At 43.8% G+C, this 54,347-nt stretch carries 52 protein-coding genes (1 of these 52 cut by a window edge); 26 read left to right on the forward strand and 26 right to left on the reverse strand.

Translation table 11 applies throughout. From position 1 onward, the window contains the following. The 5 genes from sucA to sdhC all read right to left on the reverse strand — a co-directional run. Window positions 1-2,369, reverse strand: partial view of a 2-oxoglutarate dehydrogenase E1 component gene (gene sucA, locus BCV39_RS06730; protein WP_102433587.1) — the 5' portion only. It extends 448 nt beyond the left edge of the window; the window shows 2,369 of its 2,817 coding nt (coding positions 1-2,369); it begins with the start codon at window positions 2,367-2,369; the stop codon falls past the left edge of the window. Window positions 2,370-2,466: 97 nt separating this feature from the next. Beyond that, window positions 2,467-3,180, reverse strand: coding sequence for a succinate dehydrogenase iron-sulfur subunit (locus BCV39_RS06735; protein ID WP_010436773.1), 714 nt, complete (start codon window positions 3,178-3,180; stop codon window positions 2,467-2,469). A 12-nt stretch (window positions 3,181-3,192) separates the two neighbouring features. Then, a complete protein-coding gene (gene sdhA, locus BCV39_RS06740) occupies window positions 3,193-4,959 on the reverse strand; it encodes a succinate dehydrogenase flavoprotein subunit (RefSeq protein ID WP_048606450.1) in 1,767 nt (588 codons plus the stop codon). Beyond that, on the reverse strand, window positions 4,960-5,307 hold the full coding sequence (gene sdhD / locus BCV39_RS06745) for a succinate dehydrogenase, hydrophobic membrane anchor protein (RefSeq protein ID WP_010436768.1): 348 nt from the start codon (window positions 5,305-5,307) through the stop codon (window positions 4,960-4,962). Further along, on the reverse strand, window positions 5,301-5,693 hold the full coding sequence (gene sdhC / locus BCV39_RS06750) for a succinate dehydrogenase cytochrome b556 subunit (protein WP_019820486.1): 393 nt from the start codon (window positions 5,691-5,693) through the stop codon (window positions 5,301-5,303). Before sdhC ends, sdhD begins: the two co-directional genes overlap by 7 nt. 417 nt (window positions 5,694-6,110) lie before the next feature. Between sdhC and BCV39_RS06755 the strand changes: the two genes are divergently transcribed. Next, complete coding sequence (locus BCV39_RS06755; RefSeq protein WP_019820487.1) at window positions 6,111-7,400, forward strand: citrate synthase; 1,290 nt, start codon at window positions 6,111-6,113, stop codon at window positions 7,398-7,400. Window positions 7,401-7,503: 103 nt separating this feature from the next. Here BCV39_RS06755 and BCV39_RS06760 read toward each other — a convergent pair whose 3' ends face one another. Beyond that, on the reverse strand, window positions 7,504-8,262 hold the full coding sequence (locus tag BCV39_RS06760) for a Nif3-like dinuclear metal center hexameric protein (RefSeq protein ID WP_019820488.1): 759 nt from the start codon (window positions 8,260-8,262) through the stop codon (window positions 7,504-7,506). Between the two features lie 90 nt (window positions 8,263-8,352). On the opposite strand from BCV39_RS06760, the gene BCV39_RS06765 reads away from it, so the two are divergent. Then, window positions 8,353-9,111, forward strand: coding sequence for a DUF1853 family protein (locus BCV39_RS06765; protein WP_102433586.1), 759 nt, complete (start codon window positions 8,353-8,355; stop codon window positions 9,109-9,111). Window positions 9,112-9,237: 126 nt separating this feature from the next. Here the strand turns inward: BCV39_RS06765 and pgm are convergent, their stop codons facing one another. Both pgm and seqA read right to left on the reverse strand, forming a co-directional pair. Continuing rightward, on the reverse strand, window positions 9,238-10,884 hold the full coding sequence (pgm, locus tag BCV39_RS06770; protein WP_019820492.1) for a phosphoglucomutase (alpha-D-glucose-1,6-bisphosphate-dependent): 1,647 nt from the start codon (window positions 10,882-10,884) through the stop codon (window positions 9,238-9,240). 92 nt (window positions 10,885-10,976) lie between these two features. After that, window positions 10,977-11,516, reverse strand: a complete 540-nt coding sequence (seqA, locus tag BCV39_RS06775; protein ID WP_019820493.1) for a replication initiation negative regulator SeqA — start codon at window positions 11,514-11,516, stop codon at window positions 10,977-10,979. Window positions 11,517-11,609: 93 nt separating this feature from the next. Here seqA and BCV39_RS06780 point away from each other — a divergent pair, with 93 nt between their 5' ends. From BCV39_RS06780 to fldA, 3 genes are all read left to right on the forward strand, one after another. Next, a complete protein-coding gene (locus BCV39_RS06780) occupies window positions 11,610-12,371 on the forward strand; it encodes an alpha/beta fold hydrolase (RefSeq protein ID WP_048660854.1) in 762 nt (253 codons plus the stop codon). A 108-nt stretch (window positions 12,372-12,479) separates the two neighbouring features. Further along, entirely contained in the window at window positions 12,480-12,698 is a 219-nt protein-coding gene (locus BCV39_RS06785) for a DUF2788 domain-containing protein (protein WP_004737900.1), read from the forward strand. A gap of 58 nt (window positions 12,699-12,756) precedes the next feature. Further along, window positions 12,757-13,290, forward strand: coding sequence for a flavodoxin FldA (fldA, locus tag BCV39_RS06790; protein ID WP_010436745.1), 534 nt, complete (start codon window positions 12,757-12,759; stop codon window positions 13,288-13,290). Window positions 13,291-13,386: 96 nt separating this feature from the next. Here the strand turns inward: fldA and BCV39_RS06795 are convergent, their stop codons facing one another. Beyond that, window positions 13,387-13,893, reverse strand: a complete 507-nt coding sequence (locus tag BCV39_RS06795) for a DUF4442 domain-containing protein (RefSeq protein ID WP_102432780.1) — start codon at window positions 13,891-13,893, stop codon at window positions 13,387-13,389. 207 nt (window positions 13,894-14,100) lie between these two features. On the opposite strand from BCV39_RS06795, the gene fcrX reads away from it, so the two are divergent. After that, the gene (gene fcrX / locus BCV39_RS06800) at window positions 14,101-14,550 is read left to right on the forward strand and encodes a ferric iron uptake transcriptional regulator FcrX (RefSeq protein WP_048606469.1); all 450 of its coding nucleotides are present in this window, start codon (window positions 14,101-14,103) and stop codon (window positions 14,548-14,550) included. A 54-nt stretch (window positions 14,551-14,604) separates the two neighbouring features. Then, on the forward strand, window positions 14,605-15,222 hold the full coding sequence (locus BCV39_RS06805; RefSeq protein ID WP_102432779.1) for a prepilin-type N-terminal cleavage/methylation domain-containing protein: 618 nt from the start codon (window positions 14,605-14,607) through the stop codon (window positions 15,220-15,222). Window positions 15,223-15,341: 119 nt separating this feature from the next. Here the strand turns inward: BCV39_RS06805 and glnS are convergent, their stop codons facing one another. Together glnS and nagE are read right to left on the reverse strand one after the other, a co-directional pair. After that, entirely contained in the window at window positions 15,342-17,009 is a 1,668-nt protein-coding gene (gene glnS, locus BCV39_RS06810) for a glutamine--tRNA ligase (protein ID WP_102432778.1), read from the reverse strand. Between the two features lie 302 nt (window positions 17,010-17,311). Beyond that, window positions 17,312-18,871, reverse strand: a complete 1,560-nt coding sequence (gene nagE / locus BCV39_RS06815; RefSeq protein ID WP_048612171.1) for an N-acetylglucosamine-specific PTS transporter subunit IIBC — start codon at window positions 18,869-18,871, stop codon at window positions 17,312-17,314. 475 nt (window positions 18,872-19,346) lie between these two features. On the opposite strand from nagE, the gene nagA reads away from it, so the two are divergent. The 4 genes from nagA (at window position 19,347) to asnB (ending at window position 25,277) form a co-directional block, all read left to right on the forward strand. Then, entirely contained in the window at window positions 19,347-20,483 is a 1,137-nt protein-coding gene (nagA, locus tag BCV39_RS06820) for an N-acetylglucosamine-6-phosphate deacetylase (RefSeq protein WP_019820501.1), read from the forward strand. A 2-nt stretch (window positions 20,484-20,485) separates the two neighbouring features. Then, on the forward strand, window positions 20,486-21,700 hold the full coding sequence (locus BCV39_RS06825; protein WP_017062194.1) for an ROK family protein: 1,215 nt from the start codon (window positions 20,486-20,488) through the stop codon (window positions 21,698-21,700). A gap of 84 nt (window positions 21,701-21,784) precedes the next feature. Beyond that, window positions 21,785-23,371 carry a cation:proton antiporter family protein gene (locus BCV39_RS06830; RefSeq protein WP_019820253.1) on the forward strand — a complete coding sequence of 529 codons (1,587 nt, stop codon included), beginning with the start codon at window positions 21,785-21,787 and terminating at the stop codon, window positions 23,369-23,371. A 235-nt stretch (window positions 23,372-23,606) separates the two neighbouring features. Beyond that, complete coding sequence (asnB, locus tag BCV39_RS06835; RefSeq protein WP_048664650.1) at window positions 23,607-25,277, forward strand: asparagine synthase B; 1,671 nt, start codon at window positions 23,607-23,609, stop codon at window positions 25,275-25,277. An 81-nt stretch (window positions 25,278-25,358) separates the two neighbouring features. Here asnB and rfaH read toward each other — a convergent pair whose 3' ends face one another. Further along, entirely contained in the window at window positions 25,359-25,865 is a 507-nt protein-coding gene (gene rfaH / locus BCV39_RS06840) for a transcription/translation regulatory transformer protein RfaH (protein WP_102432777.1), read from the reverse strand. Between the two features lie 503 nt (window positions 25,866-26,368). On the opposite strand from rfaH, the gene BCV39_RS06845 reads away from it, so the two are divergent. Next, window positions 26,369-27,763 carry a peptide MFS transporter gene (locus BCV39_RS06845; RefSeq protein WP_017629610.1) on the forward strand — a complete coding sequence of 465 codons (1,395 nt, stop codon included), beginning with the start codon at window positions 26,369-26,371 and terminating at the stop codon, window positions 27,761-27,763. Between the two features lie 105 nt (window positions 27,764-27,868). Here the strand turns inward: BCV39_RS06845 and hemH are convergent, their stop codons facing one another. The 3 genes from hemH to htpG all read right to left on the reverse strand — a co-directional run bounded on the left by hemH (window position 27,869) and on the right by htpG (window position 32,048). Next, window positions 27,869-28,831: a ferrochelatase gene (hemH, locus tag BCV39_RS06850; protein WP_048660859.1), complete on the reverse strand. Its 963-nt coding sequence runs from the start codon at window positions 28,829-28,831 to the stop codon at window positions 27,869-27,871. 279 nt (window positions 28,832-29,110) lie between these two features. Further along, window positions 29,111-29,755 carry an adenylate kinase gene (gene adk, locus BCV39_RS06855; protein WP_048660860.1) on the reverse strand — a complete coding sequence of 215 codons (645 nt, stop codon included), beginning with the start codon at window positions 29,753-29,755 and terminating at the stop codon, window positions 29,111-29,113. Window positions 29,756-30,143: 388 nt separating this feature from the next. Continuing rightward, entirely contained in the window at window positions 30,144-32,048 is a 1,905-nt protein-coding gene (gene htpG, locus BCV39_RS06860) for a molecular chaperone HtpG (RefSeq protein WP_048660861.1), read from the reverse strand. A 272-nt stretch (window positions 32,049-32,320) separates the two neighbouring features. On the opposite strand from htpG, the gene BCV39_RS06865 reads away from it, so the two are divergent. From BCV39_RS06865 to BCV39_RS06875, 3 genes are all read left to right on the forward strand, one after another. After that, on the forward strand, window positions 32,321-33,232 hold the full coding sequence (locus BCV39_RS06865) for a transcriptional regulator (protein ID WP_048660862.1): 912 nt from the start codon (window positions 32,321-32,323) through the stop codon (window positions 33,230-33,232). A gap of 1 nt (window position 33,233) precedes the next feature. Beyond that, the gene (locus BCV39_RS06870) at window positions 33,234-33,749 is read left to right on the forward strand and encodes a regulatory protein ToxS (RefSeq protein WP_017066005.1); all 516 of its coding nucleotides are present in this window, start codon (window positions 33,234-33,236) and stop codon (window positions 33,747-33,749) included. A 134-nt stretch (window positions 33,750-33,883) separates the two neighbouring features. Then, window positions 33,884-34,195, forward strand: a complete 312-nt coding sequence (locus BCV39_RS06875) for a SelT/SelW/SelH family protein (RefSeq protein WP_048660863.1) — start codon at window positions 33,884-33,886, stop codon at window positions 34,193-34,195. Between the two features lie 25 nt (window positions 34,196-34,220). Here the strand turns inward: BCV39_RS06875 and yfcE are convergent, their stop codons facing one another. Genes yfcE through BCV39_RS06900 form a run of 5 tightly spaced genes read right to left on the reverse strand, consistent with a single transcriptional unit; the run spans window position 34,221 to window position 37,083 of the window. Continuing rightward, window positions 34,221-34,766, reverse strand: coding sequence for a phosphodiesterase (gene yfcE, locus BCV39_RS06880; RefSeq protein ID WP_102432776.1), 546 nt, complete (start codon window positions 34,764-34,766; stop codon window positions 34,221-34,223). A gap of 47 nt (window positions 34,767-34,813) precedes the next feature. Beyond that, window positions 34,814-35,221, reverse strand: a complete 408-nt coding sequence (locus BCV39_RS06885) for a CBS domain-containing protein (RefSeq protein ID WP_102432775.1) — start codon at window positions 35,219-35,221, stop codon at window positions 34,814-34,816. Continuing rightward, complete coding sequence (locus tag BCV39_RS06890) at window positions 35,218-35,568, reverse strand: P-II family nitrogen regulator (protein WP_048660866.1); 351 nt, start codon at window positions 35,566-35,568, stop codon at window positions 35,218-35,220. The genes BCV39_RS06885 and BCV39_RS06890 overlap by 4 nt, the downstream gene beginning before the upstream one ends. Beyond that, window positions 35,558-36,352, reverse strand: a complete 795-nt coding sequence (locus BCV39_RS06895; protein WP_102432774.1) for a DUF1538 domain-containing protein — start codon at window positions 36,350-36,352, stop codon at window positions 35,558-35,560. Before BCV39_RS06895 ends, BCV39_RS06890 begins: the two co-directional genes overlap by 11 nt. Then, window positions 36,349-37,083 carry a DUF1538 domain-containing protein gene (locus tag BCV39_RS06900; RefSeq protein WP_048660868.1) on the reverse strand — a complete coding sequence of 245 codons (735 nt, stop codon included), beginning with the start codon at window positions 37,081-37,083 and terminating at the stop codon, window positions 36,349-36,351. The genes BCV39_RS06895 and BCV39_RS06900 overlap by 4 nt, the downstream gene beginning before the upstream one ends. A 289-nt stretch (window positions 37,084-37,372) precedes the next feature. On the opposite strand from BCV39_RS06900, the gene BCV39_RS06905 reads away from it, so the two are divergent. The 5 genes from BCV39_RS06905 to BCV39_RS06925 all read left to right on the forward strand — a co-directional run bounded on the left by BCV39_RS06905 (window position 37,373) and on the right by BCV39_RS06925 (window position 42,010). Continuing rightward, window positions 37,373-38,287: a TIGR01777 family oxidoreductase gene (locus tag BCV39_RS06905; RefSeq protein WP_102432773.1), complete on the forward strand. Its 915-nt coding sequence runs from the start codon at window positions 37,373-37,375 to the stop codon at window positions 38,285-38,287. Window positions 38,288-38,330: 43 nt separating this feature from the next. Next, on the forward strand, window positions 38,331-39,158 hold the full coding sequence (locus BCV39_RS06910) for an SDR family oxidoreductase (RefSeq protein ID WP_102432772.1): 828 nt from the start codon (window positions 38,331-38,333) through the stop codon (window positions 39,156-39,158). Between the two features lie 398 nt (window positions 39,159-39,556). Then, a complete protein-coding gene (locus BCV39_RS06915; protein ID WP_102432771.1) occupies window positions 39,557-40,411 on the forward strand; it encodes a co-chaperone YbbN in 855 nt (284 codons plus the stop codon). Between the two features lie 210 nt (window positions 40,412-40,621). After that, a complete protein-coding gene (locus BCV39_RS06920) occupies window positions 40,622-41,551 on the forward strand; it encodes an SPFH domain-containing protein (RefSeq protein WP_017063395.1) in 930 nt (309 codons plus the stop codon). A gap of 3 nt (window positions 41,552-41,554) precedes the next feature. Then, window positions 41,555-42,010 (forward strand): NfeD family protein, encoded by a 456-nt coding sequence (locus tag BCV39_RS06925; RefSeq protein WP_102432770.1) that lies wholly within the window; start codon window positions 41,555-41,557, stop codon window positions 42,008-42,010. Window positions 42,011-42,046: 36 nt separating this feature from the next. On the opposite strand, the gene cueR is transcribed toward BCV39_RS06925, so the two are convergent. Continuing rightward, window positions 42,047-42,442, reverse strand: a complete 396-nt coding sequence (gene cueR / locus BCV39_RS06930) for a Cu(I)-responsive transcriptional regulator (RefSeq protein WP_102432769.1) — start codon at window positions 42,440-42,442, stop codon at window positions 42,047-42,049. Window positions 42,443-42,803: 361 nt separating this feature from the next. On the opposite strand from cueR, the gene BCV39_RS23140 reads away from it, so the two are divergent. After that, complete coding sequence (locus BCV39_RS23140; RefSeq protein WP_198591312.1) at window positions 42,804-42,980, forward strand: hypothetical protein; 177 nt, start codon at window positions 42,804-42,806, stop codon at window positions 42,978-42,980. 36 nt (window positions 42,981-43,016) lie between these two features. On the opposite strand, the gene BCV39_RS06935 is transcribed toward BCV39_RS23140, so the two are convergent. From BCV39_RS06935 to zipA, 5 genes are all read right to left on the reverse strand, one after another. Further along, window positions 43,017-43,382: a DUF2799 domain-containing protein gene (locus BCV39_RS06935; protein ID WP_102432768.1), complete on the reverse strand. Its 366-nt coding sequence runs from the start codon at window positions 43,380-43,382 to the stop codon at window positions 43,017-43,019. A gap of 63 nt (window positions 43,383-43,445) precedes the next feature. Next, window positions 43,446-44,834, reverse strand: coding sequence for a multidrug transporter (locus BCV39_RS06940; RefSeq protein WP_102432767.1), 1,389 nt, complete (start codon window positions 44,832-44,834; stop codon window positions 43,446-43,448). After that, window positions 44,815-44,970, reverse strand: coding sequence for a DNA ligase (locus BCV39_RS23325; protein WP_102432766.1), 156 nt, complete (start codon window positions 44,968-44,970; stop codon window positions 44,815-44,817). Before BCV39_RS23325 ends, BCV39_RS06940 begins: the two co-directional genes overlap by 20 nt. A 389-nt stretch (window positions 44,971-45,359) precedes the next feature. Then, complete coding sequence (gene ligA / locus BCV39_RS06950; RefSeq protein ID WP_102432765.1) at window positions 45,360-47,372, reverse strand: NAD-dependent DNA ligase LigA; 2,013 nt, start codon at window positions 47,370-47,372, stop codon at window positions 45,360-45,362. Between the two features lie 92 nt (window positions 47,373-47,464). Further along, on the reverse strand, window positions 47,465-48,508 hold the full coding sequence (zipA, locus tag BCV39_RS06955) for a cell division protein ZipA (protein WP_102433287.1): 1,044 nt from the start codon (window positions 48,506-48,508) through the stop codon (window positions 47,465-47,467). Window positions 48,509-48,737: 229 nt separating this feature from the next. Here zipA and cysZ point away from each other — a divergent pair, with 229 nt between their 5' ends. The 5 genes from cysZ to crr all read left to right on the forward strand — a co-directional run bounded on the left by cysZ (window position 48,738) and on the right by crr (window position 53,739). After that, window positions 48,738-49,496, forward strand: a complete 759-nt coding sequence (gene cysZ / locus BCV39_RS06960; protein WP_048660878.1) for a sulfate transporter CysZ — start codon at window positions 48,738-48,740, stop codon at window positions 49,494-49,496. A 237-nt stretch (window positions 49,497-49,733) separates the two neighbouring features. Then, a complete protein-coding gene (cysK, locus tag BCV39_RS06965) occupies window positions 49,734-50,702 on the forward strand; it encodes a cysteine synthase A (RefSeq protein ID WP_060982183.1) in 969 nt (322 codons plus the stop codon). Window positions 50,703-51,004: 302 nt separating this feature from the next. Beyond that, window positions 51,005-51,262 (forward strand): HPr family phosphocarrier protein, encoded by a 258-nt coding sequence (locus tag BCV39_RS06970; RefSeq protein ID WP_004734263.1) that lies wholly within the window; start codon window positions 51,005-51,007, stop codon window positions 51,260-51,262. A 136-nt stretch (window positions 51,263-51,398) separates the two neighbouring features. Then, entirely contained in the window at window positions 51,399-53,123 is a 1,725-nt protein-coding gene (gene ptsI / locus BCV39_RS06975) for a phosphoenolpyruvate-protein phosphotransferase PtsI (protein ID WP_048660880.1), read from the forward strand. 106 nt (window positions 53,124-53,229) lie between these two features. After that, window positions 53,230-53,739 (forward strand): PTS glucose transporter subunit IIA, encoded by a 510-nt coding sequence (gene crr / locus BCV39_RS06980; protein WP_004737851.1) that lies wholly within the window; start codon window positions 53,230-53,232, stop codon window positions 53,737-53,739. The last annotated feature ends 608 nt before the right edge of the window (window positions 53,740-54,347 follow it).

A 54,347-nucleotide genomic window follows, 5' to 3' on the forward strand; every position in this document is an offset into this window, starting at 1 on the left:
CACAGAGGGTGACGAAGCAATGACTTAGGTGACATTACAATCAGTGGACGACGCATTGGTCGAACAACCTGACGGCGAATCATGTGGTAAACCTGCGCCGGTGTTGAAGGAACAACAACCTGCATGTTTTGTTCAGCACATAACTGAAGGTAACGCTCAAGACGTGCAGAAGAGTGCTCTGGGCCTTGACCTTCATAACCGTGAGGAAGCAGCATAGTTAGACCACATAAACGTGCCCACTTTTGCTCACCTGATGAAATGAATTGGTCGATAACAACTTGTGCACCGTTTGCGAAGTCACCAAATTGTGCTTCCCAAAGGGTTAGACCGCTTGGTTCTGCTGTTGCATAACCATACTCAAATGCGAGTACCGCTTCTTCAGATAACACAGAGTCAAACACTTGGAATGGCCCTTGTTTATCATGAATGTTCGCAAGAGGAACATACGTGCTTGCATCTGATTGATTGTGCAGTACTGAGTGACGGTGGAAGAACGTACCACGACCTGAATCTTGGCCAGAGATACGAATACGCTTACCGTCGTCAACAAGTGTTGCGTAAGCCAGAGTTTCAGCCATACCCCAATCGACTTGTTTCTCACCATTCACCATGGCAGTACGATCGTTGTACAGTTTATTGACTCGGCTTTGCAGCTTGTGGCTGTCTGGGTATTGGCAAAGTTTAGTACCAAGCTCTTTTAGGCGCTCGATATCAATCTTGTTATCCCATTCGATGTTCCAGTCGTGACCTAAGTAAGGAGACCAGTCTACTGAGTGAAGTGCCATAGGGCGCCACTCTTTAACCACAACTTCACCGTGATCAAGTGCATCACGATATTCGTTAACGAGTTGAGTTGCCGTATCAATACCAAACTCACCGCGCTCCATTAGCACATCAGCATAAAGCTTACGTGGTGTTGGATGCTTCTTAATTTTTTGGTACATCAAAGGCTGTGTTGCATTCGGCTCATCGGCTTCGTTGTGACCGTGGCGACGGTAACAAACCAAATCAATAACAACATCACGCTTAAACGTATTACGGTAATCCAATGCCAAACGAGCGACGAAAGCGACCGCTTCTGGGTCATCAGAGTTAACGTGGAAAATCGGAGCCTGAACCATCTTCGCGATATCAGTACAGTACATCGTAGAACGAGTATCGCGTGGGTTAGACGTTGTAAAACCAACTTGGTTATTTACAACGATACGAACCGTACCACCCACACAGAAACCACGCGCTTGAGACATGTTAAACGTCTCTTGTACTACACCCTGACCAGCGATAGCTGAGTCACCGTGGATAGTAATTGGAAGTACACGGCTACCGTCATTATCACCAAGGCGATCTTGACGCGCGCGTACTGAACCGATAACTACCGGGTTTACGATTTCTAAGTGAGATGGGTTAAATGCAAGTGCTAAGTGAACGTTGCCGCCTGGCGTTGCGAAGTCCGCAGAGAAACCTTGGTGGTATTTCACGTCACCAGTACCCCACGTGTCATCGTGCTTGCCCGCAAACTCGTCAAACAGGTCTTGTGGCTTTTTACCAAGCACGTTGACCAACATGTTTAGACGACCACGGTGAGCCATACCAACAACAACTTCGCGCATGCCTTGTCCGCCAGCATGACGAATAATTTCTTTCGTCATTGGGATAAGCGCATCACCACCTTCCAACGAGAAGCGTTTTGCGCCTGGGAATTTCGCACCAAGATAGCGCTCAAGACCTTCAGCAGCAGTTAGCTCTTCTAGGAAAGCTTGTTTTTCTTCTTTGTTGAAAGAGGGTTGACCAGATACAGACTCTAAACGTTGTTGGATCCAACGCTTTTGCTCTGTATTTGTCATGTGCATGTATTCTGCACCAATAGAGCCACAATAAGTTTGCTTTAGAGATTTGTAGAGATCTTTAAGCACCATCGTCTCTTGGCCAATGGCGTAAGAGCCGACGTTAAACGTCTCATTGAGGTCATCTTCGGTAAGAGTGTGGAAAGAAGGGTCCAGTTCATCAACTGTCGCTCTTTTCCATAAACCTAGGGGGTCTAGATTTGCTGCTTGATGCCCTCGGAATCGATAGGCATTAATAAGTTGCAGAACCTTTACTTGTTTCGCATCGACATCTGGATCACTAACTTGGACACTGTAATGCTTTGTTTCTTGAGCGAGTCGACGGAAGTATTCACGAACACGAGAGTGTGGTTGTTCCACTGTCTCTGAAGCTTGCACAGGCAGTTCTTCAAAAACACTTCTCCATTCGTCACTTACCGAATCTGGGTCACTTAGATACAGTTCATAGAGTTCTTCTACGTACGTTGCATTGGCGCCAGCCAAGTGTGAAGACTCGAGCCATGCCTTCATCACGCCGTTGTGCATATTTTCCCTTAACCAGTAGTTTTCACGTTTGCTGCGGTCTATGCCGAGCTATTAAAAGGCCGCCCCAAAACTTCTAGGGCGGCAATTTTTATATAACTTAAACCGAACGATTCACTAGCATGGTCTTGATGTGACCAATCGCTTTCGTCGGATTTAATCCCTTAGGACAAACACTTACACAATTCATGATGCCATGGCAACGAAAAACGCTAAATGCATCATCAAGATCGGACAAACGTTCGTCTGTCGCTGTATCTCGGCTATCAATTAGCCAACGGTACGCTGCAAGCAGGCCTGCTGGTCCGATGAATTTGTCAGGGTTCCACCAGAACGATGGGCATGACGTTGTACAACATGCACACATGATACATTCGTACAATCCATCTAAATGAGCACGCTCATCAGGGCTTTGTAAGTTTTCGCGAGCCGGTGGCACATTGCCATCAGACACTAAGAATGGCTTCACTTTTTCGTAGTTATCGTAGAACTGAGTCATGTCTACAATTAGGTCACGAACAACGGGTAAGCCAGGCAGTGGGCGAATCACAATCTTGTCTTGGCCAGAAAGCGCAGACAATGGCGTGATACACGCTAGGCCATTTTTACCGTTCATGTTCAAACCATCAGAGCCACATACGCCTTCACGGCATGAGCGACGGAATGAGATTGTTGGATCTTGCTCTTTCAACAGAATAAGCGCATCCAAAAGCATCATGTCTGAACCTTCATCCACTTCTAGAGTGTATTCCTTCATATAAGGCTTCTGGTCGACATCTGGATTGTAACGATATAAAGAGAAATTCAGTTTCATGGTCATATCTCCTTAGTACGTACGTGCTTTTGGTGGGAACGCTTCACGATGGATAGGTTCCATGTTTACACCACGCTTAGTCATGCTCTCTGACTCTGGGTTGTAAAGTGAGTGGCATAGCCATTGCTCATCATCACGGTCAGGGAAATCGAATCGAGCGTGTGCGCCACGGCTCTCTGTACGGAAGTTTGCAGCAACAGCCGTTGCGAATGCCGTTTCCATCAAGTTTTCAAGCTCTAGACACTCGATACGTTGAGTGTTGAACTCTGTCGACTTGTCAGATAGGTGTGCATTCTTCAGACGTTCGCGAATCGCTTTAAGCTCTTCTAGGCCTTCAGCCATTGCTTTACCTTCACGGAATACCGAGAAGTTGTTCTGCATACATTGCTGAAGATCTTTACGAATTTGCGCTGGATCTTCACCGTCTGTGCTGTTTTCCCAACGGTTGTAACGCTCTAGTGAACGTTCAATGTCAGCTTCAGTTGCAGGCTTAGCTTCGTCTTGCTTCTTCAGTGTCTCACCTAGGTGTAGACCTGTCGCACGACCAAATACCACTAAATCAAGCAGTGAGTTACCACCTAGACGGTTAGCACCGTGTACAGAAACTGATGCAATTTCACCACAAGCAAATAGGCCTTGGATTTCAACATCGCTTCCGTCTTCAGTTTGCTTAATAGCTTGACCAGAAACTTGTGTTGGAACACCACCCATCATGTAGTGACATGTTGGGATTACTGGGATTGGCTCTTTCACTGGATCAACGTGAGCAAAGGTACGAGAAAGTTCACATACACCAGGAAGACGAGATTCAAGCGTCTCTTTACCTAGGTGATCAAGTTTCAGCTTGATGTGTGGACCCCAAGGGCCATCGCAGCCGCGACCTTCACGGATTTCAACCATCATTGAACGAGCAACAACATCACGACCCGCTAAGTCTTTAGCGTTTGGTGCGTAACGTTCCATGAAACGTTCGCCGTCTTTATTGAGAAGGTAACCACCTTCACCACGACAACCTTCCGTTACCAATACACCAGCGCCAGCAATACCCGTTGGGTGGAACTGCCACATTTCGATGTCTTGCATTGGAACGCCAGCACGAATCGCCATACCAACACCGTCACCAGTGTTGATGTGTGCGTTAGTTGTCGAAGCGTAGATACGACCAGCACCACCAGTAGCAAGGATTGTTGCCTTCGCTTTGAAGTAGCAAACTTCGCCAGTTTCCATACAAAGCGCGGTTGTACCTAAGATTGCACCATCTTCGTTCTTCACAAGATCCAGTGCATACCACTCAGAGAAAACCGTCGTTTTGTGTTTAATGTTTTGTTGGTAAAGCGTATGAAGCAGTGCGTGACCAGTACGGTCGGCTGCAGCTGCGGTACGAGCCGCTTGCTCACCACCAAAGTTTTTAGATTGACCACCGAAAGGACGTTGGTAAATAGTACCGTTCTCAAAACGTGAGAAAGGTAGGCCCATTTTTTCAAGTTCGATTACCGACTCAGGACCGTTTTTACACATGTACTCGATAGCGTCTTGGTCACCGATGTAATCAGAACCTTTTACTGTGTCATACATGTGTTGTTCCCAATGGTCTTCGTGCGCGTTACCAAGAGCAACAGTGATGCCGCCTTGCGCAGAAACCGTATGAGAACGAGTAGGGAAAACTTTAGAAAGCAATGCACAAGATAGGCCTTGCTCAGAAATTTGCAGTGCGGCACGCATACCTGCACCACCAGCGCCGATAACTACGGCATCAAACTCACGAACAGGAATAGTCACTTACGCACCCCACAAAATAAACAGACCAGAGAAGAAATATCCAAGAAGAACTGCAACAACACCAACTTGAAGACCAACACGCAGTTTTGCGCATTTGATGTAGTCAGTTAGTACTTGCCATAGGCCGATCCACGCGTGAACCAAAACAGAAGTAAGCGCTAACATGGTGAAGACTTTAGTGAATGTTCCACCAAAGAATTGCGTCCAAGATGCGTAAGAGATATCACCAGAGAAAGCACAGAAGCTTACTAGGTAGATAGTGTAAAGAGTCATAATGATGGCAGTTGCACGAATCAGTAGATAATCATGAACACCATTACGACCAAAAGTAGAAACGTTGTTTACCATACTAAGATCCCCGCTAGTAGAGACAATACCGCTGTTGCTGCGAATGCAACCTTAGCGCTCTTAGCGCCAGATTCCAGCTCTTCAAAGTGACCTAGGTCCATAAGAAGGTGACGAATACCACCAGCAATGTGGTAAGCCAAAGCGGTTAAAATGCCCCACAGAATAAACTTCACGAAGAAACCATCGACAATGTCGCTAGCTTCCATAAAGCCTACTGGGGATGAGAGGGAAATGGATAGTAACCAAAGCAAAATTCCAATCGCGACAAAAGTTATCACCCCAGACACACGGTGTAGGATGGAAGCTATTGCTGTGATTGGAAAGTGGATGGTCTGTAAATCTAAATTAACAGGTCTTGTCTTTCTTTCTTTCACGGGCTTGCTCACTCAGCTCCATTGAGCATTATGGTCATTAAATAACCTTATGATATTGTTATGGACAAAATTTGATTGCTAACCTTCAAAATTTAACATTAACTTAACAAATAACTGAAGTTGAGCCTTAGATAATTGTAAAATAATTGTTAACTGCTCGATTAAGAAAGACACCTCACATTTCTTCTTAGCCTTGCATTTATAAGGTTTTAACCAAACTTTTCAGCGCCACTATACGGCTGGCAACATTCTAATACAATTGATGTAACAAATAATGCTACACAGACCAGATTTTTAACGAATTTAATGTAAAAAACACTAACAAGTGCACACAAAGCTGCAGAAAAATTGACTTTCCCACGTAAGACCAGTAAAAAAATGGCACATAAACATCCTGGACGGATTAAATAATAAACAAAGGAGATTGTTATGGCGGATAAGAAAGCTACCCTTCACATTGAAGGTCAAGCGCCAATCGAGCTGCCGATTACAGAAGGTGTACTTGGTACTCCAGTGATCGATGTTCGTACACTAGGTTCTAATGGTTTTTTCACTTTTGACCCTGGTTTTCTTGCCACTGCATCCTGTGAGTCTCAAATCACTTTTATTGACGGTGGAAAAGGTATTCTTTTACATCGTGGTTACCCAATTGACCAACTTGCCAATAACGCTGATTACTTAGAAGTATGTTACATACTTCTTTACGGTGAAGCCCCATCTCGAGCTGAGTACGAAAAGTTCAAGACTACCGTGACACGTCACACTATGGTGCATGAGCAAATTGCTAGTTTCTTCCACGGCTTCCGCCGTGACGCTCACCCTATGGCTGTAATGTGTGGTGTTGTAGGTGCTCTAGCGGCGTTCTACCACGACTCACTTGATGTAAACAACGATACACACCGTGAAATTGCGGCATACCGCCTGATTTCAAAAATGCCGACACTGGCAGCAATGTGTTACAAATATTCAATCGGTCAGCCGTTTATCTACCCACGTAACGATCTTGGCTACGCAGAAAACTTCTTACACATGATGTTTGCAAACCCATGTGAAGAGTATGAAGTGAACCCTATCGTCGCTCGTGCAATGGATAAAATCTTTACTCTACACGCTGATCACGAACAGAATGCTTCTACGTCTACAGTACGTCTTGCTGGTTCATCTGGTGCTAACCCGTTTGCATGTATCGCTGCAGGTATCGCATCACTTTGGGGCCCAGCTCACGGCGGTGCAAACGAAGCTTGTCTGCGTATGCTTGAAGAGATCGGTAGCGTAGATAACATTGAAGAATACGTTGCGAAAGCAAAAGACAAAGATGACCCATTCCGTTTGATGGGCTTCGGTCACCGTGTTTACAAGAACTACGATCCACGTGCAACAGTAATGCGCGAAGCGTGTCACGAAGTACTTAAAGAGCTAAACATCCAAGATCCACTACTAGACGTAGCAATGGAACTTGAGCGTATCGCTCTATCTGATGAGTACTTTGTTTCTAAGAAGCTATACCCGAACGTAGATTTCTATTCAGGTATCATTCTGAAAGCAATCGGCATTCCAGTGTCTATGTTCACAGTAATCTTCGCGATGTCTCGTACTATCGGTTGGATTGCACACTGGAACGAGATGCACAGCGATCCGACGAACCGTATCGGTCGCCCTCGTCAGCTATATACTGGTGAAGAACAACGTGACTTTAAAGCACTTTACGAACGTGAATAGTCGCTATAAAGCATAATGTTAAAAGGGGTTGATGTAAGAACATCAACCCCTTTTCTTTTCTACGGGATACAATCGACTCGTATCCCTCATCTCGCATCTGTTCTTAAACCGGATTATCGATATCGATAAACTCAACATCCAATCCATGCTCTTTTGCTAACCACTCGCCCAATGCTTTAACACCGTAGCGTTCTGTTGCATGGTGACCTGCGGCAAAGTAATGGATGTCTTGCTCACGAGCCGAGTAAGTTGTGCGCTCTGAAATTTCACCAGAGATAAATGCATCAATACCTTGAGAAGCCGCCAGCTCAATGTAATCTTGACCACCACCAGTACACCAACCTACCGTTTCAATCATTTTATCGGCGTTTTCAGGAGCAATATGCAGTGGTTTACGATTTAGAACATGATCAATTTTTTCTGAAAACTCAGCACCTGTCATTGGTTTTTTTAATTTACCAAACATTGCAACCGATTGTGGGTGCCCTTCCAAGCCACCTTCTACCTCAATATCAAGCAGCTCAGCGAGCTTGGCGTTGTTACCAAGTTCAGGGTGGATATCGAGAGGTAAGTGATAACCTAGAAGATTAATGTCATTCTTAATCAGAGTACGAATGCGCTTGCCCTTCATGCCACGAATCGCTTCTGACTCACCTTTCCAAAAGAAACCGTGATGAACCAACAAAGCATCGGCATTCAATTCTACCGCTTTATCAATCAGAGCTTGAGAGGCTGTTACACCAGTAACGATGCGCTTCACTTCAGATGCACCCTCGACTTGAAGACCATTCGGGCAGTAATCTTTAATCTGTTGTGGCTGCAGTTTTTCGTTAAGTAGCTTTTCTAATTGTAAGTTATTCATTTTTATTTCCAGCTTACCTTTATAATAACGTCGTTATATCAATTTACGGGTAGAATGTCGAAAGCCCCACGATGAGTTTATGAGGAAGAGATGACAGCACTGCAACGTTTTTACCAATGGGTCATCGACTCACCACCATTACTAGAAATCAAGCCACCGATTTCTGATCTCACAGCATTCTCAAACCACCAAGAGCTCGACGACGCACATACTTATGATGGTAATCCTAGATTAGGCTTTCTCTACCAACACTTATGTGAACAAGTCATCACTGCTTCGGATAATTATTCAATCAAGCACGATGAGATCCAGATTAATGTTGAGGGTAGAACACTCGGCGCAATCGACTTTATTCTCGAAAAAGCGAACGACCAAAAGTTAGAACACTGGGAAGTGGCGATTAAGTTTTATCTGCTCCACGAACAAACTTGGTTTGGCCCCAACTCTCACGATCAATTGGATAAGAAGCTCGAAAGGATGCTCAGCCACCAGCTTGGTATGTCATCTTCATCCGCTTTTATTGAGCAGTATCCAGAGATCGATGTCGACTCAAAACATCTCCTCATGCAAGGTCGTCTATACACCAACCCATTCTTAGAACAAAACGTACCTACTGAATGTTTGGGCTACGACATTAACCCGAGCCAAGTAAACGGCTTTTGGTGCTATCAAAACCAAGCTCATCTAATCACTGAAGCGCTCTACCCTCTCACCAAAGAACAATGGGCGGCAGGGACGGATGATTTCAGCAGTAAGCCTATCACCGAGTTTGGTGATCGCTTCGTCCATGGGCAAACCAAGTCCGGGCAATTCTGGTTTGTGATGCCACAAAGTTGGCCACACGGTTAGTCGTCTAAGCTAACTCACTTACCTTTTCCCGCTTATTACACGCAACCAGCACAAATAAAAAGGGCTGATGTTTTCACATCAACCCTTCTATCTATTTAGCTTTTATATCCAGTAATCAAATTTCGATTACAGACCAGCCGCTGCAAATACTTGGTTCACAATCTCTTGAGCTTCTGCTTCGATTGCTTTCAGGTGCTCTTCACCCTTAAAGCTTTCACAGTAAATCTTGTAGATGTCTTCAGTGCCTGATGGACGAGCAGCAAACCAACCGTTCTCAGTGGTCACTTTCAGGCCACCAATCGCAGCGCCATTACCTGGAGCATGCGTTAAGCGAGCAGTAATCGCATCGCCAGCAAGGGTTTCAGCAGAAACCATCTCTGGAGATAGCTTTTTAAGCACGTCTTTTTGTGCGCCATTTGCTACCGCTTGAATACGGTTGTACTTAGATTCACCGTGTTTAGCGGCAAGTTCTTCGTAGTATTCTTGTGGGTTCTTACCTGTCACAGCTGTGATCTCAGCCGCAAGTAGGCAAAGAATCAGGCCATCTTTATCTGTTGACCAAGGCGTACCGTCTTTACGTAGGAAAGAAGCACCTGCACTCTCTTCACCACCAAAACCAAACTGACCGTTATATAAGCCATCAACAAACCATTTGAAACCAACTGGCACTTCACAAAGTTCGCGACCTAGGTCAGCAACAACACGGTCAATCAAAGCGCTTGATACTAGTGTTTTACCAACAGCAACATCTTTGCCCCAACCTTCACGGTTACGGTATAGGTAATCAATACAAACTGCTAAGAAGTGGTTTGGATTCATCAAGCCTTTAGGTGTCACGATGCCGTGGCGATCGTAATCAGGGTCGTTACCAAACGCTAGAGCGTACTCGTCTTTAAGAGCCAGTAAGCCTGCCATTGCGTATGGAGAAGAACAGTCCATACGAACCACGCCATCTTTATCTAGAGACATAAATTGGAATGAAGGGTCAACCGCTTCACTTACCAGAGTAAGATCTAGATTGTACGCTTTACCAATTTGACGCCAGTAATCAATACCGCTGCCACCCAGTGGATCAACACCAATCTTGATGTTTGCTTTCTGGATCGCTTCCATATCAACGACGTTAACCAAATCAGCGACGTATGGCGCCACTAGGTCGACTTCTTTTACTAGCTCAGACTGTTTAGCCTGTGCGATAGGCGTACGCTTAACACCTTGCATTTGCTCAGCAATGATCACGTTCGCACGGTCTTCAATCGCTTGAGTCAATTCAGCTTCAGCTGGGCCACCGTGTGTCGGGTTGTATTTAATACCGCCGTCTTGAGGTGGGTTATGTGAAGGCGTGATAACAATGCCGTCGGCTTTTTTGTCATTCACTAGGTTGTGCGTAAGAATCGCGTGCGAGATACCCGGTGTTGGAGTAAAGCCGTTGTTTTCTTGAATAATAACTTCAACACCGTTCGCTACAAGCACTTCGATAACCGTAGAGAACGCAGGCTCAGATAGAGCGTGAGTATCTTTACCTAAGAAAAGAGGGCCAGTTGTACCTTGCTCGGCACGAACTTCAGCAACCGCTTGTGCAATTGCTAGAATGTGATTTTCGTTAAATGTTGATTTGTCTGCTGTACCGCGGTGACCTGAAGTACCGAAAAGTACTTTATGATCTGGGTTCGTAGCATCCGGTTGCTGTAAGAAATAGTTAGCAACTAAAGCCGGGATATTATGAAGATCTTCCTGCTGAGCTTTCTGCCCAGCACGAGGGTGCATAGCCATTTTTCGACATCCTTATATATAAAATTTAAAAACAAAAAAACCTCATAATATCTTCTTATCCATGGATATTATGAGGTTTAAATCAGATTTCGTTAAATTGAACCTGTTACTTTTTCTATCAATTCTGCTTGGAAACTCATGCGGCTCATAAGCTGCTCAACCATCTGTCTTTTTCGGCTTGTATTGTTATTAGTAATAACCCAAAAAGGACTTTGTGGAATAGCTTTAGGCTTAGTCGTGTTGCCGTTTGCTAGCAACGTCGCTTCGTTATCTGCAAAGTAAACGCGCTTACGGCCTTTTACTTGAGTTGCTTCTGAAAAGCTTAAAGGGTCGATTTTATGCAGTGTTGATAACACAAGCATGAAACGATCAATGGCTTTCTTTAGTGATGCAAACTCATCTGATATTAGTAGTGAGCGCATTTCTTTAACGCCATCGAACTTCTCTGGAGTAAAGCCTACCTCTTTGCTAACAACGATACCTTTTGGCTCAACGATCTCTTCGATCGGAGCCATGCCTTGGCTATCAACCTGTAACAAGCGGCGCAGAATATCTGAAGCGCTTTCGCCAATACGTTCTGTCTGACCCGCAATAAAACGGTATAGGTCCTCATCAACCTCAATTGTTTTCATTCGCTTTTCACAATCTCAATGTTTAAACTCTGGGGGATTATAGCGAGATCCGCGCGGATACTCTACGTCAAACCCACCATGAATAAGATAAAAATGTCAGTACAGCTCAACTATAAAATTGAAGGTGAGGGTCACACCATTGTTTTGATCCATGGATTATTCGGTAATCTGGACAACCTTGGCTTGCTCGCTAGGGATCTAAAAGCCGATCATCAAGTGCTTAGTATCGATCTACGTAACCACGGCCAATCTTTCCATAGTGACACTCATGACTACCAAGCGATGGCGCAAGATGTCTCTCAACTGTTGAAAGATCTCGAGTTAGACGACGTCACTGTGATTGGTCACTCGATGGGTGGCAAGGTTGCCATGGCACTCACCCAACACCTAGAGCTACGTAAACTGATCGTACTGGACATGGCACCGGTCGCTTACACCCAAAGTCGCCATGATAACGTATTCGCAGGCCTTCAAGCCGTGATAGAAGAAAAACCAGAATCTCGCTCTGAAGCACTTAAAGTACTCGCAAAACATATTGAAATCGACGGGGTTCGCCAGTTCTTAACGAAATCACTATTCAAGTCAGAACAAGGCATTATGGAGTGGCGCTTTAACGTCGCGTCACTACTTGCAAACTACGCTCACATCATTGGTTGGGAACCGATCGACAAAACCTCGGTCAAAACCTTGCTAATAAAAGGTGGGGATTCTGACTACCTCACGGCTGAGCACCAAACTGCAGTTCAGCAGCAATTTTCTAACGCAAAGGCGCACGTCATTGCCAATACGGGTCATTGGCTACACGCAGAAAAGCCAGCTGAAGTACTCAGAGCAATACGAAAATTCATCGCTTAAGCGCGCTTTTTCATGCCGATAAATGAGAGCTGAGTAATCACTGCAGATTAACTTTATCTCGCAACAGTGATATAGTGCGCCCAAGCAAAATTGGTATATAAGGTTCCCATGCTTTACGACTACATGAACATCATTGAATCTGTTGGTTTAGATCTCCTGTTTGCCGCGATTTTCTTTTTAATCGGTATGGCAATTAAGGACGTTCTCAAGCAGGGAAATGTTCCTCCATTTGGTCGTCGCATCGTATGGTTAGTACTTTTCCTTGGCTGTGCGGGTTTTATCGCCAAAGGGATAATCCAACTAAGCTGGGAAGGAACTGGGATCTAACGATTCTCTTCCGAACTTTATCACACCGACAACAGACAAAATGAAAGGTAATGATTCTATGGCAAGTGTAGGTCTCTTCTTTGGTAGCGATACAGGTAACACTGAAGCTGTTGCTAAGATGATTCAAAAGCAATTGAGCAAACAGCTCGTTCACGTTCAAGACATTGCAAAAAGCAGCAAAGAAGATATCGATAACTTCGATCTACTGCTGCTTGGTATCCCTACGTGGTACTACGGCGAAGCACAATGTGATTGGGATGACTTTTTCCCAGAGCTAGAAGCTATTGATTTCTCAACTAAGCTTGTTGCTATCTTTGGTTGTGGCGACCAAGAAGATTACGCAGAATACTTCTGTGATGCTATGGGTACTATCCGTGACATCGTTGAAGCGAAAGGCGGTACTATCCTAGGTCACACATCAACTGAAGGCTACGAATTCGAAGCATCGAAAGGTTTAGTTGAAGGCGATGACAGCCAATTCGTTGGTCTATGTATCGATGAAGACCGTCAACCTGAGCTAACTGATGAGCGCGTATCTAACTGGGTTAAACAAATCCACGAAGAGATGTGCCTAGCAGAGCTAGAAGACTAATTCTCTAGTGGTTGTTAATTGTTACAATTAATAACCATTATGTAGATATGAAAAAACCTCCTTATGGGAGGTTTTTTGCTATTTAAAATCTATTAATTAGCACTCAGCTTCTAATGCTTCATCATCATCTCTAAATTGCGGCTTCTTTCTTACATAGAGGGTGCGTTGAATTTCTGAGACCACATTACCCTGCTTATCTTTCACGTGAATAATAAATTCAGGAAAACACTTTTCACCGAGCTGTGTCTGACGATAGATATCGTCAAGCTGCCCTTGGCTTATCTCAAAATCTGCATACAAGTCCGATTGCCCCGGCTTGATGAAGTTAATGCTCGCTTCTTTATCCCAAACATAATATCGCTCACCTAAAATTCCCATTAACATCAATGAGTAAACGGGATCGGTAAGAGAAAAGATACTGCCGCCATATTGAGTACGATTGGCGTTCTTATTCCACCAGCGTAGCTTAAGTACCGTCTTAACAACCCTAAAGTCAGCGCTAATGTGGTCTATTCGAATACCCGCTCCCCAAAAGGGAGGCCAAATATTAAGAGCAAATTTTACAATGTTGGGTTTATATATTTTTGCGAGTTGCTTATTCATAACAACATTCCATGTTCATATCAGAAACACCGTCACCTTGACTGGTCGTACCTCCACTATAAGTGAGATACTTCCAATTTACAAAACAGATTGTGATGTCAGTAAGTAACCCTTTGAAGTTCGTGGTTTATTGTTATGCCTGACTAAACTATAATGGTATTAATATTGAATTCTGTTAATTGCTGCAGATCATCAACAGGAAAGTATATGTCAGACAATAATCAAGCGCTAAAAGATGCAGGTCTTAAAGTGACCCTTCCACGGCTCAAAATTTTAGAAGTATTACAACAGCCAGACTGCCAACATATTAGTGCTGAAGATTTATATAAGAAGCTGATCGACCTAGGTGAAGAAATCGGTCTTGCAACCGTTTATCGAGTACTTAACCAATTCGATGACGCTGGCATTGTAACTCGTCACCACTTCGAAGGCGGCAAGTCTGTATTTGAACTTTCTACACAGCACCACCACGACCACCTTGTATGTTTAGATTGTGGCGAAGTGATCGAATTCTCTGATGACATCATCGAAGAAAGACAGAAAGAGATTGCTCAGCGTTACAACGTGCAACTGACAAACCACAGTTTGTACTTGTACGGCAAAAGCATTAGCGGAGATTGCAAAGGCAATCCAGACGCCCATAAAGCGAAGAAGTAATACAGAACGCTGGCTTAGGCCGGCGTTTTTTATATAGGGCTCCATAAAGTATCCATGAAAAGAATCCCGCTAGTTAAGGCTTTTACTTTAATTGAGATGTTGGTTGTTGTGGTGATTATCGCCGTACTTGCTGTTGTTGCCCTTCCCCGTTTTCTTAACATTCAAACTGATGGCCGTATCGCTCTGTTTGATGCTTCTCAATCTCAATTTCAAACTGCGATAACGTTCGCGCATAGTAAATGGCTAGTGAATGGAGGCGGTAATTCAGAAATGAACGACCTTCCAGGCTTCGGCGAGGATGCTAACGGTAACCCACAGCTAGATATCAACGATGAGGGTTACCCTTTAGGTGTTGATAAAAATTCGCCAATGGGCGCGCCCTACAATATAGGTCAAGGCCATCAAGGTTGTGTCGCTATCTGGGACGCGATTATGAACAGCGATCTTACGGTTACAACCGATCGAGACAATTTTGATGGATTCGATTTTGTATCGCGCCGCCAAAATCTAACCTTTTTAACTAAAGAGGGCGATTCTGTTACTGCTCAAGCGCTCTGCTATTACATCTTCACAGCTGAAGGTCATCATAGAAATCCAGACAGAGCTGAATACGTATTTTGGTATAACTCCCGCACTGGTGAAATCACGAACTCTCGACCAGATGATATATAACTTGAGCGAGTAGAGTAAATTAGCAACGTCCTCTCTAGGCACATATCCGCAGACACAAAAAAACCGGCTCTAAGCCGGTTTTTTATTGGGTCGTTTTTAACAAACTAAATGCTCAAGCATTAAGCTTCAGTTTTACCCCAAGTATCACGTAGACCAACCGTACGGTTGAAGACTAGTGCATCTGCTTTAGAGTCTTTCGAATCCACACAGAAGTAGCCTGTACGTTCAAACTGGTACGCTTGCTCTGCAACACCTTCTGCTAGGCTAGGTTCAACAAAACCGTTTAGCGTAACAAGTGATTCAGGGTTTAACGTTGCAGCGAAGTCATCAGCAGCGGCTGGGTTTGGCACTGTGAATAAACGATCGTACAAACGAATCTCAGCAGGTAGCGCTTTATCAGCCGACACCCAGTGGATAACGCCTTTCACTTTGCGGCCATCTGCAGGGTTCTTACCCAGTGTTTCATTATCGTAAGAACAGAAGATAGTCGTAATGTTGCCTTCTGCATCTTTTTCGATACGTTCAGCTTTGATCACGTAAGCGCCACGTAGACGAACTTCTTTGCCTAGAACCAAACGCTTGTACTTCTTGTTTGCTTCTTCACGGAAGTCATCACGCTCAATCCAAACTTCACGGGTAAATGGTACTTCGCGAGTGCCCATTTCTGGCTTGTTTGGATGGTTTGCAACAGTTAACGTTTCTACTGCATCTGCTTCGTAGTTTTCGATAACGATCTTAACTGGCTCCAGAACGGCCATTGCACGAGGTGCATTTTCGTTCAGATCATCACGAATGCAAGACTCAAGTGAACCGAACTCAATCATGTTCTCTTGCTTTGTCACGCCAATACGCTTACAGAATTCACGAATAGAGCTTGAAGTAAAACCACGACGACGCAGGCCAGAAATAGTAGGCATACGTGGGTCATCCCAACCTTGAACTAGGTTTTCAACCACAAGTTGGTTCAGCTTACGCTTAGACATCACTGTGTATTCAAGATTCAGGCGACTAAACTCGTACTGACGAGGTTGGCAATCAATCGTGATGTTATCTAGAACCCAATCGTACAAACGACGGTTATCTTGGAATTCAAGCGTACAGATAGAGTGCGTAATACCTTCCAGCGCATCAGAGATACAGTGAGTAAAGTCGTACATTGGGTAAATGCACCACTTGTCAGCTGTTTGATGGTGGTGAGCAAAACGAACACGGTAGATAACAGGATCGCGCATAACCATGAACGAAGAGCTCATGTCGATCTTAGCACGCAAACACGCTTTACCTTCTTCAAAGCCACCGTCACGCATTTTTTCAAACAACGCTAGGTTCTCTTCAGGGCTGCGGTCCCGGTATGGGCTCGCTTTACCTGGCTCTTTTAGCGTGCCACGGTACTCACGGATTTGATCAGGACTTAGCTCGTCAACATACGCTAAGCCTTTATTAATTAATTCCACAGCATAAGCGTAAAGCATATCGAAGTAGTTTGATGAGTAACAAATATCACCAGACCATTCGAAGCCTAACCAGCTTACATCATTCTTAATTGACTCAACGTATTCAACGTCTTCTTTTTCAGGGTTTGTATCATCGAAACGAAGATTACATTGTCCCTGGTAGTCCTGAGCAATACCAAAGTTCAAGCAAATAGATTTAGCGTGACCAATGTGCAGGTAGCCATTTGGCTCCGGCGGGAAACGAGTATGCACGCTACTGTGTGTACCATCCGCTAAATCTTTATCAATAATTTGGCGAATGAAATTCGATGGACGAGCCTCAGCTTCACTCATCTATAGCACCTCTATGTATTTAGTATTGTCAGAGAAAGTTATCTTTCGTCCCCAAGAAAACGGTCGCTTTTAGCACCGGTCAAAGATTGAAAGATCATTGTTGCTAATCATCCACAATTCTTTGCCTTTGCACAATAAGAACCGTCCGTTAATTGCGAATATTTCTGCTATTCGATGAAGAATAGAACGAACCGTGTTCAGTAGCCTTAAACAGCAGGCACAAAAAAGCCTCCCATGTGGGAGGCTTTCAATTTGATACTTACTTAAGAGTAACTTTACGTCTTAATTAAGTACTTCCTTTACTATGGAAGTTTTACATCAGATAGGTCTTCACCTGCACCGATAGCTTTCATTTCGCCAGCTACGATTTCAGCTAGTGGGCCTAGGATAACCTGTAGGTTATTTTCACCTAGTTTTACCACACCTTTAGCACCTAGTTTCTTAAGAACAACTTCATCAGCGACAGAGCGGTCTTTAAGAGTTAGGCGTAGACGAGTGATACAAGCGTCGATTGAAGTTAGGTTGTCGTGACCACCTAGAGCTTTCAGGTATTGACGTGCAAGGTCGCCCTTTGGTGCGTCGCCAGCAGGAGCTGCAACAGCTTCGTCATCATCTTCACGACCTGGCGATTTCAAGTTGAAAGCGCGGATTGCGAAAGAGAAAGTGAAGAAGTATAGAGCACCGAAACCAAGACCGATTAGTAGTAGTACGAATGGTTTAGTTGCTAGACCCCAGTTCAATACGAAGTCGATAAGACCAGCAGAGAAACCGAAACCGTGCAGAGTACCAAACATGTTAGCAACTACTAGAGACAGACCTGTAAATACAGCGTGCATTGCGTATAGAGCAGGAGCTAGGAATACGAACATGAATTCTAGCGGCTCTGTGATACCTGTTAGGAATGAACAGAATGCAACTGAGAATAGTGCGCCACCAACTTGGCTACGTTTTTCAGCAGGAGCAGCTAGGTACATTGCAAGTGCAGCACCTGGTAGACCGAACATCATTACTGGGAAGAAACCGTTCATGAATACGCCAGCGCCTTTATCGCCGCCGAAGAAACGGTGTAGGTCACCAGATTTAACAGTTTCAGTCACTTCTTTAACTACAGTAGTGATTTCTGGAGTTACAGAGTTAGCGAATGTGAATGTGTGCTCTTGGCCAACAACTAGAGTTTTAGCCAGTGCTGGGTCAACACAAAGTTGAGTGATGTTAGCGAATGCGCCTTGACCAGCAACGATGATCTCTTGACATGTACCCATACCAAACCAGAAGTATGAGTTCAATACGTGGTGTAGACCTACAGGGATAAGTGCACGGTTAAGAGTACCGTAAACGAATTGGCCGATAGCGCCAGACGTTGATACTGCGTGAGCCAGTGCGTCTAGACCAGATTGAACACCAGGCCAAACCACACCAGACACAGCACCCGCAACAAGTGCAAATAGACCGGCCATGATAGGTACTAAACGTTTACCCGCGAAGAAAGCCAGCCACTCTGGAAGGCGTGTCGCGTGGAAAGCGTTGTAAGAGTGACCTGCGATGATACCTGCGAAGATACCGCCGAAGAATGACATGTTAACGTCTGCGTTAATTGTCGTTGCTGTAGCAGTTAGTACGAAGTAAGCAACTGCACCAGCAAGACCTGCTGCGCCGTTACCGTCTTTAGAAAGACCAATCGCGATACCTAGACCAAAGAGCAATGGTAGGTTACCGAAGATAGCACCACCAGCTTGCGCCATGAATGGAATATCAAGTAGATCGCCTTGACCTAAACGTAAAAGAAGCGCCGCAATCGGAAGCGTTGCGATTGGTAGCATTAACGCCTTACCAAGCTTCTGTGCATATCCTAGAATATTCACCAGTTGTTTCCCCCTATAGGATTTTTTAGAATTCGTTTGAGAAACTTATTTTAGTCGCTCAATTTAGTCCTATTCAGTGTATTCAATTAATTTTGCTCCGCAAATTAAAACCTTACCATTTGTGATCCTAATCACCAGTTTTTACCAAATCCAGAGGTTTTTGCTAGCGAGATCATAAAACTTATTTTATCATTCAAAAAAATGAACATTTATAGATAAAATCCAAATCTAATCATTAGGTAAAAAGATGGTATCTGCGGGCTTCTATTGCCGTATGAATAATCATTAACAATGAACCTAAATGTATAATAACGATCAGTTGTTCATATATTTTTCAACTACTTAAATAGCTTCCTATATTGAAGCCGTTTGCCCATAAAAGATAAATCGTTACGTAAATGATGCTCGCAAACTAAGTCCGCATTTAGGTAACGAACGAATTTAAAAGATCTCACGAAATAAGGATTAGCTGACTATGTACGCGCTAAGTAACTGTAAAATTTACACTGGTAGTGATGTTCTGACCGATCATGCTGTTGTAATCGAAAACGAACTGATCAAAAAAGTCTGTCCTATCTCTGAATTGCCAGAGGGAATCGAGGTTCGCGACCTAGACGGAGCAAACCTAAGTCCAGGTTTCATTGACCTACAACTGAACGGTTGTGGCGGTGTAATGCTTAACGATGAGATCACTGCAGAAACCATGCAGATCATGCACAAAGCAAATCTGAAATCTGGCTGTACTAGCTTCTTACCAACGCTTATCACCTCTTCAGACGAAGATATGCGTGCCGTTATTACGGCAGCTCGTGAGTACCACAACCAGTACCAAAACCAATCTTTAGGTCTGCACCTAGAAGGTCCGTACTTGAACGTTGCGAAAAAAGGCATCCACAGCGTCGATCACATTCGTAAGTCTGACAACGAAATGATTGAGCTTATCTGTGACAACAGTGACCTTGTTGCAAAAGTTACATTAGCTCCAGAGTTAAACGACCCTGAACACATTGAACGCCTGCACAAAGCTGGCGTTGTCGTTTCTATCGGCCACACCAACGCAACTTATGCAGAAGCACGCCAAGGTTTCGAATCTGGTATCACGTTCGCTACTCACCTATTCAATGCAATGACCCCTATGGTCGGTCGTGAACCGGGCGTTGTAGGCGCGATTTACGACACACCAGAGGTTTACGCTGGGATCATTGCCGACGGTTTCCACGTTGATTACGCAAACATCAGAATTGCGCATAAAATCAAGGGAGAAAAGTTGGTATTAGTGACGGATGCCACAGCTCCTGCAGGTGCTGACATGGAATACTTTATTTTTGTCGGTAAGAAAGTATATTACCGTGATGGTAAGTGTGTTGATGAAAACGGCACACTGGGCGGCTCAGCTCTGACTATGATTGAAGCAGTTCAGAATACAGTTGAGCACGCTGGTATCGCTTTAGACGAAGCTCTTCGCATGGCTACGCTATACCCAGCTACGGCTATCGGTGTAGAAAGCAAGCTAGGTCGAATTAAAAAAGGCATGGTTGCAAACCTAGCTGTATTTGACCGAGACTTTAACGTTAAAGCGACTGTTGTTAACGGACAATACGAGCACAATTAAGTATGAATGGCGGACAAATAGGTAACGTAGACTTAGTTAAACAACTAAACAGTGCGGCGGTATACCGACTTATAGACCAACAAGGGCCTATCAGTCGTATACAAGTGGCTGATGTAAGCCAACTCGCACCGGCAAGTGTTACAAAAATTACCCGCCAACTTTTAGAGCGCGGCCTAATTAAAGAGGTTGCGCAGCAAGCGTCTACTGGCGGTAGACGCGCTATCTCCCTAACCACAGAAGTAGAACCTTTTCATTCTGTCGCTGTGCGTTTAGGTCGAGACTACATTCAAATAAGCCTTCATGACCTTGGCGGTCGTGAGTTGGCTTTCCAACAGCAAGACCTGAATTATTCAGACCAGTCAGACCTTACCCAAGGCTTGGTTAATAATTTGAAGGCTTTCATTGCTGAACACCAACCAAAGATCGATCAGCTGATTGCTATTGGTGTCACGCTTCCAGGCTTGGTTAACCCAACGACAGGTGTTGTTGAGTACATGCCAAACACGGATATCGATAACCTGGCTTTAAGTGACATTATTCGCGACACATTCCATGTCGCTTGTTTTGTGGGCAACGATGTTCGCGGAATGGCGCTTGCTGAGCACTACTTCGGTGCAAGTAAAGACAGCCAAGACTCTATTTTAGTGAGTGTTCACCGTGGTACCGGCGCAGGTATTATCGTAAATGGTCAGGTTTTCTTAGGTCACAACCGCAACGTAGGTGAGATTGGCCATATCCAAATCGATCCGCTAGGCGAGCAATGCCAATGTGGTAACTTCGGTTGTCTTGAAACCGTAGCAGCAAACCCAGCAATCGTTGAACGCGTGCAGAAGCTGATTAAACAAGGCTATGAGTCTTCTTTAACAGAGCTTGAGCATATTACGATTCAAGACGTTTGTGACCACGCGATTAATGGTGATGAGCTAGCCAAGCAAAGCTTAGTTCGAGTAGGAAACCAGTTAGGTAAGGCTATCGCGATGACGATTAACTTATTTAACCCTCAAAAAGTTATCATTGCTGGCGATATTACCAAGGCACAAGAGATTGTTTTCCCTGCAATTAAGCGCAATGTGGAGAATCAGTCGTTAACGACTTTCCATAGCGGCTTGCCTATTGTAGCATCACAGATCGATAAACATCCTACGATGGGAGCTTTTGCCATGATTAAGCGCGCCATGCTCAACGGCGTGTTACTGCAGAAGCTTCTCGAAGACTAGAGAAAAACAATTCTGATTTTCCGCGGGCCGTGTTTGTATAAACACGGCCCGTTTTTTTAAGCTAGGGAACTACAACAACAAGTTATGGAACTTATATTAATATCCACTGCGTTTATCGCAGGATTTATTGCTTTAAAGTGTCACCTTCCCCCATTAGTTGGTTTTTTGGTTGCAGGCTTTGGGCTTTTTGCCTTTGGCTTTGAAACCAATGACACCATCATTACTTTAGCTGACCTTGGTGTCACGCTGCTTCTATTTACTATCGGCTTAAAGCTCGATATCAAAACCCTACTCTCTAAAGAGATCTGGGCTGGCGCGACAATCCACAACCTTTTGTCCACTCTGTTTTTCGCCGTCGCCCTGTTTGGCTTTAAGTTCTTAGGTATTTCATCGCTAGCTGCCATGTCGGTAGAACAGATCGTTCTGCTCGGTTTTGCTCTTTCATTCTCTAGTACGGTATTTGCGGTTAAGACTCTGCAAGAGAAAGGCGAAATGAATGCGACCTACGGAACGTTAGCGATTGGTATCTTGGTCATGCAGGATATCTTCGCCGTAGTATTCTTAACGGCTTCTACGGGCAAAATACCTGAGTGGTATGCGATTGCTCTGTTTGCCCTACCCTTATTACGCCCACTGTTCTACAAAGTGCTCGATTGGGTTGGTCACGGTGAGATGCTGGTTCTTTCAGGCATCTTCTTCGCATTAGTCGTCGGTGCTGGTTTATTCCATTTGGTTGGTGTGAAACCAGACTTGGGGGCTCTTGTTTTAGGTATGTTACTTGCTGGTCACCCAAAAGCCTCAGAATTATCAAAGTCGCTGTTTAACCTTAAAGAACTTTTCCTTGTCTGTTTCTTCTTGAACATTGGTTTGTCAGAGCAACCAACCATTCAAGGCTTTATGCTCGCAATCTTGTTCTTGCTGATGCTGCCAGTGAAAGGTGTTCTCTACTTCTTGGTACTCAACCGCTTCAAGTTCCGTGTTCGAACGTCTCTACTTGCCTCGCTATCACTGTTTAACTATAGCGAGTTTGGCCTCATCGTTGGTGGTCTCGCCTTCAAGATGGGCTGGATGTCAGGCGACATCTTGGTGGCTGTGGCGATTGCTGTTTCACTGTCGTTCTTAATCGCAGCACCTTTAAACCGAGCTGGTCACAAGCTTTATCAGCAGTCAGGTAAATGGCTAAAAGAGCATGCGTCAGAAAAGCTTCACCGACGTGATAAGCGAATTGACCCAGGTCGTGCCCAAGTGCTGATTCTTGGTATGGGACGAATTGGTACTGGTGCTTATGACGAATTACGTTCTCGCTACGGCAAGGTGAGCTTAGGTGTCGAAGTTCGTGAAGAAGCTGCGCACAACCACAGAAGCCATGGCAGAAACGTAATTTCTGGTGACGCAACTGACCCGGATTTCTGGGAACGCATCTTAGATACGGCCAACGTAAAACTGGTGATTTTGGCAATGCCTCACCACCAAGGTAATCAAACCGCTTTAGAGCAATTGAAGTCACGTAACTTTAAAGGCCAAATTGCGGCTATTGCTGAATATCCAGATCAACTCGAAACACTGAAAGAGAATGGCGTTGATGCGGCATTTAACATTTACAGCGAGGCTGGTAGTGGTTTTGCTCGCCACGTTTGCGAACAGTTAAATCCAAATATCAATAAAATCTAGTATTAGACCGTGTTCAACTAAACCTCTCAAAACTGACTATTTTTCGCACTTTTGAGAGGTTTTTGTTTAAAAAACCAACCGCAATTAAACACCACACACCAAAACCACATAAAAATTAGATAATTTCTAACAGATCACCCTTTATATTATTTTTTTGCTCACATCCGGTTGCTTTTTTTAGCCAGAATGGCAAATTGAATGCAGTTGATTTGGAAATTATTTAAAAGGAAGTTCTATGTGTTCAGTATTTGGCATTCTCGACATTAAAAGTGATGCCGCAGCACTTCGCCCTATTGCTTTAGAAATGTCTAAAAAGCTTCGTCATCGTGGTCCAGACTGGTCTGGTATCTATGCAGGTGAAAAAGCAATCCTTGCTCATGAACGTCTTGCTATTGTTGGCTTGAACAGTGGTGCTCAACCACTATACAGCCAAGACAAAAAGCACATTCTTGCAGTGAACGGTGAGATTTATAACCACAAAGAACTTCGCGCACGTTATGAAGATAAGTACCAGTTCCAGACTGATTCTGACTGTGAAGTTATCCTAGCGCTATACCAAGAGATGGGTGCAGACCTTCTAGAAGAGCTTAACGGTATTTTCGCCTTCGTTTTATACGATGAAGACAAAGACGAATACCTAGTGGGCCGCGACCATATTGGTATCATCCCGCTTTACCAAGGTTACGATGAGCACGGTAACTACTACGTTGCTTCAGAGATGAAAGCATTGGTTGAAGTATGTAAGACGATCAGTGAATTCCCTCCTGGTAGCTTCTACTCTTCGAAAGATGCAGAACCTCAACGCTACTATATCCGCGATTGGAACGAGTACGCTGCGGTACAAGGCAACAGCACAAGCAAAGAAGAACTGACTGAAGCACTAGAAGCAGCTGTTAAACGCCAACTAATGACTGACGTTCCTTACGGTGTACTTCTATCTGGTGGCCTTGATTCATCAATTACTTCAGCGGTCGCTAAACGCTTTGCTGCAATGCGTATCGAAGATGATGAGCAATCTGAAGCTTGGTGGCCACAACTGCACTCATTCGCAGTTGGCCTTGAAGGCGCACCAGATCTTATCGCTGCTCGTGAAGTTGCGGACAAGATCGGTACTGTGCACCACGAGATGACTTACACCATTCAGGAAGGCTTAGATGCGATCCGTGATGTTATCTACCATATCGAGACTTACGATGTAACGACGATTCGTGCATCAACGCCAATGTACTTACTTGCTCGTAAGATCAAAGCAATGGGCATCAAAATGGTATTGTCTGGTGAAGGTGCTGATGAAATCTTTGGTGGCTACCTTTACTTCCATAAAGCGCCAAACGCAAAAGAGTTCCACGAAGAAACAGTACGTAAGCTACTTGCTCTAAGCATGTTCGACTGTGCTCGCGCAAACAAATCATTGGCAGCATGGGGCGTTGAAGGTCGTGTACCATTCTTAGACAAAGAGTTTATCGATGTCGCAATGCGCCTGAACCCTGAAGACAAGATGTGTGGTAACGGTAAGATGGAGAAACACATCCTGCGTGAGTGTTTTGAAGACTACCTACCAGATTCAATCGCATGGCGTCAAAAAGAGCAGTTCTCTGATGGTGTTGGCTACGATTGGATTGATACATTGAAAGCAACGGCTGAAGCAAAAGTAACGGATCAACAAATGGAAGCTGCTAAGTTCCGTTTCCCTTACAACACGCCAACAACCAAGGAAGGTTATGCTTACCGTGAAATCTTTGAGGAGCTATTCCCTCTAGAATCTGCGGCAGAGTGTGTACCAGGTGGACCTTCAGTTGCTTGTTCATCAGCAAAAGCGATTGAGTGGGATGAGTCATTCAAAAACTGTGTCGACCCATCGGGCCGTGCAGTACAAGCCGTTCACAACGATGCTTACAACGCTTAGAGCGTTTTGAACAAACCCTAAAGACTAAAAAAGGCGCATGATGCGCCTTTTTATTTTTAAGCCTATTTTTTATTGTTGCAGTTATGCGTGAGCTTTTAGTGCTTCGTTCTCAATACTGATAGGAACCACGTGGCTGATCATTTTTACCAACATAATCGATCGAGCCTCACCGTCTTTCTGATCGAAAATAGCCTCAACCCCGGCAAACTGGCCACTCTGAATCTTAACCACCTGCCCAGATTCAAACTCAACACAACAATCTTCAGTTTCGATGCTGTAGCACTTCTCAAACTCTTTGAGTTCAAAAACCAAGTCACCTTGGACCTCATGCGGCCTTGCGCCGAACTTAATAAAGTCCACCACACCGCGCGTTGAACGAACAGTCGTGAAGCTAGGACCTTGCTCATAGTCAAAGCGAACAAAGATGTAAGATGGAAACAGCGGCTCTTTGACCTGCTTTTCTTTCCCTCTCACCACCTTTTCGACTTCTATTTGAGGATAAAAGCACTCTACCCCTTGATTCTCTAAGTGCTGTTGAGCGCGTTTTTGATCACCACGCTTACAGTAGAGCAAATACCAACGTTTCATTTTACTAGCCATTTTCTATTTTTGAACATTTTACCACAAGCCTAAAACGGTTTAATCACCGTTAATAAAATGAAGACTGATAAGCAAGAAATTATGCGTAACAGACCAACTTATCAACAAAAAGTCATAGGTCCGAAAAGTGGTTAAGCATTGTACAGGGATCATTTACAGATAAAAAGGCGCATTCTTGTAAGCGTATGTATGCCAGATAAATAAAACACACCATACCCTATGAAGATCAAAATGATACAACAAGTCAATGCATTTCACTTTTATTATTCGGTAATTCTTTTAAAAAGCTCACTATGCATCCAGCCCAAAACTGGAAAATTAGTTTGCAGCACGCATTATCTGGGTAACATTGCATAGAAAACCCCTTATTTTCATGCAGTTATAAAAAATTAGTTATCGTAACCATAAAAGACGCCTATTGCAGATGGTTATTCCACTCTGTATACATAAGTGACTATAAAATCTTTTAATACCTAAAATTAGTAAAACTTATGCCAAGCACTCACAACATCTTTGGCCACCCTAGAGGCCTATTTCTACTATTTAGCACAGAGCTATGGGAACGTTTCTCCTACTATGCAATGCGAGCAATTCTTGTTTTATTCTTAACTGATACCACTCTTAATGGTGGCCTTGGTTGGTCAACAAAAGACGCTCTCGATCTCTACGGGATCTACACAGGTTTAGTCTACATCACACCATTAATTGGTGGCTGGATTGCCGATAACTACCTAGGACAACGTAAATCGATCCTAATTGGTGGTGTATTGATGGCTCTAGGCCAATTCACACTGGCTCTACCTAACGGCTTTATTGGCTTAGACCAAGTCAACGCTCTGTACCTTGGTTTAGCACTACTTATCAGTGGTAACGGTATGTTTAAACCAAACATCTCGACCATGGTTGGCGACTTGTACCAAGAAGGTGATAACCGCCGTGATGGTGCTTTCACCATTTTCTACATGGGCATCAACTTAGGCGCACTACTTGGTGGCTTGATTTCCGGTGCAGCAGTGGATTCATTCGGTTGGAAAGCGGGCTTCTTGGCTGCTGGTATCGGTATGGTTATTAGCTTGATCATGCAAATGACGATGGCTCAATCTTGGTTAGGCAACATCGGTTCTGTACCTGCGGCTGCTCGAGCAAAAGAACTGAACAAATCGAAAGAGAAAGCGCCACTAACTAAAGAAGAATTCGACAGACTAAAAGTTATTCTGATTATGGGTCTGTTCGTGATTGTATTCTGGGCGGGCTTTGAACAAGCTGGCGGCCTAATGAACATCTACACTCAACAATATACTGACCGTATGATTGGTGGCTTTGAAGTTCCTGCTGCGTGGTTCCAATCTTTGAACCCATTCTTCATCATTACACTTGCTCCAATCATTGCTGCGTTCTGGGTGAAACTGGGTAAGCGTGAGCCAAACTCACCTGTTAAGTTTGCGATGGCGCTGTTTTTCTTAGCACTTGGCTTTGTGTGCATGATGGGTGCGGTAATGGAGCAAGGTGGTGACCTAACAGTGAAAACATCGATGTTATGGCTAGTAGGTGCCTTCTTCTTCCATACACTTGGTGAGCTTTGTTTATCGCCTATTGGCCTGTCGTTGGTCACTAAGCTAGCTCCACTTCGTTTAGCATCACTAATGATGGGTGCTTGGTTTGGCTTCAATGCGGTTGCAAACTACGTAGCAGGCCTAGTGGGTTCTCACGTTGGTGAGCTTGGCGCGATGTCTATCTTTGGTGGTATCGCGATTACAGCAACAATTAGTGGCGTATTATTGCTTCTTTGTGCTGGTAAGCTTGTATCCTGGATGCATGGTGTAGAAACCAACATGACGCTTGAAGCAGAGCCAAAAGCTGAGACAGCAGAAACGTCTGTTGCTTAATATCTAGAGCTATTTCAAGAAGAAACTTCAAGTTCAAAAAGGGCTGCTCAATGAGCAGCCCTTTTGTTATTTATGCGATAAGACGTAATCAAGGCTCAGCAGCTGTTAGCGATATAGAGCGACTAACTCTGCCATCATATCGATGTGCGAGTCTCTGTCGTTCAAACACATAATGTAGCTAAAGTCCGAACCACCAGCGTCAATGAAAGTATCTTTACACTGGTCTGAAATCTCTTCTAACGTTTCCAAACAGTCAACCGAAAATGCAGGTGCCATGATGTCGATCTTCTTGATACCTTTGCTTGGCAGTGATTCAAGTGTCTCGTCAGTGTATGGCTTCAACCACTCCTCTCGACCAAATCGCGATTGGTAGGTCATGGTGATGTCTTCTTCAGATAAACCTAGCTCAGCAGCAAGCAGCTTTGTCGTTGCTTCACAATGCTGTGGGTAGATATCGCCTTCATCAGCTAAGCGCTTCGGAATACCGTGGAACGAACAAACCAAGTGATCGGCTCTGCCATTTTGTTCCCAATGGCTACGAACGCTTTCAGCCAATGCTTTGGCATAGCTAGGGTGTGAGTAGTAGTCACGAATAAAGCGATAGCTTGGGATAACTGGCATCTGTTTAAAGGCTTTGGTTAAACCATCAGAAACTGCCGCTGTGGTTGTGCCAGAGTACTGAGGATATAAAGGCAGTACGATGATGTCCTCAACGCCCTGGTCCATCAGTTGCTCAACACCAGTCTTAATGCTTGGGTTACCATAGGTCATACCCAGTGCAACCGGCATCTCTAGTTTCTTCTGGAGCTTTTCAGCTTGTCTTTGAGAATACACAAGCAGTGGTGAGCCTTCATCCATCCAGACAGATTGATACAACTTGGCTACTTTGGGTGCTCGAATCGGTAAAATCACCCCGTGCAAGATTGGGCACCAAAGCCAACGGGTTAGGTTTACTACTCGCTTGTCGTGTAAGAATTCACTCAAAAATCGACGAACGCCAGCTGGGGTCGCCGAATCTGGTGTTCCTAAGTTCACCAGTAAAACGCCCTGCTTTTTATTATTTTCCATAGATACCTGAGACCAATATGTGATTTTCTGGAAAGTAATATACTAATCTGCATAAGTTTAAGATCATTGGTTCCCACTAAATGTCTGAATAATCATTCTTTAAATGGGATATCGCAACATCTACTCTCGATTGTGAGCCACCTTCATCAAAAACGGTTTCATCTTGAATGGTGTGTAATCGAATTATCTAGATTGGTATCGTACTAAAAACTGAAACAAAAAAAGCGACCCTTAAGGTCGCTTCCAATATATCAAATTCTAAAACTGGCTGTTAGCCAATTATGCTAGTGCTTTCTCAAGTTCTGCACTAACTTCAGCAACTTGCTTAGTACCGTCAAACTTAAGGTACTGAGTGTTGCCTGCTTCAGCTTCTTTACCGTAGTAAGAGATTAGCGGAGCTGTTTGATCGTGGTATACGCCTAGACGTGCACGAACGGTTTCTTCTTTGTCGTCATCACGTACAACTAGCTCTTCGCCAGTTACGTCATCTTTGCCTTCTTCTTTAGGCGGGTTGTACACAGTGTGGTATGTACGGCCTGAAGGAAGGTGAGCACGACGACCAGCCATACGCTCAACAATCACATCGTCAGCAACGTCGAATTCAACAACGTAATCAACAGCGATGCCCATTTCTTTTAGGCCATCAGCTTGTGGGATTGTGCGTGGGAAACCGTCTAGTAGGAAACCTTTCTCACAGTCATCTTGAGCGATACGCTCTTTGATAAGACCAAGGATAATTTCATCAGAAACTAGCTGACCAGCGTCGATTACTGATTTTGCTTGCTTACCAAGCTCAGTACCCGCTTTGATAGCAGCACGTAGCATGTCACCAGTTGAAATTTGAGGGATACCAAATTTGTTCATGATGAAGTTAGCTTGAGTACCTTTACCCGCGCCAGGAGCACCTAGAAGAATGATGCGCATGTTTAATCCTCTTATAAAATTATGATTTATACCGAAGCTCACTATCCCACCTTCCTCGTTCATATTTAAGATAAACAGGAAAAGTTAGGTAACAGCTGAGGTTAAGCAAAACTGTAAACAGAAGCAAAACGGTAAGTTTCGGTATAACGTTTAAAAATCATACAACTGGAAGAAATTGGTTCCTAGCTCCAGCTGATTAGGTCGAGCATTCTATCACATTAATATTCAATTTGGCTGAATTTACGACTAAAGAATGTATCGGCAACATTTGTTGTGACGATAACGGTGACGTTGACCACGTTTAATAGATTTTCAGCGACGTTCATAAAAAAAGCCCGCATTTGCGAGCTTTTTATTACAATTTTTGGCTTAACCTAAAGTCGAAAGACTAACGCTTTGTCAGTAGCTCGTTGATTGCACCCAAGAATTGTGACGGATCTTCCATTGAGCCCTTTTCAGCTAGCATCGCTTGCCCAAGTAGCAACTCAACCCAACGACCAAACGCTTGCTCGTCTGCTTCATCGGCCATTTGTTTAACCAGAGCGTGCTCAGGGTTAATCTCGAAGATGTACTTCACTTCAGGCGCAGCTTGACCAGCAGCTTCAAGAAGCTTAGCCATTTGCGTGCCCATTTCGAAGTCGTCCGTTACTACAACCGCAGGTGTTGTTGCTAGCTTGAAGGTCGTACGAACTTCTTTAACACGACCACCTAGGTAAGATTGAGTGCGCTCTACAACAGACTTGAACTCTTCTTCAGTCTCTTTCTGCTTCTCTTTCTCTTCTTCACCTTCAAACTTGCTTAGATCTAAGCCTGCTTTTGTGATCGATTGGAATTGTTTGCCATCAAAGTCAGTTAGATAGTTCATTACGTACTCATCAATGCGATCGTACATTAGAACCACTTCAATACCTTTCGCTTTGAACTGCTCCAAGTGTGGGCTGTTCTTAGCTGCAGCGTAGCTATCCGCTGTTAGGTAGTAAATCTTATCTTGGCCTTCTTTCATGCGTTCAACGTAAGATTCAAGGCTGATGGTTTGTTCAGCAGAATCCACTTCCGTTGACGAGAAACGGAGTAGACCAGCGATCTTCTCTTTATTCGCCATGTCTTCAGCTGGGCCTTCCTTCAATACTAGGCCGAACTCTTTCCAAAACTCTAGGTACTTGTCATTGTCATTCTTTGCCATGCGCTCAAGCATAGTTAGTACACGCTTGGTACATGCGCCACGAAGAGACTGAGTTACCTTGTTGTCTTGCAGGATTTCACGAGACACGTTCAATGGCAGATCGTTTGAGTCAATCAGACCGCGAACGAAACGCATGTAAGATGGCATGAACTGCTCTGCGTCATCCATGATGAATACACGCTGCACGTAAAGTTTCAAGCCACTCTTGTGGTCACGGTTCATCATGTCCCAAGGTGCTTTCGCTGGGATGTAAAGCAAGCTTGTGTAGTCGTTCTTACCTTCAACCTTGTTGTGGCTCCACGTTAGTGGATCAGCAAAGTCGTGAGATACGTGCTTGTAGAACTCTTGGTACTCTTCTTTCTCGATATCAGATTTGTTACGAGTCCAAAGCGCTTGCGCCTTGTTAATCTGTTCCCAATGCTTCTCTTCGGTGTCTTTACCTTCGTCATCTTTCACTGCTGTGAAGATAGAAACAGGAATGCCGATGTGATCAGAGTACTTACCAATCACTTCACGCAGACGCCATTCGTTTAAGAACTCTTTACCGTCTTCACGCATATGAAGAATGATGTCAGTACCGCGAGATTCTTTGGTGATGTCCTCGATGGTGTAATCGCCTTCGCCAGCAGAGTGCCATTGAACGGCTTCATTGTTTTCTAGGCCAGCTGCACGAGTGCGAACCGTTACCGCGTCAGCAACGATAAACGCAGAATAGAAACCAACACCAAATTGACCAATCAATTGAGAGTCTTTGCTTTGGTCTTCAGATAGCTTTGAGAAAAAATCTGCAGTGCCTGATTTAGCAATCGTACCTAAATGCTCAATAACATTGTCACGGCTCATGCCGATACCGTTATCAGAAATCGTTAAGGTGTTTGCTTCAGCATTGAATGAAAGTTTCACACCTAAATCAGCATCACCTTGGTAAAGGTCACCATTAGATAGAGCTTGAAAACGAAGCTTGTCAGCCGCGTCAGATGCGTTAGAGATCAGCTCACGTAGGAAGATTTCCTTATTTGAATACAGTGAGTGAATCATTAGATGAAGTAGTTGTTTTACTTCAGATTGAAAGCCACGAGTCTCTTTATTTTGCGTTGCCGTTTCGCTCATTTTTACTCCAAAACATCTATACTTTATGTTGAATAACCATAGGGGGAGTAACACTTGATGCCACTCTTATGTTCATTAACATGAGGATGACAAATGTAAATTCAAGGTCAAAAATCATAAAAACACTGTTTTTTTGATCTGTTTTTATTATCCTTGAGTCTGATAAATATAAAAGAACATAAAAGAAGCCATGATTTGGTGAAGAATTAACTGAACTTCACCTGAGATTTGTCTATTTCGCACCCCAAATCATCCAAAAGTAGAAGAATTCAATGAGCAATATCGGCACAAAGTTTATTCTCGCACAGCGGTTTGTCTTCGATCCAAACAGCAACTCACTTGTTGACCAAATGAGCGACGGCGAAGTCGTACGCCTTGGCAGCAATGAAAGCCGCATTCTCCTGATGCTGTCAGAAAGACCCAATGAAGTTATCACTCGTAATGAATTACACGAGTATGTTTGGCGAGACCAAGGCTTTGAGGTTGATGACTCTAGCTTAACGCAAGCAGTATCGACACTAAGAAAGATGCTGAAAGATTCGACCAAATCTCCAGAATTCGTAAAGACCGTGCCTAAACGCGGTTATCAATTTATTGCAACCGTTGAGCGCTCTGCCCCACTTTCATCAAATGATCAGCCAGTAGCTGCTGAAATTACCGAAAATGACGTAGAACCTATCTTGACGTTTGCAACGCCTGCAGCGACTGAAGAAACGATCACTGAAACGGTTGAATCAGAGCCAATTGCAAAAGTTCAAGAGACCAAGGTAGAACTAGAACCAGCAACCGCTCCTGTTACGGCTCCCGCTAAAAACACCAATAAGTGGCTAACATTTTGGTTACTGCTTGCCGCTTTCATCATGCCAATTCTCGTTTTGACGTTTACCAACCCGGCAGAGTCCGAGTTCAAAACATTGGCTGAAATAGATGGCGTAAAGGTTCAATCACCGATTAACCACCCAGATCTTAGCAGTTGGCTGCCAGCGATAGAGAAGTGTGTATTACGTTACAACACGAATCACACTGGCATGCTAAAGCCGACTGAAGTGATTGCAACAGGTGGGCAAACCAATAACCTTGCCCTCAACTACATTCACCCGCAAGAATACTCAAGCGAAAATGTAACTCTAAGAATTTACGCAAACCAGTCGGATGTAAACGACATTTGTAACGGTGGTCAGTAACATGAAATTAAAAGTATCGATTATTTTACTGGTTCTATCTGCATTTTTGAGTGGTTGGTTGTATTGGGGCAGCGATGCAAAAGTAGAGCGCTTGCTCACTCAGCATGAATGGCAATCTAAGATGGTGACGCTGATTAGCGATAACAAGCAAGCTGACTCAATCGGCCCACTTCGTAGAGTTGAACTATCATCGAATGCGAAGTACCTGCCAAATGGTACATATTTGAGAATGTCAGTGGTTAGACTTTACGGTAATCAAACTGAGCCTGCGAATGTCATCAACATCTCTGAAACGGGTCAGTGGGATATTAACGATAACTACTTACTGGTTTCGCCAACAGAGTTTAAAGATGTGACTTCGGCTCAGCGCCAAGACTTTTCAGAAGAGCAACTAGAGCTTATCACTCAAGTCATTAAGATGGACGCAGAGCAAAGCCGCCGCATAGACATTGTTAACCCGAAGGCACTGTTACTGACTAGCTTAAATCATGGTTCTACCGTATTGTTTTCGAACTAAAATCGAATAGCTCTTTACGGCATAGTAATAAAAAAGGAGCATGATGCTCCTTTTTTATTACCCTTAGCATCTGTTTTTTCATTGATACAGTGATATTGGTATTAAGAATTTACTCGCATTTAAAAGGATTACCCATGAGTACAGAGTCAGATCAAACAGCTTCCCCTATCACTAGAGCAACAATCACCATACACTATTGCCGTCAATGCAATTGGATGCTTCGTTCTAGTTGGTTATGCCAAGAGCTACTGCATACCTTCAGTGAAGAAATTGAACAAGTCAGTTTACATCCAGACACAGGAGGCAGGTTCGAAATCTTTTGCAATGGTGTGCAAATCTGGGAAAGAAAAGCAGATGGCGGCTTTCCTGAGGCGAAAGTTCTGAAACAAAGAGTGCGAAATATCATTGCTCCAGACAGAGACCTCGGCCACGTAGACTCAAAATAAGCCCTTTAACCGCCGATCCAATGGTTTAAAGCTGGCCACTCACGAGAACATCACCTTCAAGGCTAATAACTTTGAAGGTATTGTTTTCATAGATACCATAGCTCGCTGCGTGGCCATCTCGTGGGAATGTCACCGAACTAGGGTTAAAGATAAAGATATTATCTTGGTATTCAGCAACTGGGATATGAGTATGGCCGTGTGCAATAATATCGCCTGCCTTCAGCGCAGGGCGTTTATTGGTATTGTACAAATGACCATGGGTTAGGAAGATACGTTGGCCTGATTCTAATAGCACCCACGAGTAATCCATCATCATTGGAAAAGACAACAACATCTGATCCACTTCGCTATCGCAGTTACCACGAACGGCAATGATCTCTTGAGAAAACGCATTCAACTTATCTGCAACCGCCGGCGGGTTGTATCCCTCTGGGATCGGGTTTCTTGGACCATGATTCAGAATATCACCCAATAGAACCAAATATTGTGCACCAGAGGCTTGGTATAGCTCTAATACTTTTTCTGTTGCTGGCAGCGAACCGTGTAGGTCTGAAGCAAAAAATAATTTCACACGTACTTCTCCATAAAATTTATCAGCCTATTGTACGTATCAAAATGCTACACGTCATCTCTCGCCATACCGTTGATTACGATATTATTGTAACTAACCATACCGACTATCTTGTTGTCACAAACGACTGGCGCACGACTGATACCAAAGCGTTCAAATAGGCGAGCGCAGTATTTTACGTTCATCTCAGCAGACACGCTTAGCGCTGGCTTGGTCATGATCTCATAAACATTGGTTCGCTTCGGAGAACGGTTCTTAGCCAGTACTTTCTTAGCAATATCATTCATCAATACGATGCCGTATTCGTCACCTTCGTGGCGCTTATCGACAATGATGGCTTTCACTTTATGCTTCTTAGCCATCTCTATCGCTTCTAACACTGTGGTTAGCCCATCAATAATCACATAGGTATTTGCCATCACGTCACTGACTCGAATCTTGTCATTGGTATTCATAGTTCATCCTCCACAACCTTAGTTAATGTCTCGACCTGGTGTGCTACCCCGACTGCATCTTCGACATCAATCTGCACTGCTATACCTTGTCCCGATTCTTGGTCAAACTCACCCACGTCACTAATTCTTTCGAGAATATGCCTTGCTAGATGCTCCTCGACGACAAACAGCAACACATCTTTTTGCACCTCTAACGTTAAGCCAAAGAAGGTGGTTTTTTGGTTTAAGCCCTGCCCTCTGGCATTATTAATCACGGTTGCTCCGGTTGCGCCCGCATCACGCGCGGCATCGAGCACACTGTCTGTCTTGCTCTCTTCTACAAACGCTAAGATAAGTTTAAAGCGCATCTTTGCTCTCCTTAGAGGTGTGTAAACGGTTTAACCATTGTGTTATTTGGGCATAGCTCATCACTGAAATAATGGGAAATAAGCTGGCAAAAGCGATCAATCCAAAACCATCAATGACAGGGTTTCTTCCTGGTACGGTTGAAGCAAGCCCAAGCCCGAGCGCTGTCACCAAAGGGACTGTCACCGTTGATGTGGTTACACCGCCCGAGTCATAGGCCAATGGAATAATGAGTTTTGGGGCGTAAAAGGTTTGAATGACCACGACGACATAACCAAAAATGATGTAGTAATGGATCGGGTCTCCAGCAACAATCCGATAGCTTCCAAGCGAGATACCAATAGCGACACCCAATGCCACGGCGATTCTCAGCCCATTAACACTGATACTACCGCCCGAGACTTGATTCGCCTTAATTGCCACAGCAATCAACGAAGGCTCGGCGATTGTGGTGCTAAAACCAATACAGAATGCAAAAAGATAAACCCAATAATAGTCAAACCAAACCAACGTAAGGCCAGAGCTGACCTTAAACTCAGTCAGGAAACTTGGCTCGGTCAGTTGCATGGCCATCGTCTCTCCCAAGGGAAACAGTGCAAGTTCCAATCCCATCAAGAAAAGAGACAAACCAAGGATGACGTAAAAGAAACCAATCAGCACCTTAGCTAAATTGTTCACAGGCTTACGTAATACCGCCAACTGAAAACCAAAGATGATCACCGCAATCGGAATTACATCCACCACGGTACCTACAAAGGTGTCGACAAATTGCTGAACACTGATCATGTCACCACCATCCCATAAACCATGACAAACATCATCGGCAACAACGAAGCAAATGCAATCAATCCAAAGCCATCAATCATAGGATTTCGTCCTTTAATCGCCGAGGCTAACCCCACTCCTAATGCCGTCACTAACGGAACGGTGATCGTCGATGTTGTCACTCCACCAGAGTCATACGCAATCCCAATAATGTTTTCCGGAGCAAATGCAGTAAGCACCACAACTCCAATATAGCCACCGATGATCATGTACTGAATTGGCCAACCTTTTAAGATTCGCAGCACCCCAAGTAAAATAGCGATACCGACAGACAATGCTACGGTGAAACGCAGACCATCTGCATATTCTTCCATTTCATCTAACGTATTAGGGATGACGCCTCCCTCGGCGGCCACTTCCGCGGCTTCGGCCGCCACTGCGGTTAACGCAGGTTCGGCAATGGTGGTACCAAAACCTAAACAGAAAGCGAAGGTCAATAGCCAGAACACACTGCCCTTTCGCGCAAAAGCTTGAGCCATCGATTCGCCAATCGGGAACAACCCCATTTCAAGGCCAAAGATAAAGAAAGTCAGACCAAACACCACCAGCACTAAGCCAGTTAGAATTGATAACAGATGAGGAAGTGGCTCTTGCAAGACAGCAAGCTGGAAAAAAGCGATCACCGCCACGATCGGCAATAGATCTCTCAGGCTACCTAACATGGCTCGAAACAAAGCAAGCACCGCCGTCATCGCAATTCCTTGTCGCTGATTATGAGTTACTAATAATCATGGCAAATCCTTATCATTCCTTATGTGATAAGTATTACGCAGTTGGTAACATATCCGAGTAAAACCCATAAGTGTGATAGCGGTATACTTCCTAGCCAAATGAATTTTATTTCACTCATTCTTAAATTTAAAAAGGCGTAATTTGGGGATCACACTATTGAAACCAACTGATCGTTATAGTGATTTTTTCGTATTGATTGGCGATTAAAAACAAGCCGTGTCTATAATTATGTTTAATAGGGAGATTGGTATGAAGATATTGTTAACGGGTGGTACTGGATTTATTGGCTCTGAATTGGTCAAGAGTTGGAACACTGACGACGTAACATTGCTGACGCGGAGTCCTGAAAATGCGAAACAAAACCTAAATCACCTCAACCAGAACAATCTTCATTACATTCAATCCCTTGATGAGCTCAGTGATCTCAATGATTTTGACGTTGTAGTCAACCTCGCAGGTGAACCGATTGCAGATAAGCGTTGGAGTACAGAGCAAAAAGAGAGGATCTGTAATAGTCGCTGGCACATCACTGAAAAACTGGTCGAATTAATTCAGGCCAGTAGCAACCCACCACAAGCTTTTATTAGCGGGTCAGCCGTAGGTTACTATGGTGACCAACAACAACATCCGTTTGATGAATCATTACGAGTGGAGGATGAAAGCTTTCCTCATAAAGTGTGTGCTCACTGGGAAGAGATAGCTAAGAGAGCTCAATCAGATAACACGCGAGTGATACTACTCAGAACGGGGATTGTATTGGGAGAAAATGGCGGTGCACTCAAGAAGATGCTTATGCCGTACAAGCTCGGAGTAGGCGGCCCATTAGGCTCTGGGGAACAATACATGCCTTGGATTCACATGCTTGATATGGTGAGAGCCATTAACCACTTATTGTCGATTCCTCACGCTCAAGGGGAGTTTAATATGTGTGCTCCGCACCCTGTCACCAATAAACTGTTCAGCAGCACACTAGCCAAGCAACTACGCCGACCGCATTTCTTGTTCACTCCGAAATGGGCTATGTCGCTTCTGATGGGAGAATCATCTTGTTTGCTATTTGACAGCATTCGATCCAAACCGAAGAAGCTCACTGAAACGGGATTCAACTTTAGTTACTCTAGGATCGAACCTGCATTAAAAAACTTGTTACAACATCAAGACTAATTCTTTACCCTAGAGCGATAGAGACTCTAATAAAGGATTAAGTGTGAACAAGTCGATTCTTATTACCGGTTGCTCAACAGGTATTGGCTATACATGTGCCCATGCACTTCAAAAGCGCGGCTTTCATGTCATTGCATCTTGTCGTGAACCACAAGATGTTCAACGCCTTCAAGATGAAGGTCTCACCTGCATTCAACTCGATCTTTCCAACCAAGAAAGTATTGAAAATGGTGCCAAGCTTGCGATTGAACTCGCACCTGACGGGTTGTATGGATTATTCAACAACGGTGCTTACGGCCAAGCGGGGGCGCTAGAAGACTTACCGACTCAAGGCCTCAGAGAGCAATTCGAAACCAACTTCTTCGGCTGGCACCATCTTGTTTGTCAGATCCTTCCGCATATGCGTGAACGTGGCGAAGGCCGAATCGTACAAAACAGTTCAGTGTTAGGCTTCGCCGCTATGAAATATCGCGGCGCCTACAACGCTTCAAAGTTCGCTATTGAAGGTTGGACTGATACTCTACGTTTAGAACTACATGGCAGCGGTATACACATTTCATTACTTCAGCCCGGCCCTATCGAAACCCAGTTTAGAGCCAACGCCCTGAAAGCGTTCAATAAATGGATCAACATTTCTGGCAGTGTCCACCAAGAAGCTTACCAACAGCAAAAAGACCGACTTGAAAAAGAGTCGTCGAACAACGCTTTTGTCCTGCCTGCTGCAAGCTGCATTGAACCCGTTTTTCATGCGCTGACTGCCGATAAACCTAAGTTAAGGTACCGAGTTACGACACCAACCAAGGTATTCGCTGTGTTAAAAAGACTCCTACCAAGCCGCTTGCTAGACCCTATTTTAAGAAAAGCAGCATAAATGAGTAACTTTGAATGCACAGTCGCAAACTTTAATGTAACGATGTAATTTATTCGTAACAATAAGATGTCATGATTTAGGCTATCTCATCAATTATTCCCAATTGATGAAGCTACTTCTGGATATTTCATGACTTTAAACCGCCTTAATTGGGTAGGTGTGAGTTTGGCTATTACGTTGTTTATTCTGTTTTGAATATCTTAAGTAATACCTCACTGGCCACCTCAATGAGAACGCTGTGTCTTCCGTGTTGAGATAACAACTCTATCAACATCGAAGCATGGCGTTTTTCTATTTTTAGCGCTTTTTATCTGAGATAACTGAGTTAGATCTTGAAGTTACCGACTTCTCACCCCATATTTGCAACGTATCCACAAAACAAACCTCAAGGAACGTAAATGCAATCTCCGCATATTGTTGAACTTAATGAGCAGAACTTTCGTCAAGTATTAGAAGGTTCGATGCAGACCCCTGTACTCATCCATTTTTGGGCACCAATGAACCAAGAGAGCGCCCAAGTCATTCCTGAACTCCAAACATTAACTCAGCAATACAACGGTGCTTTTACTTTGGCCCTACTGAATTGCGAGCAAGAACAAGCGATTGCTAGCCAGTTTGGTGTTCAAGCACTGCCTACGATTGCACTGTTTGTTAACGGTCAACCTGTCGATGGACTGGGTGGTCCTCAAAGCTTAGACGCGATTGTAGAGATGCTAAGCAAACACCTTCCTAGTCAAGATGAACTCGCGCTGCGCCAAGCTCTTGAGTTAATGCAAGCAGGCGATCACACTCAAGCTCTAGCGGCAATGCAGCAACTTCCTTCTGAGCTTACAAGCAAAGGTGAAGTAAGACTGGCGATAGCAGAGTGTTTGTTAGAAACACAACAGTTTGACCTTGCTGAAACTCAGCTAGCAACCATCCCTCTTGAGTACCAAGATAATTACTACAAAGGCTTAGTTGCGAAGCTTGAACTTCATAAACAGGCAGCAGACAGCCCTGAGATTCAAGCCCTAGAATCCGCTCTTCAGCAAAACCCAAGCGATGCTAAAACGGCCTCTGAATTAGCACTGCAATACCACCAAATGAACCGTAGCGAAGAAGCAATGGATCTACTGTGGTCTTTCCTAGCAAAAGATCTTAATACTCTCGATGGTGACATGAAGAAAGAATTCATGGATATCTTGAGTGCGCTTGGACAAGGTAACGCGGTTGCGAGTAAATACCGTCGACAGTTGTACTCTCTGCTTTACTAGTCAGGTTCTGTAACAGCTGAGTCGTAAGTTAACTATCAAATCTAAATTCAATCAAATCCACCTATTAGATTTTCGAATGTAAAACATCACAATGGGCCATAAAATCAATGTTTTATGGCCCATTTCTCATTTATAAATTTGCCCCGCCTTTAAATATGCGCCAGTATGAGTAATAAACATTCAAAAACTTAAACTTGCAAAGGACTTTGTATGCCTATTGATACCTTGATTACTATTGGCGTCTTTACTGCCGTCGCACTGTTATTTATCTTCGCTGGTGTAAAAACCGTTCCACAAGGCAACAACTGGACCGTTGAACGCTTCGGACGATACACACATACTCTCAAACCGGGTCTTAACTTAATCATTCCATTTATTGATAAAGTTGGACAGCGCATCAGCATGATGGAGCGTGTACTCGACATCCCAGCACAAGAAGTCATCTCTAAAGACAACGCGAACGTAGTTATTGATGCGGTGTGTTTTGTTCAGGTTATCGACGCCCCTAAAGCAGCTTATGAAGTAAATGACCTTGAGCACGCGATCCGTAACTTAACCCTCACCAATATCCGTACTGTACTTGGCTCGATGGAGCTGGATGAAATGCTCAGCCAGCGTGACATGATCAATACCAAATTGCTTAACATCGTCGATGAAGCAACTAATCCTTGGGGCGTAAAAGTTACGCGTATTGAGATTAAAGACGTACAACCGCCAGCCGATCTTACCGCTGCAATGAATGCTCAGATGAAGGCAGAACGAAACAAACGTGCTGATATCTTAGAAGCAGAAGGCGTAAGACAAGCAGAGATCCTAAAAGCAGAAGGTCACAAGCAGTCAGAAATCCTGAAAGCGGAAGGTGAAAAACAAGCTGCAATACTTCAAGCCGAAGCTCGTGAACGTGCTGCAGAAGCAGAAGCGAAAGCGACAGAAATGGTATCGACGGCGATTGCTCAAGGCGACATGCAAGCTGTAAATTACTTTATTGCACAAGGCTACACCGACGCACTGAAATCAATTGGCCAAGCAGAAAACGGCAAGATCATCATGCTACCGCTTGAAGCAACAGGCCTAATGGGTTCTGTGGCTGGTATTGCAGAGATGTTTGCACATAAGAATGACAAAGGTAGTAAGGACTAACTTATGGTCGAATTACTAGAACAAGTAAACCACTGGCACTGGCTGGCATTTGGTCTAGCACTGCTTGCACTTGAACTGGTTGGAACCGCTGGTTACTTTTTATGGATAGGCATATCTGCCATGTTGGTCGGTGCACTTTTGGGTGCTCTACCAATTGGTTGGCAGATGCAATGGCTGTCCTTTGCAAGCTTCTCACTTATCACGACTTGGTTGTGGTGGAGAAGACAACTCTCGAATGACAAGCAATCGGATGCAGGGCGAGAGTTAAACCAAAGAGAAAAGCAACTGGTAGGTCAAATAGCTCGAATCGATACTGACATTCAAAAAGGCAAGTGTCGTATCCGTTTAGGTGACACTACATGGTCAGCGGTTACTGCCCACGACTTAGAAGCAGGCACAGAGGTGATCGTCACTGCTGTAGATGGCATAGTATTAACGATTACTCCAACTAAAGAGTAGTTGAAGCATTCCTTATTAAAGCCATAAGTAACCTACTTATGGCTTTTTCTCTACAAGTGAGTCAATGATCGGGCAATGGCTATTTGAGTCACCGGGGCATTGTTCAACCCACTCTTTTAATGTCTTCTGAATTACCAATAGATCTTCTATTTTTCTGTTCACTTCGTTTAGTTTGCTTTGCGCTTTTGCTTTAACGTCGGCACTTTCTCGACAAGGATTGTCAGCTAATTCAACAAGCGCACGGCACTCATCAAGCGAAAAACCAGCGCTTCTTGCTTTAGCAACTATCCCAAGCTCTTTAATCTGCTTCTTATCATAACTTCTATAACCATTTTCCGAGCGGAAAGGCGCAGTGATAACCCCTTTGTCTTCGTAAAGACGAATAGATTTCGTTGATAAGTTAGTAAGTTTAGCCGCTTCACTTATGTTCATGATATTACTCTAATAACCAGTTACACTTTATGCATTTATGGACCTTTAATGCCTTTGAGGCAAGAAGAAATAATACACCGTTCCTCCGTCCATGCATAACAAATATAATTTAAGAAAATAAAGTCTGCCATTTATAAGCGTTTTATTTTCAATAAAGGAAATACCTTCTATTTATTGACACTTCCAGACACCACGAATCAATAAGTTACTGATTGGTATATTGAAATTAACTTTTGTTATTTTTCATTAAAAATTTTTATACAACTTTGATCTTTCATTATCTATATACATACTTGAGTATTAAGCATGACGTTTAAATGCGATTTATTTTATTTTTTGGTAAGTATGAAGGATGGAAAATATGAAACTTTTAACTTTAGCACTAACTTCAGTGTTTATTTTTTCAGCTCCCGTCTCTATTGCGCAAAACAACGCAGGAAAAGTATTTGGTGCAGGTGTTCAGTGCACATTCAATGACGGAGCGGTAAAACAACTGCCCCGTGAACTATGTAAGGCATATGGTGGTACGCATCAATAATTACAGTGGGTAGGTTTAGGGAAACTGTTCCTTAGCCTACCTAAATTTGTAGAAGTCAGCACCAATGAATGCATCCCAGCCTCTTTGCCATTCAGCTTTGATCATCACCTCTTGAGGCATATCCACACATTGATCTATGTATCTTGTTCCTTTGATACCTTTTTCAAACGCTTTGTAGGGGTCACAAAACTCTGATTTTCCTTTTTCATATCCAGCAAGATAGGCAGATTCATCAAACTCAACCTTTCCTTTAATATCTGCCAATGAATTATTATCTATCGCATAACCATGACTTCCAAAGCGCTCCCCTTGACCATACCAAAACTCAGATGCGGTTTTCGGTGAAGAGGTACATGCAGCTAAACTAAAAGCAATTAATGTAATGGGAATAATACGTTTCATAAATATCTCCTAAAAAGCAAAAAAGCTGGGCAAATGCCCAGCTTTTTCTATTTCTTATCTAACTTACTTAACTCCGAAAGGAATTGTTAATGCTAGTTTGAAATCGGTCTCATCATTGAATCCGTTAGAATAAACAGCCCAATCATTTGCGTTAGTGTCATTGTAGTAGTTAGTGTAGTAGAAGCTAATGTTAGCATCTTTTAATGCACCAGCTTGAATTGCGTAGTTTGCGAAGAAGCTGTATGCGTACTCTACTAGTTCATCGTAACCATCAGCTTTAGCACCAGCACCATAAGCACCACTTACACCAGCACTGAAGCCTGTTCCACCGATATCAGAGAAATCACGAGATGATGATAGGAAGAACGCATATTCGCCATCGTGGTTAAAGTCAGAACGGTTGTTCCACCAAATATCATAAGCACCGTTAGAACCACCATAAGCCTCTGTTAAACGGTATGACATATTACCAACATTGCCACGAGTATCTTCAGAATCAGCAACTGTATATGTTGCTTCTGCACGGAAGCTGTATTGGCCCAAAGACATAGATGTCAATAACGCAGTTTGGAATGCTGTGCTATCAAATTGGTTGTCATCATCTACTACGTATAGTTGAGGAGACCAATATAGGCCACCATCGGTTGTACCTTTAACTTTAACATGGAAGTTCTTACGGTCACCATCTGTCAGAGCACCGTAACCAACGTCAAAAGAAATACCGTTATCTAACGCATAGCGAGCACCTAATGAGTATACTTCACCAGCATCATTGCCAGCACCATCTTGGAACTCGTAAGTTTCTTTGAACCAAGGAGCTTTGTAGTTATCGGCCACAACAAAACCAAGAGAAAGATCACCAAAACTAGCTCCAACTTCACCACCGCGGTATGTACCAGGAGCGAATGACCAGTTAACACCTAATGAGCTTGGTACAGACGGTTGGAAGTAACCAAGCTGAGCATTTACACTCTCACCAAACTTAAACTTCATGGCTGCTTTTGCAAATGAAACACCATTGTCAGTGTTATCACCGCGCCCATCTTCCCAACAGTCTGTAGAATAAACTGAATCACATTGGAAGAAGTTCATCTCGTGACCACCACCCCATTTACCAGCTTCTTGCCACATATCAAATGTGCTGTATACAACAGCGTCAACACCAACGACGTCCGCTACATAACCAGAGTGGAAACCTAAATTAGCAAAAATAGAGCCGTGGTCTAAGTTAGCAGTTTTTGCAGTGTCGTTACCGTTTGCATCTTTACCAGCTCGGTCACGAGCACGCATGAAAAAGTTTAGGTTACCGCTAATAGTAGATTCAGAGAAAAACTCTGATGCCTGACTTGCATACTCAGGACCGATTGGATCTTCAGCCATAGCTGGAGCAGCAGAAAGTGCACCTACCATTGCTGCTGTAATCGCAGATACTTTAAAAAATTTGTTTTCCATGGAATAAAACTCCTAAAAATGGATATAGCTGTTTGAATATTCCCCACCTAAAGTTGGCCGCCGTAGAGAGAAATACCTTTTCTTGTTTGAGAACCCTAAACTCTGAATTCTCTATTTCCTTTCTGGTTATACACATCGTGTGCATCCATGGCATTAAGACTAACTTCGCCCTCAAAAAGATCAATGAGAACTTAATTTTCATCTAAAAAAATATGAGTTGGTGCAAATTTAGTAGGTACTTAGTGATCCAGATCGATAAATTGTAAAGCTCACAACCAAAAACAATAAAAACAATAAATATCAACCACTTGAATGGATTGCGCTCTTGTAAAAATAGAAGTAACTCGCATTTTTGATACAACTACAATGGTATTTCATTAATGTTGAGCAGCGTCACTGTCCTGATTTTAGAGTTCGTATAGGAACAAAATTCTCAACAATTAAAAAGCCCTCATTTTTATATCAGAAACAAAAAAGGCACTCCCTTGAAAGAAGTGCCTTTGAGCTTTTTTTATCTGTATTTACTTACGAAATAAGGGCTATTAGATCTTCTTCGGTTCTTATTTCGATACCTAAATCTTGTGCTTTGGTTAATTTAGAACCCGCAGCTTCTCCGGCAAACAAGATGTCCGTTTTCTTCGATACGCTACCCGTCACTTTCGCACCTAATGCTTGTAACGCAGCTTTAGCTTCACTTCGACCTAATTGCGACAATGAACCTGTTAACACAACGACTTTACCTTCCAAAGGCAGTTCTTGGTCATCAGGAGCTTCTTCGATCACAGGCCAGTTCACACCAAGCTCGATTAACTGATCAACAACCGCTCTGTTTTTCTCTTGTGAGAAGAAACTGGTGATGTGGCTAGCAACGATGTCACCAATATCTGACACTTCCACTAGCTGTTCATGAGTTGCAGCTTGAACCAGTTCCAACGTCTTAAAGTGTTGCGCTAGGTTCATCGCTGTCGCTTCACCGACTTCACGAATACCGAGTGAATAGAGGAAACGCGCTAAGGTCGTGTCTTTGGCTTTATTCAGCGCGCTCACGACGTTCTGTGCCGATTTAGGCCCCATTCGGTCAAGAACAGTAATCACGCCAGCACTTAGCTTAAATAAATCAGCAGGTGTTTCGACCATTTCACGGTCCACAAGCTGCTCAATTACTTTCACGCCCAGTCCATCAACGTCTAGCGCCTTTCTAGAAACAAAGTGTTTAAGGGCTTCTTTACGCTGCGCCTGACACACTAAACCGCCGGTACAACGCGCTACCGCTTCGCCTTCTACACGCTCAACCGCAGAGCTACATACAGGGCAAGCATCAGGGAAAACAATGTCTTTCGCAGTCTCAGGACGACGATCTTGTACAACCGCAACGATCTGTGGAATTACATCACCAGCTCGGCGAATAATAACGCTGTCGCCTACCTTCACGCCTAAACGAGCAATCTCATCGGCATTGTGTAAAGTGGCATTACTAACCGTCACGCCGCCTACGAAGATAGGTTCTAGTTTAGCAACCGGCGTAATAGCGCCAGTACGGCCTACCTGAAATTCAACGTCATTGAGCAGTGTAATCTCTTCTTGAGCAGGGAACTTATAAGCAATTGCCCAACGTGGCGCTCTAGCAACAAAGCCAAGCACTTCTTGAGCCGCGATGTCGTCGACTTTGATAACAACGCCATCGATCTCGTAAGCCAGAGCATCACGACGAGTCATAATATCTTGGTAATAGGCTTTCACGTCTTCAAGAGAGGTCAGTTGCTTAGTCTCAGGGCACATAGGTAAGCCCCAGCCTTTAAGCTGTAAGAAGCGTTGGTAGTGACTATTTGATAGCTCAGCGCCTTGAACAACACCGACACTGTATGCGTAGAAAGCTAACGGACGTTTCGCTGTAATACGAGAATCAAGCTGACGTAGGCTACCTGCGGCGGCATTACGTGGGTTAACAAAGACTTTCTCGCCTTTCTTCAAAGCCATCTCATTCAACTTATCGAAGCCGGCTTTTGGCATAAACACTTCGCCACGAACTTCAATACGCTCTGGCCAGCCTTCACCTTGCAACTTAAGTGGAATTGAGCTGATGGTACGTACGTTTTCCGTGATGTTTTCACCCGTTGCGCCATCACCACGAGTCGCCGCTTGAACTAATGTCCCGTTCACGTAAAGCAAGCTCACAGCGAGGCCATCGAGTTTAGGCTCGCAACAGAAAGTTTTAAGGTTCGCGGTTGGTGCTCTATCGGACATACGCTTATTGAACGCATCCAAGTCTTCGTCAGAGAATGCATTGTCTAGAGAAAGCATTGGGATTTCGTGAGTCACTTGCGTGAAGCCATCTAAAGGCTGACCGCCAACACGTTGGCTTGGTGAATCCACCGTAACAAGCTCTGGATTCTCTTCTTCGATCTTTAGCAATTGCTGCATTAATCGATCGTACTCGACATCAGGGATCTCAGGGCTATCTTCTACGTAATAACGAACGGCGTGATAATGCAGAGTTTCTCTTAACTGCTCTAAGGTAACTTGAATCGATTCTTTCATATCATTCTCTGTCGTGATTGAAATATCAAAAAGGGCTCCCTTAGGAGCCCTTTTCTATAAATATAGATTATTTACAAGGCTAAACAATACGGCTAGGCGTTCGATGCCGTCATAAAGTCTCTGATTTGCTTGCGGTAATCAGATAAACGGTTTGGTGTCATTAAGTTACGTGACTCATCCAATACGTTTCCGCCCATATCATCAGCAATTTTCTGCGCCGCACTCAACATTACATTGAAGTTTTGATCAGCCTGACCGTAACAAGGCAACGTCATAAAGAACGAAATACCTTTAGTCGTGAAGTCAGCAGGGTCGTCATGTTCTAGAGTACCTGGCTGCATCATGTTCGCTACGCTGAAAATAACTTTTGGTTCGTCACTCGCTTGTGCAAAGCAGTGGTAGATAGACATCTCACCATAAGTTAGACCGTTGTTTTCCATGCTGCGGAACAGCTCAGTACCCACGAATGGGATCTCTCCAGCACAGTGAACATTAAGAACGATAACTTCTAAACCAAGTTCTTCATCTGACTTCGCTTCTTCAACAGGCGCACTTTGCGGAGTAACAACTTCTTTCGCAACAACAGGCTCACCAGGGGTGAACGTTTCGTTTGGAACAAGTGGCTCATCAACCGTCTCAGAAGTTTCTTCAAACGAACCGTACTGCTCTTTAAAGCCTGCATGGTTTTCTTTTTGTTCGTCGGTCAACTCAAAGCTTGGAACTTCAGGCTCAATAACCTTCTCCTCCTTAAGCTCTTCCGGTTCACTTTCAACCTTGATTGGGTCTTCAACGCTGAAAGAAGGAAGATCATTCAATTCGATGTCGTCTTCGTGAACTTCTTTCACTTGTGGCGCTGTAAGCGGATCTGAATCGATTAGAGGATCAGTCGCAGATGGCGAAACAGCAAAATCCGGTTCTTTGCGTTCTTTTCGGATTATCTCAAAATCATCTTCTGGGGCGAATGAACGATTTGGGATAGTTTCTGCTTCATCTAAGCTATCGTTATCAAGCTTACCAAGCGGCTTATCTCCAAACTTTGCTTTCCCTTCTTTTTTACTCGTCCATAGACCATGGAACAATAATGCGGCGATAGCTAATGCGCCAACAATAATGAGTACAAATCGCAATTCCTGCATTTTTCGCTCTCAGCTTTCTTAGTCAACTAGCGATAAACACGCTGTCACTAAGTTGGGTTAATTTGGCTAATCTCACTACTCTATCAAAAGTAGCTACTGTTTTAGAACAACTTAATACAATTAGTTCCTTACATGGTGTGATTTTCACCACGCTTTTTTTCTTAATTTTGGTCGAGTACACTAGACATGTTTGCTATTTAATCAAATTCACATGTGACCTAATTTAAATATGACTATTGAATCTGTTCCCCGCTCCGGCTTTGGCTATTTTATTTTCGGAATAAAAATCGCTTTGTCACCGAGCATTCGTAAGTTTGTACTCATGCCACTTATCGCGAACGTGTTACTCGTTGGTGGTGCCTTGTTTTATATCTTCTCCAACCTAAACACTTGGATTGAAGGTTGGATTGGTGCGTTACCAAGCTTCTTATCGTGGTTGTCATACATTTTATGGCCATTACTAGTGTTAACCATCTTGGCCACGTTCTCGTATTTCTTTAGTACGCTCGCTAACTTCATTGCCGCACCGTTCAACGGCTTGCTCGCGGAAAAAGTTGAAGAGTTGCTGAGCGGTAAAAAAGTGAATGACGATGGTTTACTTGATGTTCTCAAAGATACCCCACGTATATTAGCGAGAGAATGGCGCAAGCTTGTCTACGTTCTGCCAAAAGCGATCGGTTTATTCCTACTTTTGTTAATTCCAGCACTAGGGCAAACCGTTGCACCGTTTTTATGGTTCATCTTCACAGCATGGATGTTAGCGATTCAATACGCTGACTACCCGTTCGATAATCATAAAATCAAGTTCGATGACATGAGAAACAATTTGAAACAAAAACAAGGTAAGAGCTACAGCTTCGGTGCGCTTGTTTCTGTTTTCACGACCATTCCAATTTTAAACCTGATTGTAATGCCCGTTGCCGTTTGTGGCGCAACAGCAATGTGGGTTGCTGAGTTTAAAGACCAAGCCCTACGCTCACGTCTATAGTTCTCGTCTTTAACCCTGCCTATACTTCCTAGTTTCGCCTATCTTTTTGAAGTTCTGATTTCAATAAAGATAGGCGTCAATTCTGCTACATATCTATATGATATAACTTTTTAATCCTTTTACCTTTTTTTCAACTTGTTTAATCTAAATTCAAGCTGAACAAACATCGAAAGACACTAGACGGTAAAGTGATTGATATACTACGTTTAGTTCTGTCATTAAATGAAGGAATATCGCATGAGCAAGATCTACGAAGACAACACCCTAACGATTGGTAACACACCTCTAGTCCGCCTTAACAAAGTAAGCAAAGGTAACGTCCTAGCTAAGATCGAAGCTCGTAACCCAAGCTTCAGTGTTAAGTGTCGTATCGGTTCAAACATGATCTGGGAAGCAGAAAAAGCAGGTACTCTGAAGCCAGGTATTGAGCTTGTTGAACCGACTAGTGGTAACACTGGTGTTGCTCTTGCCTTCGTAGCCGCGGCGCGCGGTTACAAGCTAACGCTAACTATGCCTGAGTCAATGAGCCTAGAACGTCGTAAGTTGCTTAAAGCGCTTGGCGCAAACCTAGTGCTGACTGAAGCACCAAAAGGCATGAACGGCGCGATTGCTAAAGCAGAAGAGATTGTTGCTTCAGATCCAAGTAAATACCTACTACTACAACAATTCAACAACCCAGCAAACCCACAGATTCACGAGCAGACGACTGGCCCTGAAATTTGGGAAGCAACAGACGGCGAAATCGACGTGTTTGTAGCGGGTGTTGGTACGGGTGGTACTATCACTGGTACAAGTCGTTACATTAAAGGTGAAAAAGGCAAAGCGATTACTTCAGTAGCAGTTGAACCAGCCGAGTCTCCAGTCATTGCACAAGCGCTTGCAGGCGAAGAAATCAAGCCAGCTCCACACAAAATTCAAGGTATCGGTGCAGGTTTCATCCCTGGAAACCTAGATTTAGAGATTATTGACCGTGTTGAATCGGTAACTTCTGAAGAAGCGATTGAGATGGCTCAACGCCTAATGAAAGAAGAAGGTATTCTTGCAGGTATCTCATCTGGCGCGGCAGTTGTAGCTGCGAACAGAATCGCAGAACTACCTGAATTTGCAGGAAAAACTATCGTTACCGTACTACCAAGCTCTGGTGAGCGTTACCTAAGTACAGCCCTATTTGCTGGCATCTTTACGGAAAAAGAGAACCAACAATAATATGTGGTCAAATCAATTTTTCGTCCAAAAAAGCCCCGTTTAGGGGCTTTTTTGTTGATCCCTGCCCCACCTTTGGTAATATCGGGTCTGTTTTATTTTTCGCTTCAAAATAAAAGAAGCAATAAACAAATTCTGAAAGTCATGAGTACTCAACAAAAGACGACCATGGCTGGATAAAAATTTATAACCAGTCTAAGTTCTAACACGAACATGGCGTACTAGCCTCTAGCGCATTTGGGCTAAAGCAGTTAAGCTAATCTGGTTACAAACTTACAAAAAATAAATTAATTGGGGTATATAAAATGTACGAGAAGCAAGTAGAAATCACAGCAGAAAACGGTCTTCACACTCGTCCAGCTGCACAGTTCGTTAAAGAAGCAAAATCTTTCGACGCTGACATCACAGTGACTTCTAACGGCAAAAGCGCTAGCGCGAAAAGCCTGTTCAAACTACAAACTTTAGGCCTAGTAAAAGGTACTAACGTTACTATTTCAGCTGAAGGTCCTCAAGCTCAGCAAGCAGTTGACCACCTAGTTGCTCTTATGGATCAACTACACTAATACGGTCTCCTTCTTTCAAAGCCATTTTGCATAGCAAAGTGGCTTTGTTCGAAATAGATAGGAATAAGCGCGACATTAGTCGACGACTTAAAGTCACACACTCTCCCGTTTACAGTTGAACAACTAAGGTAAGGCTATGATTTCAGGCATCCTAGCATCTCCTGGTATTGCTTTCGGTAAAGCACTACTACTTCAAGAAGATGAAATTGTCCTAAACACTCAATCTATCTCTGACGACCAAGTTGAAGCAGAAGTACAGCGTTTCTTTGACGCTCGTAACAAATCTTCTCAGCAACTTGAAGTTGTTAAGCAAAAAGCACTTGAAACTTTTGGCGAAGAAAAAGAAGCAATCTTTGAAGGCCACATCATGCTGCTTGAAGATGAAGAGCTAGAAGAAGAGATTTTAGCACTCATCAAGAAAGACAAAATGCACGCAGACAACGCGATCCACACTGTGATCGAAGAGCAAGCTGTTGCACTAGAGTCTCTTGATGATGAGTACCTAAAAGAACGTGCAACTGATATCCGTGATATCGGTACTCGTTTCGTTAAAAATGCTCTAGGCATCAACATTGTATCTCTAGCAGACATCAATGAAGAAGTTATCCTAGTAGCTTACGACCTAACGCCATCTGAAACTGCACAAATCAACCTAGACTACGTTCTTGGTTTCGCTTGTGACATCGGCGGTCGTACATCTCATACTTCAATCATGGCACGTTCTCTTGAGCTTCCAGCTATCGTTGGTACTAACGATATCACTAAGCAAGTTAAGAACGGCGACATGCTTGTGCTAGACGCGATGAACAACAAGATCATCATCAACCCTTCTGAAGCTGAATTAGCGGAAGCTAAGAAAATCAAAGCAGATTTCGAAGCAGAAGCGGCTGAACTAGCAAAACTAAAAGATTTGCATGCTGAAACTCTAGACGGTCACCGTGTAGAAGTTTGTGGCAACATCGGTACAGTAAAAGACTGTGACGGTATCCTGCGTAACGGCGGTGAAGGCGTTGGTCTGTACCGTACTGAATTCCTATTTATGGACCGTGACGCGCTTCCTACTGAAGAAGAGCAATACGTTGCTTACAAAGAAGTAGCTGAAGCAATGGAAGGCGAGTCAGTGATTATCCGTACTATGGATATCGGTGGCGACAAAGACCTACCATACATGGACCTTCCACAAGAGATGAACCCTTTCCTAGGCTGGCGTGCAGTACGTATCAGCTTGGATCGTCGTGAAATCCTACGTGACCAACTACGTGGCATCCTACGCGCATCTGCACACGGTAAACTACGTATCATGTTCCCAATGATCATTTCTGTTGAAGAGATCCGTGAACTGAAAAAAGCAATCGAAGAGTACAAAGTTGAACTTCGCGCTGAAGGCCTAGCTTTCGATGAAGAAATCGAAATCGGCGTAATGGTTGAGACTCCAGCTGCTGCTGCAATCGCACACCACCTAGCGAAAGAAGTATCTTTCTTCTCTATCGGTACTAACGACCTAACGCAATACACTCTTGCGGTAGACCGTGGTAACGAAATGATTTCTCACCTATATAACCCACTATCTCCTGCTGTTCTTACAGTAATCAAGCAAGTGATCGACGCATCACACGCTGAAGGTAAGTGGACTGGTATGTGTGGTGAACTTGCTGGTGATGAGCGTGCAACGCTACTTCTTCTTGGTATGGGTCTAGATGAGTTCTCTATGAGCGGTATCTCTATCCCTAAAGTTAAGAAGGTAATTCGTAACTCTAACTTCGCTGAAGTTAAAGCTATGGCTGACGAAGCACTATCTCTACCTACAGCTGCAGAAATTGAAGCTTGCGTAGAAAAATTCATCGCTGAGAAAACTCAGTAATCGCCAAATGCTTAATAAAGTTAGACGGCTAAAAATAGTCGTCTAATTTGTTAGATTGGTATAGTATATTCTACAGAATAAAACTAAACGTTAGGAGCATGACACAATGGGTCTGTTTGACAAACTGAAAAAGCTTGTATCTGATGACAGCGCTGATGCTGGTGCAATCGAAATCATCGCACCTCTTTCTGGTGAAATCGTAAACATCGAAGATGTGCCAGATGTAGTTTTCGCTGAAAAAATCGTTGGTGACGGCATCGCGATCAAACCAGCTGGCGACAAAATGGTAGCTCCAGTTAACGGTACTATCGGTAAGATCTTCGAAACTAACCACGCATTCTCTATCGAGTCTGACGACGGTGTTGAGCTTTTCGTTCACTTCGGTATCGATACTGTTGAACTTAAAGGCGAAGGCTTCACTCGTGTAGCTGAAGAAGGTCAATCTGTTAAAGCTGGTGACACTATCATCACTTTCGACCTAGCGCTTCTAGAAGAGAAAGCGAAATCTACGCTTACTCCAGTTGTTATCTCTAACATGGACGAAATCAAGGAGCTGAACAAGCTTTCTGGTTCTGTAACTGTTGGCGAAACTCCAGTTCTTAAAGTAACTAAGTAATCTCGATTACTTATCTGCTTTAATGAAAACGCTACCTAAGGGTGGCGTTTTTTGTGCCTGCTGTTTTTTTTCAATACCTCAGATAGCAATACTGACTATCACACCAAAACTCTTCTCCAAGCTCCCTCAAAGAATCACAACCACACTGACCGTTTGCGCCCTACTATCCAACTAGGTTTTGACTAAACGTTATTAAGCGCTATTCAATGCATTTCGCCTATACATCAAATTACACTTGTGATGTGTAACAAACAGCAGTTCTCTGATATCTCGTTCTACTCGATTCTGAGATGACGACTAAAGACTTCGATTCAGGTAAGTAATAGAAGATCAATACCACCCTGTAGTCGTCATTCCCTACAGTGAGGAAAAAGCGTGATAGGGAATCTCGCTTTTGCTTCTGTTTACCCGCACTACACTTTTCCAAATACACCTTCACCAAATTTCAGGCAATAAAAAACCCAGCCGAAGCTGGGTCTGTTTAGCGCTCATCTCTCACCACGAGCTAATTTGTGGAAGCCTAACGTTAACGCTTATGATCAAAACTACTTATAGTCAACGTGGCCTTTCAATCGATTAACCTAGTAGGCTAAGTGCCGAGTTCGGTG

This window comes from Vibrio sp. 10N.286.55.E10 (assembly GCF_002872555.1).
Taxonomy (GTDB): domain Bacteria; phylum Pseudomonadota; class Gammaproteobacteria; order Enterobacterales; family Vibrionaceae; genus Vibrio; species Vibrio crassostreae.

Bases quoted from the DNA above. Each gene is read 5' to 3' on its own strand.
- BCV39_RS06735 (WP_010436773.1), bottom strand. From the start codon at position 3,180: ATGAAACTGAATTTCTCTTTATATCGTTACAATCCAGATGTCGACCAG.
- sdhD (WP_010436768.1), bottom strand. From the start codon at position 5,307: ATGGTAAACAACGTTTCTACTTTTGGTCGTAATGGTGTTCATGATTAT.
- BCV39_RS06755 (WP_019820487.1), top strand. From the start codon at position 6,111: ATGGCGGATAAGAAAGCTACCCTTCACATTGAAGGTCAAGCGCCAATC.
- BCV39_RS06760 (WP_019820488.1), bottom strand. From the start codon at position 8,262: ATGAATAACTTACAATTAGAAAAGCTACTTAACGAAAAACTGCAGCCA.
- BCV39_RS06765 (WP_102433586.1), top strand. From the start codon at position 8,353: ATGACAGCACTGCAACGTTTTTACCAATGGGTCATCGACTCACCACCA.
- pgm (WP_019820492.1), bottom strand. From the start codon at position 10,884: ATGGCTATGCACCCTCGTGCTGGGCAGAAAGCTCAGCAGGAAGATCTT.
- seqA (WP_019820493.1), bottom strand. From the start codon at position 11,516: ATGAAAACAATTGAGGTTGATGAGGACCTATACCGTTTTATTGCGGGT.
- BCV39_RS06780 (WP_048660854.1), top strand. From the start codon at position 11,610: ATGTCAGTACAGCTCAACTATAAAATTGAAGGTGAGGGTCACACCATT.
- BCV39_RS06785 (WP_004737900.1), top strand. From the start codon at position 12,480: ATGCTTTACGACTACATGAACATCATTGAATCTGTTGGTTTAGATCTC.
- fldA (WP_010436745.1), top strand. From the start codon at position 12,757: ATGGCAAGTGTAGGTCTCTTCTTTGGTAGCGATACAGGTAACACTGAA.
- BCV39_RS06795 (WP_102432780.1), bottom strand. From the start codon at position 13,893: ATGAATAAGCAACTCGCAAAAATATATAAACCCAACATTGTAAAATTT.
- fcrX (WP_048606469.1), top strand. From the start codon at position 14,101: ATGTCAGACAATAATCAAGCGCTAAAAGATGCAGGTCTTAAAGTGACC.
- BCV39_RS06805 (WP_102432779.1), top strand. From the start codon at position 14,605: ATGAAAAGAATCCCGCTAGTTAAGGCTTTTACTTTAATTGAGATGTTG.
- glnS (WP_102432778.1), bottom strand. From the start codon at position 17,009: ATGAGTGAAGCTGAGGCTCGTCCATCGAATTTCATTCGCCAAATTATT.
- nagA (WP_019820501.1), top strand. From the start codon at position 19,347: ATGTACGCGCTAAGTAACTGTAAAATTTACACTGGTAGTGATGTTCTG.
- BCV39_RS06825 (WP_017062194.1), top strand. From the start codon at position 20,486: ATGAATGGCGGACAAATAGGTAACGTAGACTTAGTTAAACAACTAAAC.
- BCV39_RS06830 (WP_019820253.1), top strand. From the start codon at position 21,785: ATGGAACTTATATTAATATCCACTGCGTTTATCGCAGGATTTATTGCT.
- asnB (WP_048664650.1), top strand. From the start codon at position 23,607: ATGTGTTCAGTATTTGGCATTCTCGACATTAAAAGTGATGCCGCAGCA.
- rfaH (WP_102432777.1), bottom strand. From the start codon at position 25,865: ATGAAACGTTGGTATTTGCTCTACTGTAAGCGTGGTGATCAAAAACGC.
- BCV39_RS06845 (WP_017629610.1), top strand. From the start codon at position 26,369: ATGCCAAGCACTCACAACATCTTTGGCCACCCTAGAGGCCTATTTCTA.
- hemH (WP_048660859.1), bottom strand. From the start codon at position 28,831: ATGGAAAATAATAAAAAGCAGGGCGTTTTACTGGTGAACTTAGGAACA.
- adk (WP_048660860.1), bottom strand. From the start codon at position 29,755: ATGCGCATCATTCTTCTAGGTGCTCCTGGCGCGGGTAAAGGTACTCAA.
- htpG (WP_048660861.1), bottom strand. From the start codon at position 32,048: ATGAGCGAAACGGCAACGCAAAATAAAGAGACTCGTGGCTTTCAATCT.
- BCV39_RS06865 (WP_048660862.1), top strand. From the start codon at position 32,321: ATGAGCAATATCGGCACAAAGTTTATTCTCGCACAGCGGTTTGTCTTC.
- BCV39_RS06870 (WP_017066005.1), top strand. From the start codon at position 33,234: ATGAAATTAAAAGTATCGATTATTTTACTGGTTCTATCTGCATTTTTG.
- BCV39_RS06875 (WP_048660863.1), top strand. From the start codon at position 33,884: ATGAGTACAGAGTCAGATCAAACAGCTTCCCCTATCACTAGAGCAACA.
- BCV39_RS06885 (WP_102432775.1), bottom strand. From the start codon at position 35,221: ATGAATACCAATGACAAGATTCGAGTCAGTGACGTGATGGCAAATACC.
- BCV39_RS06890 (WP_048660866.1), bottom strand. From the start codon at position 35,568: ATGCGCTTTAAACTTATCTTAGCGTTTGTAGAAGAGAGCAAGACAGAC.
- BCV39_RS06895 (WP_102432774.1), bottom strand. From the start codon at position 36,352: ATGATCAGTGTTCAGCAATTTGTCGACACCTTTGTAGGTACCGTGGTG.
- BCV39_RS06900 (WP_048660868.1), bottom strand. From the start codon at position 37,083: ATGACGGCGGTGCTTGCTTTGTTTCGAGCCATGTTAGGTAGCCTGAGA.
- BCV39_RS06905 (WP_102432773.1), top strand. From the start codon at position 37,373: ATGAAGATATTGTTAACGGGTGGTACTGGATTTATTGGCTCTGAATTG.
- BCV39_RS06915 (WP_102432771.1), top strand. From the start codon at position 39,557: ATGCAATCTCCGCATATTGTTGAACTTAATGAGCAGAACTTTCGTCAA.
- BCV39_RS06920 (WP_017063395.1), top strand. From the start codon at position 40,622: ATGCCTATTGATACCTTGATTACTATTGGCGTCTTTACTGCCGTCGCA.
- BCV39_RS06925 (WP_102432770.1), top strand. From the start codon at position 41,555: ATGGTCGAATTACTAGAACAAGTAAACCACTGGCACTGGCTGGCATTT.
- cueR (WP_102432769.1), bottom strand. From the start codon at position 42,442: ATGAACATAAGTGAAGCGGCTAAACTTACTAACTTATCAACGAAATCT.
- BCV39_RS23140 (WP_198591312.1), top strand. From the start codon at position 42,804: ATGAAACTTTTAACTTTAGCACTAACTTCAGTGTTTATTTTTTCAGCT.
- BCV39_RS06935 (WP_102432768.1), bottom strand. From the start codon at position 43,382: ATGAAACGTATTATTCCCATTACATTAATTGCTTTTAGTTTAGCTGCA.
- BCV39_RS06940 (WP_102432767.1), bottom strand. From the start codon at position 44,834: ATGGAAAACAAATTTTTTAAAGTATCTGCGATTACAGCAGCAATGGTA.
- BCV39_RS23325 (WP_102432766.1), bottom strand. From the start codon at position 44,970: ATGTGTATAACCAGAAAGGAAATAGAGAATTCAGAGTTTAGGGTTCTC.
- ligA (WP_102432765.1), bottom strand. From the start codon at position 47,372: ATGAAAGAATCGATTCAAGTTACCTTAGAGCAGTTAAGAGAAACTCTG.
- zipA (WP_102433287.1), bottom strand. From the start codon at position 48,508: ATGCAGGAATTGCGATTTGTACTCATTATTGTTGGCGCATTAGCTATC.
- cysZ (WP_048660878.1), top strand. From the start codon at position 48,738: ATGACTATTGAATCTGTTCCCCGCTCCGGCTTTGGCTATTTTATTTTC.
- cysK (WP_060982183.1), top strand. From the start codon at position 49,734: ATGAGCAAGATCTACGAAGACAACACCCTAACGATTGGTAACACACCT.
- BCV39_RS06970 (WP_004734263.1), top strand. From the start codon at position 51,005: ATGTACGAGAAGCAAGTAGAAATCACAGCAGAAAACGGTCTTCACACT.
- ptsI (WP_048660880.1), top strand. From the start codon at position 51,399: ATGATTTCAGGCATCCTAGCATCTCCTGGTATTGCTTTCGGTAAAGCA.
- crr (WP_004737851.1), top strand. From the start codon at position 53,230: ATGGGTCTGTTTGACAAACTGAAAAAGCTTGTATCTGATGACAGCGCT.